This window comes from Sphaerisporangium krabiense (genome assembly GCF_014200435.1).
Classification (GTDB): domain Bacteria; phylum Actinomycetota; class Actinomycetes; order Streptosporangiales; family Streptosporangiaceae; genus Sphaerisporangium; species Sphaerisporangium krabiense.
The window spans coordinates 5,184,840-5,242,510 of record NZ_JACHBR010000001.1; the positions used below are offsets into that span (position 1 = coordinate 5,184,840).

Annotated in this window: 45 protein-coding genes (2 of these 45 cut by a window edge); 22 read left to right on the forward strand and 23 right to left on the reverse strand. The window is 72.4% G+C overall.

Going from position 1 to position 57,671, the window contains the following annotated elements; all coding sequences use genetic code 11:
* The 3 genes from fxsT to BJ981_RS22815 form a co-directional block, all read left to right on the forward strand.
* A protein-coding gene (gene fxsT, locus BJ981_RS22805; RefSeq protein WP_184613551.1) for an FxSxx-COOH system tetratricopeptide repeat protein crosses the window boundary here: on the forward strand, positions 1-1,248 show its end. 2,376 nt of this gene lie to the left of the window's left edge; 1,248 of the gene's 3,624 nt are visible here — the last part of the coding sequence; its start codon lies off the left edge, out of view; its stop codon occupies positions 1,246-1,248.
* 50 nt (positions 1,249-1,298) lie between these two features.
* Positions 1,299-2,303 carry a hypothetical protein gene (locus BJ981_RS22810; RefSeq protein ID WP_184613553.1) on the forward strand — a complete coding sequence of 335 codons (1,005 nt, stop codon included), beginning with the start codon at positions 1,299-1,301 and terminating at the stop codon, positions 2,301-2,303.
* 197 nt (positions 2,304-2,500) lie between these two features.
* Positions 2,501-3,709: a hypothetical protein gene (locus BJ981_RS22815; RefSeq protein ID WP_184613555.1), complete on the forward strand. Its 1,209-nt coding sequence runs from the start codon at positions 2,501-2,503 to the stop codon at positions 3,707-3,709.
* A 45-nt stretch (positions 3,710-3,754) separates the two neighbouring features.
* Here the strand turns inward: BJ981_RS22815 and BJ981_RS22820 are convergent, their stop codons facing one another.
* Genes BJ981_RS22820 through BJ981_RS22830 form a run of 3 tightly spaced genes read right to left on the reverse strand, consistent with a single transcriptional unit; the run spans position 3,755 to position 8,143 of the window.
* On the reverse strand, positions 3,755-6,184 hold the full coding sequence (locus BJ981_RS22820; protein WP_184613557.1) for a hypothetical protein: 2,430 nt from the start codon (positions 6,182-6,184) through the stop codon (positions 3,755-3,757).
* 4 nt (positions 6,185-6,188) lie between these two features.
* Positions 6,189-7,286, reverse strand: coding sequence for a hypothetical protein (locus BJ981_RS22825; RefSeq protein ID WP_184613559.1), 1,098 nt, complete (start codon positions 7,284-7,286; stop codon positions 6,189-6,191).
* Positions 7,283-8,143, reverse strand: a complete 861-nt coding sequence (locus tag BJ981_RS22830; RefSeq protein ID WP_184613561.1) for a hypothetical protein — start codon at positions 8,141-8,143, stop codon at positions 7,283-7,285. Before BJ981_RS22830 ends, BJ981_RS22825 begins: the two co-directional genes overlap by 4 nt.
* A 346-nt stretch (positions 8,144-8,489) precedes the next feature.
* On the opposite strand from BJ981_RS22830, the gene BJ981_RS22835 reads away from it, so the two are divergent.
* On the forward strand, positions 8,490-9,062 hold the full coding sequence (locus tag BJ981_RS22835; RefSeq protein ID WP_184613563.1) for a DUF6461 domain-containing protein: 573 nt from the start codon (positions 8,490-8,492) through the stop codon (positions 9,060-9,062).
* 6 nt (positions 9,063-9,068) lie between these two features.
* Here the strand turns inward: BJ981_RS22835 and BJ981_RS22840 are convergent, their stop codons facing one another.
* The 3 genes from BJ981_RS22840 to BJ981_RS22850 form a co-directional block, all read right to left on the reverse strand.
* On the reverse strand, positions 9,069-10,904 hold the full coding sequence (locus BJ981_RS22840; protein ID WP_184613565.1) for an N-acetylmuramoyl-L-alanine amidase: 1,836 nt from the start codon (positions 10,902-10,904) through the stop codon (positions 9,069-9,071).
* Positions 10,905-11,058: 154 nt separating this feature from the next.
* Positions 11,059-11,922, reverse strand: a complete 864-nt coding sequence (locus tag BJ981_RS22845; RefSeq protein WP_184613567.1) for a DUF3152 domain-containing protein — start codon at positions 11,920-11,922, stop codon at positions 11,059-11,061.
* 173 nt (positions 11,923-12,095) lie between these two features.
* Positions 12,096-15,368 carry a chitinase C-terminal domain-containing protein gene (locus BJ981_RS22850; RefSeq protein ID WP_184613569.1) on the reverse strand — a complete coding sequence of 1,091 codons (3,273 nt, stop codon included), beginning with the start codon at positions 15,366-15,368 and terminating at the stop codon, positions 12,096-12,098.
* 363 nt (positions 15,369-15,731) lie between these two features.
* Here BJ981_RS22850 and BJ981_RS22855 point away from each other — a divergent pair, with 363 nt between their 5' ends.
* Positions 15,732-16,376, forward strand: coding sequence for a hypothetical protein (locus tag BJ981_RS22855; RefSeq protein ID WP_184613571.1), 645 nt, complete (start codon positions 15,732-15,734; stop codon positions 16,374-16,376).
* A gap of 7 nt (positions 16,377-16,383) precedes the next feature.
* Here BJ981_RS22855 and BJ981_RS22860 read toward each other — a convergent pair whose 3' ends face one another.
* Positions 16,384-16,965: a hypothetical protein gene (locus BJ981_RS22860; RefSeq protein ID WP_184613573.1), complete on the reverse strand. Its 582-nt coding sequence runs from the start codon at positions 16,963-16,965 to the stop codon at positions 16,384-16,386.
* Between the two features lie 247 nt (positions 16,966-17,212).
* On the opposite strand from BJ981_RS22860, the gene BJ981_RS39325 reads away from it, so the two are divergent.
* Both BJ981_RS39325 and BJ981_RS22870 read left to right on the forward strand, forming a co-directional pair.
* Positions 17,213-18,592: a sensor histidine kinase gene (locus BJ981_RS39325; protein ID WP_204070003.1), complete on the forward strand. Its 1,380-nt coding sequence runs from the start codon at positions 17,213-17,215 to the stop codon at positions 18,590-18,592.
* Positions 18,589-19,275: a response regulator gene (locus tag BJ981_RS22870; protein ID WP_184613575.1), complete on the forward strand. Its 687-nt coding sequence runs from the start codon at positions 18,589-18,591 to the stop codon at positions 19,273-19,275. Before BJ981_RS39325 ends, BJ981_RS22870 begins: the two co-directional genes overlap by 4 nt.
* Positions 19,276-19,280: 5 nt before the next feature.
* Here BJ981_RS22870 and BJ981_RS22875 read toward each other — a convergent pair whose 3' ends face one another.
* From BJ981_RS22875 to BJ981_RS22880, 3 genes are all read right to left on the reverse strand, one after another.
* A complete protein-coding gene (locus BJ981_RS22875; protein ID WP_184613577.1) occupies positions 19,281-19,895 on the reverse strand; it encodes a DUF6879 family protein in 615 nt (204 codons plus the stop codon).
* 236 nt (positions 19,896-20,131) lie between these two features.
* Positions 20,132-20,260: a hypothetical protein gene (locus BJ981_RS38430; protein WP_260324671.1), complete on the reverse strand. Its 129-nt coding sequence runs from the start codon at positions 20,258-20,260 to the stop codon at positions 20,132-20,134.
* A gap of 76 nt (positions 20,261-20,336) precedes the next feature.
* A complete protein-coding gene (locus BJ981_RS22880; RefSeq protein ID WP_184613579.1) occupies positions 20,337-21,425 on the reverse strand; it encodes a HesA/MoeB/ThiF family protein in 1,089 nt (362 codons plus the stop codon).
* 293 nt (positions 21,426-21,718) lie between these two features.
* Between BJ981_RS22880 and BJ981_RS22885 the strand changes: the two genes are divergently transcribed.
* The 4 genes from BJ981_RS22885 to BJ981_RS22900 are packed head-to-tail and all read left to right on the forward strand — an operon-like array spanning position 21,719 to position 26,509.
* Positions 21,719-23,965, forward strand: coding sequence for a hypothetical protein (locus BJ981_RS22885; RefSeq protein ID WP_184613581.1), 2,247 nt, complete (start codon positions 21,719-21,721; stop codon positions 23,963-23,965).
* On the forward strand, positions 23,962-25,095 hold the full coding sequence (locus BJ981_RS22890) for a YcjX family GTP-binding protein (RefSeq protein ID WP_184613584.1): 1,134 nt from the start codon (positions 23,962-23,964) through the stop codon (positions 25,093-25,095). Before BJ981_RS22885 ends, BJ981_RS22890 begins: the two co-directional genes overlap by 4 nt.
* A 56-nt stretch (positions 25,096-25,151) precedes the next feature.
* Positions 25,152-26,126, forward strand: a complete 975-nt coding sequence (locus BJ981_RS22895) for a hypothetical protein (RefSeq protein WP_184613586.1) — start codon at positions 25,152-25,154, stop codon at positions 26,124-26,126.
* Entirely contained in the window at positions 26,123-26,509 is a 387-nt protein-coding gene (locus BJ981_RS22900; RefSeq protein WP_184613588.1) for a hypothetical protein, read from the forward strand. Before BJ981_RS22895 ends, BJ981_RS22900 begins: the two co-directional genes overlap by 4 nt.
* Positions 26,510-26,563: 54 nt before the next feature.
* On the opposite strand, the gene BJ981_RS22905 is transcribed toward BJ981_RS22900, so the two are convergent.
* Positions 26,564-26,926, reverse strand: coding sequence for an MmcQ/YjbR family DNA-binding protein (locus BJ981_RS22905; protein WP_184613590.1), 363 nt, complete (start codon positions 26,924-26,926; stop codon positions 26,564-26,566).
* 86 nt (positions 26,927-27,012) lie between these two features.
* Between BJ981_RS22905 and BJ981_RS22910 the strand changes: the two genes are divergently transcribed.
* From BJ981_RS22910 to BJ981_RS22920, 3 genes are all read left to right on the forward strand, one after another.
* Positions 27,013-27,816, forward strand: coding sequence for a carotenoid biosynthesis protein (locus BJ981_RS22910; RefSeq protein WP_239139004.1), 804 nt, complete (start codon positions 27,013-27,015; stop codon positions 27,814-27,816).
* On the forward strand, positions 27,804-29,261 hold the full coding sequence (locus BJ981_RS22915) for a phytoene desaturase family protein (protein ID WP_184613592.1): 1,458 nt from the start codon (positions 27,804-27,806) through the stop codon (positions 29,259-29,261). Before BJ981_RS22910 ends, BJ981_RS22915 begins: the two co-directional genes overlap by 13 nt.
* Before the next feature lie 72 nt (positions 29,262-29,333).
* The gene (locus tag BJ981_RS22920; RefSeq protein WP_239139003.1) at positions 29,334-30,518 is read left to right on the forward strand and encodes a glycosyltransferase family 2 protein; all 1,185 of its coding nucleotides are present in this window, start codon (positions 29,334-29,336) and stop codon (positions 30,516-30,518) included.
* On the opposite strand, the gene BJ981_RS22925 is transcribed toward BJ981_RS22920, so the two are convergent.
* Positions 30,469-31,077 (reverse strand): glycerol-3-phosphate acyltransferase, encoded by a 609-nt coding sequence (locus tag BJ981_RS22925; RefSeq protein ID WP_184613594.1) that lies wholly within the window; start codon positions 31,075-31,077, stop codon positions 30,469-30,471. The two genes, BJ981_RS22920 and BJ981_RS22925, sit on opposite strands and share 50 nt — an antisense overlap.
* Between BJ981_RS22925 and BJ981_RS22930 the strand changes: the two genes are divergently transcribed.
* Complete coding sequence (locus tag BJ981_RS22930) at positions 31,040-31,801, forward strand: spheroidene monooxygenase (protein WP_260324672.1); 762 nt, start codon at positions 31,040-31,042, stop codon at positions 31,799-31,801. The two genes, BJ981_RS22925 and BJ981_RS22930, sit on opposite strands and share 38 nt — an antisense overlap.
* 56 nt (positions 31,802-31,857) lie before the next feature.
* Here BJ981_RS22930 and plsX read toward each other — a convergent pair whose 3' ends face one another.
* Genes plsX through BJ981_RS22950 form a run of 4 tightly spaced genes read right to left on the reverse strand, consistent with a single transcriptional unit; the run spans position 31,858 to position 35,579 of the window.
* Positions 31,858-32,844: a phosphate acyltransferase PlsX gene (gene plsX / locus BJ981_RS22935; protein WP_184613596.1), complete on the reverse strand. Its 987-nt coding sequence runs from the start codon at positions 32,842-32,844 to the stop codon at positions 31,858-31,860.
* A 1-nt stretch (position 32,845) separates the two neighbouring features.
* Positions 32,846-33,847: a phytoene/squalene synthase family protein gene (locus tag BJ981_RS22940; protein ID WP_184613598.1), complete on the reverse strand. Its 1,002-nt coding sequence runs from the start codon at positions 33,845-33,847 to the stop codon at positions 32,846-32,848.
* Positions 33,844-35,355, reverse strand: coding sequence for a phytoene desaturase family protein (crtI, locus tag BJ981_RS22945; protein WP_184613600.1), 1,512 nt, complete (start codon positions 35,353-35,355; stop codon positions 33,844-33,846). The genes BJ981_RS22940 and crtI overlap by 4 nt, the downstream gene beginning before the upstream one ends.
* The gene (locus BJ981_RS22950; protein ID WP_184613602.1) at positions 35,355-35,579 is read right to left on the reverse strand and encodes a hypothetical protein; all 225 of its coding nucleotides are present in this window, start codon (positions 35,577-35,579) and stop codon (positions 35,355-35,357) included. The genes crtI and BJ981_RS22950 overlap by 1 nt, the downstream gene beginning before the upstream one ends.
* Before the next feature lie 254 nt (positions 35,580-35,833).
* Between BJ981_RS22950 and BJ981_RS22955 the strand changes: the two genes are divergently transcribed.
* Positions 35,834-36,790 (forward strand): YbgA family protein, encoded by a 957-nt coding sequence (locus BJ981_RS22955; protein WP_443728994.1) that lies wholly within the window; start codon positions 35,834-35,836, stop codon positions 36,788-36,790.
* Here BJ981_RS22955 and BJ981_RS22960 read toward each other — a convergent pair.
* The 3 genes from BJ981_RS22960 to BJ981_RS22970 all read right to left on the reverse strand — a co-directional run bounded on the left by BJ981_RS22960 (position 36,678) and on the right by BJ981_RS22970 (position 41,089).
* Positions 36,678-38,009 carry an MFS transporter gene (locus BJ981_RS22960; protein WP_184613606.1) on the reverse strand — a complete coding sequence of 444 codons (1,332 nt, stop codon included), beginning with the start codon at positions 38,007-38,009 and terminating at the stop codon, positions 36,678-36,680. The genes BJ981_RS22955 and BJ981_RS22960 overlap by 113 nt on opposite strands.
* A gap of 165 nt (positions 38,010-38,174) precedes the next feature.
* Positions 38,175-39,803 (reverse strand): cytochrome bc1 complex cytochrome b subunit, encoded by a 1,629-nt coding sequence (gene qcrB, locus BJ981_RS22965; RefSeq protein ID WP_184613609.1) that lies wholly within the window; start codon positions 39,801-39,803, stop codon positions 38,175-38,177.
* Between the two features lie 893 nt (positions 39,804-40,696).
* A complete protein-coding gene (locus BJ981_RS22970; protein WP_239139002.1) occupies positions 40,697-41,089 on the reverse strand; it encodes a CoA-binding protein in 393 nt (130 codons plus the stop codon).
* A 349-nt stretch (positions 41,090-41,438) separates the two neighbouring features.
* Here BJ981_RS22970 and BJ981_RS22975 point away from each other — a divergent pair, with 349 nt between their 5' ends.
* A complete protein-coding gene (locus tag BJ981_RS22975) occupies positions 41,439-43,415 on the forward strand; it encodes a hypothetical protein (RefSeq protein ID WP_184613613.1) in 1,977 nt (658 codons plus the stop codon).
* A gap of 65 nt (positions 43,416-43,480) precedes the next feature.
* On the opposite strand, the gene speB is transcribed toward BJ981_RS22975, so the two are convergent.
* On the reverse strand, positions 43,481-44,452 hold the full coding sequence (gene speB, locus BJ981_RS22980; protein ID WP_184613614.1) for an agmatinase: 972 nt from the start codon (positions 44,450-44,452) through the stop codon (positions 43,481-43,483).
* A 175-nt stretch (positions 44,453-44,627) separates the two neighbouring features.
* On the opposite strand from speB, the gene BJ981_RS22985 reads away from it, so the two are divergent.
* The 5 genes from BJ981_RS22985 to BJ981_RS23005 all read left to right on the forward strand — a co-directional run bounded on the left by BJ981_RS22985 (position 44,628) and on the right by BJ981_RS23005 (position 52,421).
* Positions 44,628-46,250, forward strand: coding sequence for a N,N-dimethylformamidase beta subunit family domain-containing protein (locus tag BJ981_RS22985; RefSeq protein ID WP_204070002.1), 1,623 nt, complete (start codon positions 44,628-44,630; stop codon positions 46,248-46,250).
* Positions 46,247-46,633, forward strand: a complete 387-nt coding sequence (locus BJ981_RS39330) for a cupin domain-containing protein (RefSeq protein WP_204070001.1) — start codon at positions 46,247-46,249, stop codon at positions 46,631-46,633. The genes BJ981_RS22985 and BJ981_RS39330 overlap by 4 nt, the downstream gene beginning before the upstream one ends.
* 45 nt (positions 46,634-46,678) lie before the next feature.
* On the forward strand, positions 46,679-48,163 hold the full coding sequence (locus BJ981_RS22995; RefSeq protein ID WP_184613616.1) for a PucR family transcriptional regulator: 1,485 nt from the start codon (positions 46,679-46,681) through the stop codon (positions 48,161-48,163).
* Between the two features lie 216 nt (positions 48,164-48,379).
* Complete coding sequence (locus BJ981_RS23000) at positions 48,380-49,870, forward strand: APC family permease (RefSeq protein WP_184613618.1); 1,491 nt, start codon at positions 48,380-48,382, stop codon at positions 49,868-49,870.
* Complete coding sequence (locus BJ981_RS23005; RefSeq protein ID WP_184613620.1) at positions 49,863-52,421, forward strand: CehA/McbA family metallohydrolase; 2,559 nt, start codon at positions 49,863-49,865, stop codon at positions 52,419-52,421. Before BJ981_RS23000 ends, BJ981_RS23005 begins: the two co-directional genes overlap by 8 nt.
* A gap of 30 nt (positions 52,422-52,451) precedes the next feature.
* On the opposite strand, the gene BJ981_RS23010 is transcribed toward BJ981_RS23005, so the two are convergent.
* From BJ981_RS23010 to BJ981_RS23020, 3 genes are all read right to left on the reverse strand, one after another.
* Positions 52,452-55,556, reverse strand: a complete 3,105-nt coding sequence (locus BJ981_RS23010) for a DEAD/DEAH box helicase (protein WP_184613622.1) — start codon at positions 55,554-55,556, stop codon at positions 52,452-52,454.
* 328 nt (positions 55,557-55,884) lie between these two features.
* A complete protein-coding gene (locus BJ981_RS23015; RefSeq protein ID WP_184613624.1) occupies positions 55,885-56,826 on the reverse strand; it encodes a hypothetical protein in 942 nt (313 codons plus the stop codon).
* A 25-nt stretch (positions 56,827-56,851) separates the two neighbouring features.
* Positions 56,852-57,671 carry the 3' end of a serine/threonine protein kinase gene (locus tag BJ981_RS23020; protein ID WP_184613626.1) on the reverse strand. It continues 1,133 nt past the right edge of the window, so the window shows 820 of its 1,953 coding nt (coding positions 1,134-1,953); its start codon lies off the right edge, out of view — the gene reads right to left on this strand; the stop codon is at positions 56,852-56,854.

Genomic DNA, 57,671 nt, shown 5'->3' on the forward strand with positions numbered 1-57,671 from the left:
CGGTGGGTCCTGCGCCAGCTCTCGTTCGTCCTGCGCGCCGACGACAAGCTCGCCGTCGACCGGGTGAAGGACATCGGCTCGCGGGTGCTCGCCGCCTGGGACGACGAGTCCCTGCCCCGGCTGCGGCTGCTCGACCTGCTGGCCGAGGTCTCGCGGAGCCGGGGCGACCACCACGACCACCTGCGGTACAGCTTCCAGGCGCTGCGGTCCCAGCGGGTGGTGCTCGGCATCAACCACCCGCGCACGCTGCTCACCGCGGGCGCCCACGCGACGGCGCTGCGCGCCATGGGCGAGTTCGAGGAGGCCCGCGACATGGAGCGCGACGTCCTGCGCGAACTGCGCGAGCTGCTCGGCGCCCACCACCCGCTGACCGGCAACGCCATGCACAACCTGGCGATCTCCGAGGCCCTGGTCGGCGACGCGCGGCGCGCGCTGGAGCTGGCGCAGCAGCGCTACGAGCTGCGCGTGCGCATGGCCGGCGAGGGCGACCCCGCGGCCGTGCGCACCGCGATCACGATGGCGCGCTACCACCGCGACCTCGGCCGGCTGGACGACTCGTTCACGCTGCTCAAACGGGTGCTGCCGCACCGGGGCACGCTCGGCCGCGCCGGCCGCCGCGGCCCCAGCCTGGAGGTGCTGCGGGCCGAGAGCGGCCTCGCCGTCACCGAGCGCAGGCTCGGCAGGCCGGAGAACGCCCGCGAGCGCGACGAGCGCATCCTGGCCGACCTGCGCGCCCATCAGGGCGACCGCGACCTGGTCACCCTCATCTGCCGGGCCAGCCTCGCGGCGGACCTGGACGCGCTGGGCAAGCACCAGGCGGCGGCCTACGAGGCCGAGGCGTGCCTGGCCGGGCTGCGCGACACGCTCGGCCCCGACCACCCGTACGCCGGGGTGTGCGAGGTCGGGCTGGCGGCGTACCTGCGCAACTCCGGCGACCTGGTGGGGGCCGCCGAGATCGGGGCCAAGGCCCTCGGGCGGCTGCGACGCTGGCTGGTCCCGCACCACCCCTGGATGATCGCCGCGAGCGTGGCCTACGCCAACACGCTGGTGCTGCGCGGGGACCACGCCCGCGCGGCGGGCCTGGAGCAGGCGGCGCTGGACGGCTTCCGCGACGCGGGCCTGCCCGGCCACCCGAACGCCCTGCTGGTGGAGAAGAACCTCTCCGACACCCGGAGCAGGCTGGCGGGCGCCGGGCTGACGGGCCGCGCCGTGCGCGCGGACATCGACCTTGAGATACCGGGACTGTGAGGCGACGGCGGGGAAGCCCGGTCCGCTGGACCGATGGGAAGGGGACGACGATGGCAGAGGCTCTCGGCGCGGAGACGCGCGCGGCACGCGACGCCGCCGTGACCGTGACCCGCGACCCGCACGTGGGGCAGGCGTACACGGACCTGATCGACCGGTGCAGGGACGCCGTGGCCGCGGGGCCGGGCCTGGATTATGTCGCGCATTACGGCAGCGGCGTCTTCGACTTCTCGGTGGACGCCTTCGAATCCGGCGAATACGCGGGGCGCTTTTCAGAACCCGTTCACCGGGTGCGGGACGATCATCGCAATGTCACCCGCCAGCTCATCAGCCGCGTGGAGGATTTCGGCGCCTTGCTGGAGGCGCTGGACTCCGGCGCGCTCGTGCGCACGGTGGTGCAGACCGAGGACGCCGCTTTCCACTGCGGGCGCGTCCGCGCGGGGGAGTACCTCGTCGGCGCCACGCTCGCCGCCGACCGCGCCCCCTCCATGGACTGGGCGGTCAACGCCCTGGTCACCGAGACCCGGGTGGTGGACCTGCGCCTCGGCGGCCAGAACCCCGGCGGCGTTCCGGTGTCCGAGCTGCCCGGACTCGACGCGCCGAGCGTCCCCTACACCCGCGGCGAGCCCGGCATGGCGGAGGTGCCCCAGGCCACGCTGTTCGACCTGTGGGCGCACGCCGTCAACGCCGGCGACCTCAACTACGCGGCCCTCCACCGCGGCTGGTGGCCGGTCCACACCGGCGACGTGCTCGACGACCTCGCGCTCGCCCCCCTGTTCAGGAACGTCGGCGTGCGCCGGCGCAGGGAGCTCTACCAGGAGGTCGCCGGACGGCTGCGCACCGACGTCGCGCGTCTGCGGCAGACCCTGCGCCGCGCAGGGGACTCGCCGATCACCCGGCTCGTGCTGGACGTCGAGGAGGGCGCGATCTACGTGCACTGGCTCGGCGCCGGCCTCGGGGACTTTCTGTTCGGCGTCACTCTGCTGCAGGACAAGGTGGACCAGGCCGAGCTGCGGCTGCGCCGGCTCGCCGAGGCGCTGGGCGCGGTCGCCGGATAATGGTCCGCCGGGAAAAATCATTGATAAAGCCAATATATCCGCCCATGAGATGGACGCCGGAAAAGGCGGTTAATGTCCCGGCCATAATCGTATTCGATCATTGATTCGCCCGCGCGAGACGGTGACCGCGGCCGGAGAACGCACTAAAATAAGCCGTGACTAATTAATACGGGGCTGCGGTGTCGATGTGGAGGACCGTGGTGAAGGTGCTCACCGCTTTCGTCGAGCGATCCTCCGGACGGCTCGTGGCCGTGCTCCTCGTGACCGCGCTCGGGCTCGCCGCCGCCGGTCTCACCGGCCCCGGCGGGCACGGCCTGGCCGTCACCTCGCCGTGGTACCTGTGGGGCGTCAACGCGCTGCTGGCCGTGGGCCTGTACGGCAGCGCCTCGGGCATCACCCGCGACGCCGTCGAGGACGTCCGCATCGTCGTCGCCGCGGTCACCGTCGGCGTGGCGCTCAAGGCGGCGCTGATCGCCGCGGTCATGTACCTGGCCTCCGGCAGCACCACGGCCATGATCCTCGGCGTCGCCGTGGCCCAGATCGACCCGCTGTCGGTGACCGCGATGATCGGCCGCTCGAAGATGTCCGGCCGCGCCCGTTCGCTCCTGCTCGCCTGGGCCTCCTTCGACGACCCCGTCACGGCCCTGCTCACCGTCTACCTCGTCACGACCACCCTGAGCCCGGCCGCGGGCGGCTCCATGGGCGGGCTGGCGTCGTACGGCGCGGGCCTCGCGGCCAACGCCGCGTTCGCCGCGGCGGCCGGGGCCGCCTGGTGGCTCGCCGCGCGCCGCCCGGCGCGCCGGCCGCTGAAGGAGCACCCCGCCTTCCCCGTGGTCGCCACGGTCCTGCTCGCCGGACTGCTCGCCCTCGCCGCCTGGCAGTTCCTGATGCTCGGCGTCGCCCTCGTGGGCCTCTTCTACCGCCCCCGCGGCGTCGAGGCGCTCGTCGGCCGCGTCACCTCCGTCGCGTTCTACCTCGCCGCGTTCGTGCTCGGCATGCTGCTCATCGGCGGCGTGGACGTCGGGCTCGGGCTGGTGCTCGGGCTCGCCGCCTTCGGGGCGCAGGTGGTCGCCGGGCTGCTCATCGGCCGCCGGTTCGACACGGCCGACCGGGTCCGCCTGGCCCTCGGCCAGCAGAACGGCATCACCGCGATCATCCTGGCCCTGGCCCTGCAACCGCACGTGCCCGCGGCCGTGCGGGTGATCGCCCCGGCCATCCTGACCGTCAACGTCCTGCACATCGTGGCCAACGCCGTGTGGGACAGGATCCCCGTCCCTGTCCCCGTCCCGGTTCGCGGCGGCGCCCATGCGCCGCGGCCCGCGCCCGTTCCCGCGCCGTTCCCGACGTTCCGCCCCCTGGCCGTCCGCCACGTCCTCGCCATGGGCTCGCACACGCGCAAGCGGTGACGCCGGCCCCGGAGGCCGTCCCACGCCCCCAGGCCGGTCGCGGCCCTACGCCCGCACGCTGGCCATCGCCGCGGCCAGCACCCGCTCGCCGAGCCGGGACAGCGCGTCCTCCGCCTCCGCCCTGCGGAAGGTGCGCGAGGCGTGCTCGATCGGCTCGGGCCCCTCGGTGAACGGCCCGAAGGCCGCCATGCTCTCCAGCCGGAACACCGGCAGCATCTCCGCGGTGATCTCGTAACTGCGGCAGATGGTGCGCAGCCGGCGCTCCTGGGCCGTCGTCGGCACCGCCTCCCCGGGCAGCGACCGCGTGGCGTACGCCTGCTCCAGCCACGTGGCCACGCTGTCGCGGAACGCCTCCAGCAGCTTCTCCAGCAGCACCGCCACCCCGACGGCCTGGAACTCGTCCATGGTGAACCCGAGCCGCCGCGGCCGGAGGTCGCCCGCCGCGGTCTCGTCCACGGTGAAGACGTCCCGGAACGTGGCAGGGACGCCGCTCATCAGCCCGATCGCGTCGAAGGCCCGGTCGAAGTGCCGTTCGACGTCCTCCGGCATGCGGTGCCGTGCGGCCCGGGGACGGTGGGCACGTGGCTCCGGGGGCTCCGGGTCCGCGGGCAGCGACCTGAGCAGCTCGCCGAGCCGCCGCGCGGAGGCCGCGTCGGCCTGCTCCACGCGGCCGTCGATCCGCTGCAGGTAGTCCAGGACGGTGGTCTGCTGGTAGGTGATGTCCTCCACGCGGCTGCGGATGACCTCCAGCACGCCGTCCCGGTCGGCGGCCTCCAGGCGGCGCGCCAGCTCCCGCACGGCCTCGCGCAGCGTGACCGTGAAGTCGCGGTCGCTGTAGACGACGGGCTGGGCGTCGGTGAGCTCGGCGATCCGCTGGCGCAGCGCGGGGGACAGGTAGCCGTTGACCACCACCAGCGGCTGGCAGGGGGCCGCGCCCGTGTCCTTGCGCGCCGCCCACACGATGCGCTCCAGCCGCTCCACCTGGATCGCCTGCATGACCGAGTCCGTGGTGAGCACGGCGATCGCGGCGCCCTGCCGTCCCACGGGTATCCAGAAGTCGACCTTCCCCGCCTCGCCCGCCGGGCGGGCGCTGAACCGGACGGGGCTCGGCTCGAAGCGCCGCGACTCCAGCTCCAGCACGCTGCGGATGGACGCGCGCACCTGTTCCAGCGTGGCGGTCTCGAAGGTGGCGCGGACCGCGTCGCGCACGATGACCTCGTCCACGACGGGCGGCCCGTCGCCGGGCGCGCGCCGGGCCGCCTGCGCCCAGGCGTGATGGCAGATCTTGAGCATCCGGCGCGGGACGCCCCCGGCCAGCGAGCGGATGTAGCGCAGCGAGCCGACGGTGAAGGGCGCCAGGTCGGCGGGGGCCTCCTCCGGCGCGCCGGGGTCCGGCGCAGGCGGGTCGGCGGCGACCGGCTCCGGGTCAGGGGCGTCGAGCGCGGGCCGCTCCGTGCCGCGGGCCCGCTCCAGGTACCGGCGGGTCAGCTCGACGGTCTCCTCGTCGGTCAGGGCCGTGGTGCGGATCGGCCGGATGCGTTCCTGCACGCCCTCGCCGAGCATGCCGAGCGCGTCGGGGACCACGCAGAAGACCAGCAGGCCGCCCACGCTGACGTACACGTTGACGAGCTTCTCGAAGGCCTGGACGAACGCGGTCCGCCGGTCGATGGGCCACTCCAGGACCTTCTCCAGCATGTCGACGACGAGGATGAACCGCCGTCCCGCCCGCCCGTACAGGAACGCGAACACGGCCAGCGCCTCGAAGACCGAGCTCACGTCGTCGATGGGGGAGTCGATGCCGCGTTCCCTGAGGATGTCGCTGGGCGGATGGCCCATGAACCACTCCCAGACGGCGTTCTGGAACCCCGGGATCTGGAGCAGCGCCAGCGCGGAGGCGAACTTGCCGTGCTCGGTGAGGCCCTGGAGCCGCCGTTCGAGGTCGGCCCGGATCGCGGCCTCCGACAGGTTGAGCGCGTCGATGACCGCCTGCGGGTCCAGGTCGCGGCCCTTGAGCCCGGCGGCGATCGAGTCCAGGGACCGGGACCCGGCGAGGCTCTCCGCGGTCACGTCGGAGTAGTAGTCCAGCAGCACCTCGTAGAAGACGCTCTTCTGGTCCTTGAGGTCGGTGACCAGCCGTTCGCGGTAGATCTGGCCGAAGTCCCAGACGGGCTCGTCGATCAGCCACAGCACGGGCGCGGCGGGCCCGGGCCCGGTCATCACGGTGTGGGCGAGGTCGCGCGCGATGTGGCTCTTGCCGGTGCCGAGGTCCCCCACCACGGCCAGGGCGCGGCCCACGGACGGCACGTTCAGCCTCTGGCGCCGCCACGCGTCGAGCTGGGCGCGCATGGCCGCGATGGCGCCGGTCTCCACCGTGATGGGCACCCGGCCGCCCTGGAGGCCGACGGGGAGCAGGTCGGAGCTGCCCGTCAGCCGGGCGATGGGGACGGAAGGGAACGGGTTGTCCCGGGGATCCACCCTGTCATCGTTGGGATTCACCCTGGCCATCCCCTCCGGGTCGGGGCTCGCCCCTGTGGCGGACCAACGTGCCGAGCAGCCGTTCCTGGTGGACGGTGAAGTCGTCCGGCAGGATCTCCTCCCGCGAGGCCCCGCGGGCGATCTCGCCGACCTCGAACAGCCAGTTCTGCAGCACGCGCACGGTCTTATATTCGATATCGGGCCTGGCCTCGGACAACGTCCGCGGCGCTATGATGACGTGCGACTTCGCGAGTCCCTTGCGGCTGGTCCGGGTCTTGACGAACTTGTCCAGGTCGATGTCCTTGAGTTCGCCCACGGAAACGTTCACCAGGACGTCCTTCTTACGATAATCGAACGGCCCCAGCTCGCCCGCGATATCGCGTTCGGTCGTCTCTCCGAAGAACACCAGGCGCGGGTCGGTGAAGTTGACGTAGGACCTCAAGAACTCGAGGTGCGCGAGCCTCGGGCCGAGCTTGATGGACGGAAGGATCACCAGCAGGAAGAATTTCCGGTCCTGCAGGAACTCCTCGCTGAGCTTCTCGTACAGGATCTCCGGCGAGTCACGCTCGTTGGCGGCCAGCGCCCTGAGCTTCTCGGACGGGCCGAACCGCCGGATCAGGGCGTCCACCACCCGCTCGAAGATCCTCCGGTTGATGACGGCGATCGGGCAGATCTGCCCGTTGACGTAGGCGACCTTGGACGCCTTGTCGCTGAGGTCGGCGATGCAGACGCGGTCCTCGTGGGAGCGGAGCGCCCAGTCGCCGGGCTCGCCGGTGGGCGTGTCGTCGGGGGTGCGGCCGAGGGCCTGGACGATCCTGCTCTGCAGGTCGTCCACGCAGCGGTGGATGAGCGTGGTCTTGCCGCTGCCCTCGATGCCGTTGACCACCACCAGGCGCCCGTCCTCCAGCAGGTCGCGCACGCCGCCGAGCCGGCGGCGGAAGCTCTGGAACGCCTCCTCGGTGTCGTCCACCTCGACGCGCAGCAGATGGTGGCCGCGGATGCGCCACGGGCACAGCGGGACGTCGGTGACGTTCTCCAGCTCCAGGCCGTCGCCGAGGAGCTGTTCGCGCAGTTCCGGTATGCCGAAGCTGTTCTCGATCACGCGGCGCCTCCTCCCGTGCCCGGGGCCGTCGCGGGGCCGCCCGCCGCGCCGCCTCCCGGAGGCGCCGGATCCGCGGCCCGGATGAGCGGGAACGCGCGCGTACGAATGAGCACCTCCGTGGCGTGGACGATTCCGGCCAGGCGGGCGAGCTCGCCGGCGCCGAGCGTCCTGCGCCGCTCGTGGCCGGGCTCGCCGTCGTGGATGACGTTCAGGTCGTAGGGCACCGGCAGCGCGGCGGTGACGCGGGCGGCCGCCGTCCGGCGCGCGCCGCCGCCGCCGAGGCGCGCCACCGCGGCGAGCAGGTCGAGCGCCGCCTCCGACGCCTGGGCGCTCGGGGCGGTCTCGTCGTCCACCCAGGCGTCGACGTAGTCCCGGGCGGCGCGCTGGAACCGGGCCGCCGCGCCGCGCGCCTCGTCGCGGTCCTGCGCGCGGCGGGCCAGGGCGGCGTCGGCGCGCTGACCGGCGATGGTGAGCGCCGCGCCGAGGAGCAGCGGCAGGACGACGGCGGCCATGTCGGCGAGCGGGCTGGACCCGCCGGGGGCGGTGAGCTGCGGGACCGTGGCGACCAGGGCCGAGCACACCCGGTCGAACGCGGCGGAGTCGCCCTCGCGCCACAGCTCCGGCGTCGCGTAGACCTTGTCCCGCGTCTTCAGCGCCTCGGCGCCGGTGGCGGTGTCGCGGGCGCCGGCCTTGAGGACGACGGCGGCGTCGATGAGCTCGGCGCGGTGCGGCCGGCTCAGGCAGTAGACGGCCTTCATGTCGCCCGCGGGGTCGTCGTTCAAAGCCGGGGCGGCGGCTCCCAGGCACAGCAGGGCCCACAGCACGAGCGCCGCCAGGCCGCCGCGCCGCCTTCCCATGCCACCCCCCTGTTCCCTGACTGGAAAGCTAGCGAATAGGAGTGCCGGGGAATATCTTCTCGTGGGATCTCGTGAGATCCGGTACAACTCCGTAATATTGCGAGAAGCGACGGCGCGTATCTCGGTCGCGATATCGGTTATATCCGCCTAAGTGGCGCATTATCACCGGAAGTGTGTTTTTTCCGGTGTGCTGTTTCGGGGCACGAGGGGGTGTCCCCGCACCGCAACCGGGCCGTCATGGCCAGGCCATGGGCGTGTCACGGCGTGGACACCGGTGCGGTCGAAAATTGTCGGTCGGCTCGACCGGTACTCGGCGGGCTCATTCGAGGACAAGCCGGGAGATCACGTGAGTGGTGTCACCTTGGACGGATACGACTGGTTCTCGACCCACGAACTCGGCTTCTGCCTCACGTTCGTGCGCGGTCTCACTCCCGAGGAGGCCTTCCGGCGCATCGGCGTCGAGGTGCTGAGCGAGGACGAGGAGGAGGACGAGGACGTCCTCGGCGGCGTGCTCCGCGGCGAGACCGCCGACGGGGGCGCCCTGCTGGTCGAGGAGAACGGCTACGCGGGCACGATGGACGAGCTGCTGCGTCCCCTGTCGGCGGGCACCGCCGTGGCCAGCGTGTTCCGCAACGTCGACTTCGACCAGACCTTCCTCTACTACGAGGACGGCAGGGAGATCCTCGGCTTCGACCCCCAGTTCCCCGGCGACTCCCGCTCGGGCGCCGACCCCGACCGCCACCTCGCCGAGATGCGCGACCTCGGCCTGATCGCCGAGGACGGCGAGGACGGCCCGCGGGCCGGAGTGGAGGCCGCGCTCGCGCTGGCCGAGCGCCTCACCGGCGTGCGCGCCGCCTTCGACGACCCGGCCGAGGCCCCCGCCCACGCCGGGCTGAAGGGCGTCCTGCCCGACTACTGACCCCGATCACCGGGACGCCCTCAGCGTCGAGGGCAGCAGGTCCACGTCGCCGGCCATGACGTACGCCACCCGGTGACCGAACTGGATCTGGTAGTACAGCGTGCGGCCCCTGACGACCCGGTGGTCGGCGGGGTCGAAGGTCGTGGCGTAGTAGTACTCCCCGCGCGTGGACAGGCCCACGGCGTACCGCTGCCCCTCGGGGATCTCGTACTGGAGCGGGACGATGTCCTGGACGGGGACGCCCTTCGGATACGCCTCCGGCTCGGGGTAGGCCCTGCCGTACACCGGCACGCTCGCCAGGCCCCGCCGCGGCGTGACGACCGGCCCGCTCGCGTTCACCGCCGTCGGCGCCTCTGGCGGGTCGTGGAACCAGGCGATCCGGCCCAGGTACCAGATGGCCGTCCAGTCGCCCCGGCGGGCGGCGACGGCGAACCGCTGCCCGGTCGACGCCCGCGCCCCGTGGTCGTACACGTCGTAGGTGGACGGTCCTGGCCTGCGGCCGAGGTCCCGCACCAGCGGGGCGTCCTCGTCCGGCTCGGCGTGCAGCCGGACCGCCGACGAGCCGTGCGGGCGGCAGTCCACGCCGGCCGCCTCGCAGCCGGTGTAGCGCGGCCGGTGGGAGGCGTGGTCGGTGCTGATCGTCACCAGGCCCCCGCGCGGGCCCGCCGTGGCACGGATCGGGTGGCCGAGCAGCTCGAAGTAGTGGCCCCAGTCCCAGTACGGCCCCGGGTCCACGTGCATGCCCGCCACCGTCGCCGGCGTCGTGCCCGGCACGTTGTCGTGGCCGAGGATGTGCGCCCGGTCCAGCGGGATGCCGTACTTCTTGGCCAGGTGGCGCACGAGCCGGGCCGAGCTGCGGTACATCGCCTCGGTGTACCAGGCGCCGCGCGCGAGGTAGCCCTCGTGCTCGATGCCGATCGAGGTGGCGTTGACGTACCAGTTCCCGGCGTGCCAGGCGACGTCCCTGGCCCGGACGTGCTGGGCGATGTACCCGTCGGCGGAGCGGATGGTGAAGTGCCAGCTCACGTAGGCCGGGTCGGAGACCAGCCCGAGGGTCCTGTCGAAGGTCTCCTCGGTGTCGTGGACGACGATGTACCGGATCTTCTGGCTGCGCGGGCGGTCGGACAGGTCGTGGTTGCCGTACGCGCGGCCGTCGCCCGGCAGCCGCTGGTACGGCGCGGGCGTCCAGACGCACGCGAGCCGTCGCGGGCAGTCGACGTCCTTGGCCTCGCCGCGCCCCCCGGCCTCCCCGGATTCCTCCATGGGCGGAGCGATCTCCGGTGACGGGGGCAGCGAAACCTTCTGCCCGTCGTCGGTGACGCGGCTCGCCCCGTGCCTCATCACGGCGAACACCTCGCGGGCGAACCGGCGGGCCGTGCCGGGGTCGCGGGCGCCGGAGTAGCGCGCCACGGCGTCGTACCACCGCGCCGGGTCGGCGTCCGGCGGCGCGCCGAGGTCCCTCTGGTGGCGGGCGAGCAGGGCGGCGCCGCCGAGCACGTTGGCGGCCGGGTCCCGCGTCAGCAGGTCCGCGGGGACGCCGGTGAGGCGGGCGGCCTCCTCTGCGGTGGACGGCGCGGGACCGCCGAGCGTGAGGTGCATGGGCCCGTAGCCGCCCGTGACGCTGGGCAGGCCGTCGTTGGCGTCCCAGCGCGACTCCAGGTACGAGACGCCGAGCAGCACCCGCTCCGGCACGCCGTACCGCCCGGCCGCGGCGCGGAACTCCTCCTGCCGGGACGACGCGCCGGGCGGGGGCGTGGCGGCGGCGGTCGCCAGGGTGAACGGGGACCAGAGCAGGGACCAGAGCAGGGACACCGCCGCCGAGGCGGCCAACGCTTCGCGCACCCAGCACCCCGCTTCGCTCGACCGGCACGGTCTCCCGTGCGGCTCGCCCGCGCTCGGGGAGGCCGGGCCGGGAGCACGACGGCCACCCTACGAGATCACGAGCCGCCGGTCACCGTCCGTGACGCGGCGTGTCGGTGGGTGACGGGAGGCGCGGCTACCCGTGGTCCTTCTTCCTGCCCGCGCGGGGGTAGGGCCAGGGGTTGGGACGGCAGCCCTGCAGCGAGATGGTCTGCTGGGTCATCACGGGCGCGGGCCGGCCGCGCGACGGGCAGGGCTCGTGGCCGTGGCCGAGCGCGTGGCCCACCTCGTGGCTGATCACGTACTTGCGGTAGGCGCCGAGGTCGTCGCGGTACCCCTCGACGCCGAAGGCCCAGCGCTTGGCGTTGATGACCGAGCGCCGCCCGTTCCAGCACGAGACCTCGCCCAGCGTGCGCAGCGGCAGGCACTGCGCGTCCGTGGTGTCCGGGCTGGACAGGGCGACGCGGAAGCGCACCGGGCCGTGGTCCACCCGCTTGAACCGCATGCGGCCGCCGGCGCCCCAGCCGCGCCGGTCGTTGAGGGTGTGGTGCACCTCGGCCGCGAACTCCTCCGGGTCGAAGGGCAGCCCGCGCTCGACCTCCACCAGGTACCGCACGAGCGGGCCCTTGCGGCCCTTCGGCGGCGCGTCGCCGCCGCGCGCCACCGTGTACCGGCCCTGCGCCGCCTGCGGCACCCGCACCCGCGCGCGTTCGGTGCGGCCGGAGGGGGTGTCCTCGCGGGGGTCCCCCACCCGGGCCGGCGGCACGCCGTCGGCGGCCCCCGACGGCGCCGGGCTCGCGGCGCCCGAAGGGCTGGGGGCGGGGCTCGAGGGTCCCGGGCTCACCGGCGCGGCGGCCTGGGGCGTGCCCGGCGCGTGGGCGCCGGAGCCGGGCGCCCGCCCGTCGGCCGCCAGGGCGCCCGCGCCCGCGAGGAGGACCAGTCCGGCCGCGCAGGCGGCCAGGAGGGACTTCCGGCCCTGTCCTGCAGGCGCAAGCGGCATCGCACTTCTCCGAGTCGACGGTAAAGATCGCCGGAAAGCCTATTACTCTTAGCCGCAGACCTTGTCCTCCAACGGCCACGAGGGCCGTGGAAAACCCCCGAGACCCCCGAAAAGGGGCGCGCCGCCCGGCGGAAGGGGCCGGGCGGCGCGAACTCAGGGTGAACGGCTGATGATCAGCGCGGGTTGTCGACGGACATGCGGTAGCTCTGGCCGCCGAACGTGATCGTCCAGTTGGACGGCGTCGCGATCGGCAGGTCGTAGCGGAGCTGGATCTCCTTCGACTGGCCAGGGGCGATGCTCTCGTAGTTCGGGACCGTCAGCCGGACCCGATGGAAGTCGCCCTTGAGCCCGCCGACGTTCGGTCCGGTGTGCCCGGTGGACACGACGGACAGCGTCCAGCCGGTCTGCTGGTTCATGGTCGGCGGGGCCGAGGTGCCGTAGTCGAACTCGATCGTGGCGCCGCCGGGGATGGTGGTCGTGGAGTTGTTGGTGAACTTCAGCTTCGGCGAGATCGGGTAGTTCGCGTCGCCCACCGCGTAGCCGTACAGGTCGGCCTGGACGTTCAGGGTCTGGGTCGGCATGGTCTTGGTGCCGGCCTTCAGGTTCCCGTACGGCGCGGCCGCCTTGAACGTGTTGTAGATCTTCGTGGTGAGCGTGTCGCCGATGAAGTACTCGCCCTTGCCGTTGTCCCGATCCGGGTAGTAGGCGTAGTCGCCCGCGAGCTCCCAGATCATGATGCCGCCGAGGCCCTTGGCGGACACGTAGTCGGCCTTGGCCTGGACGGACTGGTCGTCCTCGGTCGACAGGAAGACCTTTTTGTCGTTGTTCCAGAGCCAGGGGGCGGCCATGGACGAGGAGTACTTGCGGGCGTAGGTGCCCGAGATGCGGTCGTTCGGGTCGGTGTCGGGCGTCAGGCCGTACGAGGTGATGTAGCTGCCCTGCTTGCCCTCCTGCAGGTTCTTGTAGTGCCACGCCGGGTTGACGCCGGCCGGCACCTCCTGGCCCGCCGCGTCCAGGTCGTGCCACAGGTTCTCGATGCCGATGGCGCCGTCGCCACAGGGCACGGTGGAACCGATGTCCGACCCTGTGCCCTTCGGGCACTTGGTCTGGTCGGGCAGCTTGGACAGACCCCACAGGCCGTCGGTGCCGCCGGTGACGCCCTTCCAGCCACGGCTGTAGTAACCGAGGCCGAGGTTGATGCGTCCGGACTGCATGGCGCCGCGTAGGTAGTGGTACGCCCAGTCACCGTTCATGTAGCCGATGCCGCTGTAGGTGCTGTAGACGTTCCAGTGCTTCATCTCGGCGTCGGTGCCGTCGTCGTACAGGGCCTGCAGCGGGCCGACGAACTGGTTCCAGGCGCCGTGCAGGTCGTAGGTCATCATGTTGGCGTAGTCCAGGTACTGCGTGACCTGGTAGCTCTCGCTGCCGCGCAGGATCCAGCCCGAGGCGGTGGTGGCCGCGGTGAGCAGGTAGTACTTGCCGTCGGCCGCGGAGGCGGCGTCCAGCTTCTGCTTCAGCGTGCGCATCAGGTTGACGTACCCGGCCATCAGCGTGGCGCGGCGCGGCTCGGAGAACGTGAAGTCGTCCGGGTTGCCGGCCTTCGGCGCGGAGGTCGCGTACTCGTAGTCGATGTCGAGCCCGTCGAAGCCGTAGTCACGCAGGAACTTCACGGCCGAGTCGGCGAAGGTGTTGATCGACGCCTGCGAGCTGGTCATCGTGTAGAAGCCGCCGCTGGCCTGGCGCTTGCCGTTGTCGTCGATGTAGCCGCCGGTCTCGGCCCAGCCGCCCACCGAGATCAGGGTCTTGACGTTCGGGTGCTGCTTCTTGAACTTGTTGAGCTGGTTGAAGTGGCCCTTGTAGGGGAAGGACGGGTCCATCTCGGAGCCCTGCACGCCCGGCCACTCCATGCCGATGGACGGGTTGTTGGCCCCGGCGGCGCCGACGGAGACCTTGTTCTGCCCGTCGATGTGCGCGAACGCGTAGTTGATGTGGGTGATCTTGTCCCACGGGATGTCCTTGGCCAGGTACGAGGGCGAGCCGTCCTTGCCGGTCCGCCAGCTCGTGAAGTAGCCGACGACGCGGCGCGGGTGGTCGGCGCCCATCTTCTCGCGGCCGTTGGTGTCGTACACGTTGCAGTACGGGACGTTGGCCACGCCGGGCGACTGGTAGAGCCCGTCGGGACGGCAGGCCGACTGGTCGGTGGGCTGCTTGTCGGTCCGCACGGTCACCGTGCCGGAGAAGCCGGACTGGTTGCCCGCGGCGTCCTTGGCCCGCACCTTGAAGGTGTACTCGGTGTCCTGGCTGAGGCCGGAGACGGTCGTGGTGGTGGCGGGCGGGGTGCCGGTCACCGTGGTCGCGAGCGTGTCACCGTTGTAGACCTCGTAGGAGGTGACGCCCCGGTTGTCGGTGGAGGCGCCCCACTGCAGCGTCACGCTGGAGGTCGTCTTGCCGGTGGAGGACGGCGTCCCCGGCACGGTCGGAGCCTCGGTGTCGGGGTTCTGGTCCTTCAGCGTGCGGACCGTGGTGGCGGGGGAGGCGGGGCCCTCCTGGCCGGCGGTGTCACGCGCCTTCACGGTGAAGGTGTAGTCGGTGTCCGGGGTGAGCCCGTTCACCGTGGCGGACAGCCCGGTGACCTGGGCGACCTTGGTGGAGCCCTGGTACACGTCGTAGGAGGCGACGCCCTTGTCGTCGGTCGCGGCGGTCCACGTCAGCGCGACGCTGTTGGTGGACGGGGTCGCCGTGGGCTTGCCGGGCGCGCTCGGCGGCAGGTCCGTCTGTGTCGGCTTCTGGGTCCGCACGGTGGTGGCGGGCGAGGCCGGCGACTCCTGGCCGGCGGTGTCGCGCGCCTTCACGGTGAAGGTGTAGTCGGTGTCGGGGGTGAGCCCGTTCACCGTGGCCGAGGTCGTGGTGCTGGAGACGACCTTCGAGGTGCCCTGGTAGACGTCGTACCCGGCGATGCCCTTGTCGTCGGTGGACGCGGCCCACGTCAGAGTGATGCTCGTGGTGGTGGAGGTCCCCGTGGGCTTGCCGGGCGCGGTCGGCGGGGTGTCCGGCTGGGTGCCGCCCTCACACGGGTTCCCGTTGATCTTGCAGTTCGCGGGGGGCGTGGTCGGTCCCATCCCGACGAAGCCGAAACTGTTGGCGCCGGTCGTACCGCCCGCGGGCACGTTGGCGTTGCCGCTGCCCGGCTTCACCGTGACGTGGCTGCCGCTGATCGTCGGCGTGCCGTTCCACCAGTTCCCGATGGACTGGCCGGAGTTCAGGTCGAACTCCAGCGTCCAGGTGGTGGCGGCGCTGTCACCCGAGTTCTTGACCTCGTAGGTGCCCTGCCACCAGGTGCCGCGGTCGGCGGCCGCGAACTTCGCCGTCAGCGACGCGGCCGCGCTGGCGGGCGGCGCGGTGAGCGCCGTCAGGCCGATGACGGCCGCGCCGTACGCGACCGCCACTGCGGCCGCTCTCCATTTACGGAGACGGGACATCAGGCTTCCTCTCTAGCGGAGCAGATAGGGCGTGCGTGTCCCCCCAGAGCACGTGCAACGGTGCACGACCCGCCCGCCGGGCGGCGTAAGGCCGCTCGTCGGGCAGGTTTTGAATAAGAAAGTTTCCTATCAATTCGGGAAGCTACCCTCACCTGCGAAGGCCGTCAATCCCCGAGTTTCCGGGTGTGCGCCGCCGGGTGAAACCGCCCTGCAATCGACGGACAACCACGCCGCAAGCAGGGGCTCGTACGACTGTCCCTAGGGGTTCCAGTCCACCCGCGAGATATCCAGGGCGACGGCACGGCCGGAGTCACGGACAGGAGGCGACCCGTGTCCGCCGATTCTTCCCCGGTCAAGGTCATCGCGCTGGTCACGGCGGTCCTCGGCCTGATCACCGCCGTCCTCGTGCTCGTCAACGAGGCCAGGAAGGGATCGGTCCCCGAGCCCCGCGACACGGGCGCCGCAGGGCGGGACTCCGCGCCCCGCCCTCCCACCGACCAAGGACGGCCGCCCGCCACCCCCACGCCCGCGCGGCGGACCCCCGAGCCGCCTCCCACCGACGACGACCCGCCCACCGATGACGACCCACCCCAGGACGGCCCGTCCGAGCGGCCGACGCCCCGCCCGTCGCCGGAGGTCACGCCCGCCACCCGGTCCGGCGGCTGGACGACGGTCAGCGTCTGCGACGAGCTGACCCAGGGCGCGGCCTTCGAACGCGCCGACGTGCTGATCGGATACCCGGCCACGCCGGCCGTCATCCAGGTCTCCTCCCAGGCCCCGCGGAGCTGCCGGCCGTACCGTCTGGCGGGCACGGGCCCCTACGGCTACTCGGTCACCGTGTACCTCTACGACGCGATGGGCGTCCTGCGGAACACCTACTTCGGCCGCGGCCAGGTGGACCCGGTCGCCGGCTCCACCTACAACGTGATCTGGAACAACGCCGTGAACGCCGTGGAACTGGTCCCCGCCGGCTGAGCGCGCCTCAGCCCACCGGCGCGCCGGCCGGGGCGGCCGCGCGCCGCGGCCACAGCGAGGCCGACAACCACACCACGCACGCCCCCGCGACCACGTGCAGCGCGCTGGTCAGCGCCGTGTCCGGCAGCGGCGCCAGCAGGGCGAACAGCGGCAGCGCGACGCCGTACCCCACCACCGGGACGCGCGGGTGGACGCCCGCCCTGAGCATGGACACCGCGAACAGGGCCGTCCCGGCGGCGAAGACGGCCGCGCTGCCGAGCAGCGCGGCCCGCGTCGGCCCCTGCAGCAGCGCGCCGAGCGCGGCGGGGTCCAGATAGAACAGCGCGAGGTTCAGCGTGTACGCCGCGCCGCCGAACAGGCCGAGGCCGATGACCTGCGCCGCGTACCCCACCAGGCCGAACCCGCCCGCCCGCGTCCGCTGGCCGAGGTACAGGCCGGTGACCAGCGGCACGGCGAGCGACGGCGCCACCCCCAGCACGAAGCCGGTCGGCGCGGTCTCGGAGGTGAACGCCTCGATCGCCCCGGGCACGGCGACGAACAGGCCGCACAGCACCCCCGTGATCGCGCTGAAACGCATGAACGACCGCATGAGGACTCCTGACGTCCCCGGACGGCGCCGGGGCACGGTCTGCGGTCCGGCCGCGTGAGCGGTCCCGGACGACGGGTGGAAGAGATCCGCGGCAGACGCTAGGAACGCCGTCCCCCCGCCCGTAAGTGCCGGTCGGCGAGGGTCCGTCACGCGGCCCGCGCCCCCGTGTGCCATCCGGCACGTGCCGCACGGCCGGACCCCGCGCGCACGCCCCCGCACCCCGGAGCTCCCGCCGTACGCTGAGGGCGTGTCATCGTCCCGGACCGTCCGGCGTGCGCCGTCGGTCGTGTCGTCTGCCAAGCGGCGGGTGTCCTCCGCCGTGTCGCCGGTGTCCTCGGCGCGAGCCGTCCGGCGGGCGTCCTTCCTCGTGTACGCCGCCGTGCTCCTCGCGGGGCTCTACGACGCGGCCCTGCGCCACGGGAACGGCGGCGGCTCCCGGCTCCCGGCCGGGCCGTGGGCGCCCCTGGGGCCCGCAGGGCCGCTCGCGGTCGTGGTGTTCGTCGCGGGCATCGGGGCGCTGTTCGCCCTCGACCTGTTCGAATCCCGCCGCTTCCGGCCCGGCCCGCCGCCCGCGCGCGTCGCCGCGGCGCTGCTCGGCCTGCGGCCGGCGCTGTTCGTCCTCGTGGCGGCCTTCGACGGCTCCGGCCTGTCGCGCGTCCTCCTGGTGCTCGTCCCCTTCACCGCCCGTCTGTCCTTCGGCCGCACGGCCGGCGCGGTGGCGGCGGTGGCGTGCGCCGCCGTCGTCGTGGCCGGGTACCAGTGGGCGGCGCCGGGCTGGCCCGGCGACATCGAGTACGTGTCCGACCTGCTCATGCTGGGTGTCGGCCTGATCCTCTCCTTCGCGGTCGCGGGCGTGGCGGCCGGCGCGGAGAAGGACCGCGCGCGGCTGCGCGAGTCCAACGCGCGGCTGGCCGCCTACGCGGGCCAGGCGGGCGAGCTGGCCGCCGCCGCCGAGCGTGTGCGCGTCGCCCGCGACATCCACGACGGCCTCGGCCACCACCTCACCGCCGTCGCCGTCCTGCTGGAGAAGGCCGCCGCCTTCGGCGAGCGCGACCCGGCCCTGGCGCGGCAGGCCCTCGCCGACGCCCGCGAGTCCACCCGCCGCGCCCTGGACGACGTACGCCGCTCGGTGCGCACGCTGCGCGCGCCCGCCGCGCCCGCCCCGGAGTTCTCGCTGCTCGCCGCCCTCACCGACCTCGCCGCGGGCGCCGCGGGCCAGGCCCCGGCCGTCGAGCTGGACCTCGGCGGCGACGAGACCGGCTACGAGCCGCGCGTGCGCACCACGTTGTACCGTGCCGCGCAGGAGGCGCTCACCAACGCCCGCCGCCACGCGGACGCCACCCACGTGTCCGTCGGCCTCGCCCTCGGTGACGCGGAGGCGCGGCTGGTCGTGGCCGACGACGGGCGCGGGTTCGCCGCCGGGGCCGAGGGCTTCGGCCTGACCGGCATGCGCGAGCGCGTCAGGCTGGCCGGCGGCCGCCTCGACCTGGCCACCGGTCCCGGCGCGGGCACCCGGATCACGATCACGATCCCGCGCGCCCCCGCCCCGCCCGTCCACACCGGCGCCGCGAACCCGCCGTTCGCCGGAACCCCGCCGTTCCCGGCCGGTCCCGGAGGCACGCCGTGAACGCGGACGGCCCGGTGCGCGTCCTGGTCGTGGACGACCAGCGGCTGGTCAGGGAGAGCATCGCCTCGCTGCTGGACATCGAGCCCGGCGTCAGCGTCGCCGGAGTGGCCGCCGACGGGCACGAGGCCGTCGAGAAGGCCAGGGAACTCACCCCCGACGTGGTCCTCATGGACGTGCGGATGCCCGGCCTCGACGGCGTGCGCGCCGCGGCCGTCATCGCCCGGCGCCTGCCCGCGTGCCGGGTGCTGATGCTGACCACCTTCGACGACGAGGAGTACGTCGTCGAGGCGATGCGGTCGGGGGCGTGCGGCTACCTGCTGAAGGACCTGCCCGCCCGCGAGCTGGCGGGCGCGGTGCGGCTGGCGCACGCGGGCGTCACCCAGCTCGACGCCGCCGCCACCGCCCACCTCACCCGGGGGCTGCGGCCCCGCCCCGAACCCGCCGTCCCCGGACCGCCGCCCCCGCCGCCGGACGCGCTGACGCCCCGGGAGGTCGAGGTGCTGCGCCTGGTGGCGCTCGGCTGGACCAACAGGGAGATCGCCGCCCGCCTCTACCTCAGCGAGGGCACGGTGAAGAACCACATCTCCCGCATCCTCACCCGCCTGGGCCTGCGCGACCGCACCCAGGCCGCCGTCCACGCCCACGACCTCGGCCTCCTCGGCCCGCCGCGCGCCGCGCCCTAGCGGCGTCATGCCGGGGCAGGGCCCGGCCGCGGTGGAGGCAGCGGCGCGATCGCGCGGGCGTGGTAGCCGGCCAGCTCCTCGCCCTGCGCGTAGAGGCGGGCGAGGGCGTCCAGGCACGGGCCGACCACCGCCGGGTCGGTGATCCTGCGGGCCCCGGTGTGCGCGCCGATCGCGTCGTAGAGGACCTCGTAGCACAGCGACCGCGTGAAGATCACCAGTTCCGGCAGCGGCGCCGTGGTCTCGGCCTCGCGCAGCGCGCTCGCCGGCATCACCCGGATGTGCTCGCCGGCCGCCGCCCGCACCGTGAAGAACTCCATCTCCCACTGCAGGTACGGCGTGACAGGGCTCTCCACCACGCGCAGCCGCCGGAAGTCCGGCCGCGCCGCGTACAGCCGCGTCAGCGCCGGGCGGTGCTCCTCCATCAGCGCCAGCGAGCGCGCCCAGTCACCTTCGATCATGGCGTGCCAGCTCGCCAGGCCCGTCTCGTCGAACACCTGCGCCCGTTCGAGCTTCCACACCGTGTCGCGGGACGAGGCGAAGACCTCGTCGAACTCCCGCTGGTAGTCGGCGACCGCGAGCACTTCCCCCTCCGCGGCCCTGAGCCGGTGGAACGCGTCCAAGTCTTCCTCCGATTTCTGAGAGTCGGTCGATGACCGCCGGTCAGGTGCGGGCGCGCCGCCGGGAGGCGCGGGGCGGTCACGGGGCCCGTCGCCGGGCGAGGGGGGCGCACGGGACGGGCGTCCGGCGGGGGCGCGCGGGCGCTCCGGGAAGGGAGCTTCGCAAGGGCGGCGCCGGAACGGGCGTGCCGCCAGGTCGGTAGGCGGATTCCCACCCGCCTACCGATTCACTTCTGGGATCAGTTGGAGTTGCCGGAGCTGTCGGCGGTGGTCTCGAACTTGTCCAGCCTGCGGATCGCGATCCGCGTTTTCGCCTCGCCGTCGCGCTCGATCTCGGGAGGCTGGATCTCGCTCGCTGCGTGACTCATCGGGTGCCTTCCGGTAGGGGGCCTCGCGGCATGACCGCACGGACTGACCTGATCGTCCAAGCGCCGCCGGTGGGCGTCAATGGCCGTCGCGTCCAGGTCCGCAGACCGGGCACTCCTCCCGCGAGGGGTGCCGGACGTCGATGAGCTGGTCGGGCGCGATCAGGTTGAGCCCGCCGATCCGCCCCGGCGGGATGGCCGGGACACCGGTGAGCTGCGTGATCACCGCGTGCGCGACCAGGTGCCCGGAGATGCCGGCCGAGGTGGCGATCACGCCGGGCCCGCCCAGGTCGGCCGGGCTGCCGGGACGCCGCCGGGCCTGTTCGCCCGCGCTGACGCACTCGTAGCACGGATGGCCCGGCGCGTAGACCCCGACCGTCACCAGGGGGCCGCTGTACCCGCCGCCCGCCCACGGGATGCCGGCCCGGGCGCACTCCCGGTTGGCCCACACCCGCAGGCCGTGCCCGCGCGGCTCGTCGGCGCACAACGCCAGCATGTCGGCGCCGGCGATGAGCTCGGCGAGCTGTGGCCGGGTCTCGACGCGGCGCCGGGCGCCGGTGATCGTCACCGCGGAGTTGAACTCGCGCAGCCTGCGCACGGCGACCTCGGCCTTGTCGCGCCCGATGTCCGCCTCGCCGTACAGGGCCTGCCGGTTCAGGTTGGACGGCTCCACCACGTCGGGGTCCACGCAGTGCAGCCGTCCCACGCCTGCGGCCGCGAGCGCCCAGGCCGCGTGGCTGCCCGTGCCGCCGAGGCCGAGCACCACGACGCGCGCCTTCTTGAGCGCGAGCTGCGCCTCCCAGCCGTGGACGCGCGGGGTCAGGTCCACGCGCCGGAAATAGGCGTGGTTCCTGCTGTAGCGTTCCAGTTCCTGCGGGGCCAGCTCGGGCGGCGGCAGGGCCGCGGCGTCCTCGACGTATCCGGAGTCGACGAGCTGGGCGACGACGGACTCCGCGACCTGTACGGACATTTCCGGGAAAATGGTTCTTAGTCGCGATACGAGGGCGGAGGTCGGGAGCGTTCCGTCCATGAGGGAGAGCGCCGCCCACGCCCACCCGTCGGGATCGTCGATCTCCGCCGCGACGCCGTAGATCTCGCCGCCGATGCGCACGGTCCCGTCGGCGAACCGGTGCGGGCGATGCTCGGCCTTCACCCTGGGGCGACGCACCCCGTGACCACCTCCCCCGAGGAACCGGATCTGCGGTGATCATGTCATAGGAACGGGTGTTTCAATAACCACGTTTCATCTTTTATGTACATAAAGGATCTCAAAGAGGGACATTCCCCTGGGTAGGGGCACAGAGGGGCCTGGAACGGGATTCCGGACGAACCTATATCCGTATTGCCGATGTCCCGGATCGGGCCTTTATTAGTTTGAAAAATAAGTCAATGGTGGATGATGGGAAAGTTGCCTATACTCACTTCGCGCGATCCATGGAAGCCATCTATATAGGAGATTCCATGTCCGAAGTATCGGTGGCTCTCCAGCGGCTCATCGAGGTCCGCGGCCGCAACCTCCCCGTGGTCCAGCGCGAGATCGCCCGATGGCAGGCGATCGACGCGCACCTGGACGAGCTCCAGGCCGCCGTCGCCGACCTCAAGGCCCACGCGTTCACCGGCGGCGACGCCGGCGACCTGACCGTGCCCCGCGTCGCCGAGCTCCGCCTCGGCATCGCCGAGGTCGTCGAGGTGTACCGCGTGCTCGCCGCGCGCTTCTCGCGCGCCACCATCAACATCGGCGTCAGCGGCGCGGCCCGCATGGGCAAGAGCACGCTGCTCCAGGCCGTCTCCGGCCTCGGCGACGACCAGATCCCCACCGCCGACGGCATCCCCGTCACCGCCGTGCGCAGCAAGATCTACCACGCGCCGGTCCGGCGGGCCGAGCTGCGCATGCACACGGCCGGCTCCTTCCTCGCCGAGGTGATCGCCCCCTACCACGCCGGAGCGGGCCTGCCGCAGGTCCCGAGGAGCATCGAGGAGTTCCGCCGCTGGGAGTACCCGCCCGCCGACGACAACGACAGCGAGATCCGGGGCGCCCTCATCCGCCTGCGCGAGTGCCAGAGCTCCCTGGCGACGTACGAGGGCCTGCTCACGGGCGGCACGCGCGCCATCGACCTGCACGAGCTGCGGCGGTACGTCGCCTATCCCACCAGCGAGGAGCGCGACCCGGCCGCGGGCCCGGTCGCCCGCCGCCACCTCGCCGTCCGCGAGGCGCGCGTCGAGTGCCCCTTCCCGAACGCCGAGGACGTCACCGACCTCGCGATCATCGACCTGCCCGGCCTCGGCGACCTGGCCCCGGACGCCGAGGGCCGGCACGTCGAGGGCCTGCGCAACGAGGTGGACGCCGTCCTGCTGGTCAAGCGCGCCTCCGACACCTCCTCGTACTGGGGCAAGGCCGACGTCAACACGATGAAACTGCTCGACGTCGTGCGCGGTTTCATCCGCAGCGACGGCGAGTTCGCCTTCATCGTCCTCAACCGCAACACCGTCAACCCCAAGCTGAACGACGACCTGCGCGGGGACATCCTGCTCAACGTCAACGAAGGGCAGGACGGCCGCCACATCACCGTCTTCGAGACCGACGTCCGCGACGCCGCGGCCGTCCACGAGGACGTGCTCGCCCCGCTGCTGCGCCGCCTGTCCACCGGCCTGCCCACGATGGACCGGGAAGGGCTGGCCTGGGCCACCGGGCGGGCCGAGGACATCGCCGCCGGCATCCTCACCGCGCTCGGCGATCTCGGCGGAACGCTCAGGACCGTGCGCGACCCCGTCGGCGTGCCCGAGGAGGTCATCGAGCTCAAGGCCGACCAGCTCCGCACCGCGCTCGCCCGCCGCCTCGGCGGGCTGGTCGCCGAGATGACCGCCGCCGTGGAGGGCGGCGACTCCGACGACGGCTTCGCCAAGGCGGTCGAGGCCGCCTACGAGAACGTGCTCGGCTGGGCGGGCGACGGCTTCGGCCAGGGCGAGGACGGATGGCGGCGCCGCGCCCTCGACGTGATGATCACCGAGCGGAACGCCGCCGTGTTCGCCGGGCCCGAGTTCAGCCGTATCCGGCTGGAGATCAGCAGGCGGTTCGGCGCCCTCGACGACTTCTTCAGCGTGCAGGTCCGCGACATGTGGGACAAGGTGGCCGCCGCCTGCCGCGAGGAGTGCGGCGTCCTGCTCGGCGAGGACGACGGCGACGGGCGGACCACGCTCGAACACCTCGCCGCCGCCTTCGCCGAGTCCGCCCAGCCCTGCCCCACGCTCGCCGCGAGCGTCGGCGCGCTGCTCGACGTCCGCCTCGAATACCGCACCCTGCTGTACCCGCGGGTCCGCGCCGACCTCGGCTCGCTCAACCTGCAGGTGCGCCACCCCCAGACCGGCCAGCAGACCCAGCAGGTCGCGGTCGAGCTGACCGAGGACGGCGCGGCGGACCTGTACCGCATCATCGGCGGGCTCGCCGAGCAGGCCGCCTTCCGCACCCGCAGGTCCCTGCTCGGCGAGCGCGTCACCCCGGCCGTCGTCCTTCAGGCCGTGGTCGAGCAGTTCGAGGACGCCCTGATCAGGTCCGGGCCGTCGGTCCAGGAGTTCCGCCGCTTCGTGCGCTCGTACCGCAACGAGCTGTGGCCCGAGGAGTTCCGCGGCATCGACGAGGCCAACGCCAGGTACGCCCGGGTCACCCGGTCGATCACCGCTATCACCGAGGAACTCGAAGGAGCAGCGTGAGCGGGTCGGAGTTCAACTACAAGATCGGGCTGATCGCCCCCAGCCGGGTGGGCAAGACCACGCTGATCGCGAGCCTTCTCAACGAAGGGCAGCAGCTCCTCGCCGGCTCCCAGGTCGCCATGCGGCCCGCCGACACCCCTACCGCCAACCGGATCACCGTGACCGAGGGCGTCATCCGGGGCGCCCTGCGCGCGAAGGTCTTCGAGCCGGACCGCGTCCACAGCACCAGCGACCCCAGCCACTTCCGGCTCCGCCTCCAGCCGCGCACCAGCGAGGCGCCGATCCTCTTCGAGATCCTGGACTACCCCGGCGCCTGGCTCGAAGAGAGCGGCGGCGAGCGCAACGGCGCCGCCTGGGAGGACTGCCAGACCTTCCTCGGCGACAGCACCGTCCTGATCATCCCCATCGAGGCGGTGCTCCTCATGGAGGCGGAGGAGAAGTACGAGAGGGTGCTGCCGAGCCAGCTCGCGATCCCGCAGATCGAGCAGCTGGTGCGGAGCTGGGCCAAGGAGCGCCGCCACAACCGCCACGAACCCGCGCTCGTGGTGTTCTGCCCGGTCAAGTGCGAGAGCTACCTGTCCGACAACGGCGGCTTCCAGGACAAGGCCGCCGACCTGCTCGCCCGCGTCAAGCGCGAGTACTCCGGGGTCGTCCAGGTGATCCGCGAGGAGGCTCCGCACGCGGTGCTGCGCTACCTGCCGATCGACACCTTCGGATGCGTGGAGCTGACCTCCGCCCGCTGGATCGAGGATCCGAGGGCGCTCGGCGGGTACAAGTGCCTTCCCCGCTACCGCGTCCGCGAGCCCGGGGTCATCGCCCGCAAGGGGCTGGACGACCTGATCATGCTGCTGTGCAACCAGCTCGTCAGCGCCGCCCAGCTCCGGAGCGAGCAGGCCGCCGCCGAGGACAAGCTCATATCCGAGCACCTGCGACAGCACGCCGACGGGAGCGAGGGGTTCTTCCGCGACCTGTGGCTGAACTGGAGCGGCCAGCGCGCCGCCCGCGTCCGCCGCGCCGAGGCCGGCGAGGAGACCTACCGCCAGAGCGTCGCGCAGAGCAAGACGCTGTTCGACGTCCTGTCCGCCCTCTCCACCCGCCCCGAAGGCCCCCGCCTCGCCTACCTCGGCTGATCGCGCGCCGGAACGGGCCCACCCCCTGGGCGCCGCACCAGCCAGTGAGGATCGCGATGAACATCTACCTGCGCACGCGTGGCGAGCTTCGCCATCTGGACTACGACTTCCTCGGCGTGGCCCCGCCGCGCGCCTGGTGGCGTGACTACAACGACGTCAACGCCGCCGAGCGGCCCTCCGTGCTGGCCGCGGGCGACGCCGGCGGCTGGCGGCTCTACCTCGGAGGCATCCCCTCCAAGCGCGTCGACACCGTCAACACCTTGATCGTCTACAGCGTGGTGATCGAGGGGGACGGCGACACCTCCGCCGAGGACCGCGCGCTGGCCGGTCGCCTGGTGGCGGCGTGGGCGGCCGCCATCGCCGGCGACATCACGGCGGAGCCTCTCACCGACGCGCTGGACGCGGCCTTCCCGCGCGAGGACGTCGAGACGTGGCTCGCCGCCAAGGGAGAGGAGGCGCGGGCGGCCTGGCCGCAGGTCACGGCCCGCGTCCGCGAGGTCGTCCAGGCGCTGCCCGAGCCTCCCGCCACGGAGCCACGGGCCGCATCGGAGGGCGAGGCGGAGCAGCCGGGGGAGAGGGTGTCCGGGGCGCGCACGGGCGACGCGTCCGGGCTCCCGGAGTTTCCCGCCCGGTGGATCGCCGGCGTGCGCCGTCCCGACGGCAGGGCCCGCTACCTGGAACGGGTGACGGCGATCCTCGGCGGCGAGCCCGGCGAGGCGCACATCCTCAACATGATCGCCAAGGGCGCCGACGTCGCCACGCTTCCCTCGCCCCGCCTCGCCGTCCTGATCGAGGGCTCCGCCATCGGGGACCCGGCCACCGCGGCCGGGCCCGTCCCGCCGCTCACCGCGCGAGAGGAGCGCGAGGCCGGCGACCCAAAAGCCCGCCAGGCTCCGGCCGAGGTCAGGGGAGGACGGCCGGGCCCGGTGGCGGAGCGGGCCGTGAAGGTGGCGGCTGCCCTCATTGCCGCCGGGCTCCTGGCCTGGGTGATCTACCGCGTGCTCAGGACTGGGACCGTCTCCGACGAGTGATCAGGAGGGTGCTGCGCGGCCAGGTCGAGGTCGCGATCGAGGGCCGCGCGCCCGTCCGCTTCACCACCCGGTGGTGCGAGCTGTGGACCCTCGCCCCCGCGCACACCTCGCTGACCATGCACACCTGTCTGCGCGACGACGCGTCCCCCGAACTGGGCGGCAAGCTCGACCTCGTCCTCGGCTTCCCGGCGCGTGTCGCGGTTCCTCAGACGATCGTGCGGATGATCACGGGCGTCGGCGACTCCTACCTCCAGCGGCTGTACCTCGACCTGGCGGGGGAGCGATTCGTCCTGTCCCCCGGCCAGGACGACCGCCGTCTCCGCCTGGACGGCGGACCCGCCGCCGCCTACCTGACGTACCTGGCCAAGGCCCTGCGCCCCTGAGCGGCGGCATCGCGCGGCCGGGAAGGGCGGCGCATGGGCGGGTCGCGCCCGGGGTCAGGCGGAGCGGCCGATACCGTGCGCGGCCTCGTGCGCCTCCACCATCGGCCGGGGCGCGGTGAGGCACCACGCCTCGGTGACCAGCTCGAACAGCTCGTCGGGCTCGATCCTGTCCAGGTGGACGACGACCCAGCCGAACCGCCCGGCGGTGAACTGCGGCTCGAACACCTCGGGCCGTTCCGCCACCAGCGCCATCTGCTCCTCGATGGTCGCCTTCAGCCCCACGGTCTCGGTGCGCTCCCACAGGTACCCGAAACCCTTGCCCCGCACCTTCAGCGAGACCCACTCGCCCCCGTCGCCCTGCCGCACCTCGGGCAGGCGATCGAGCATGCCCAGAAACTCTTCCACGCTGACGCCCATGTCCCACAGATACCAGCCGCCCCCGACAATCCCGCAAACGTGATCTCGGTGCATCCGAATCTCCGCCGCCCTCCGAAGGACAGGGCGTGACGACGGAGACGCCAGAGGAGACACGGGCCCGTGACGCGCGGCGCGGCGCCGGACGCCGGTTCGCCGCCGCCGGAGCCCTCCTGCTCGTCTCCCTGGTCTGCGCCCAGGTGGCGACGGGGATTCTTCCCGAGGACGTGCGGATGACCACGCTGGTCGTCGTCCTGTTCGCGGGATGCGCCCTGGCCTACGCGGCCGCCGGCCACGGCCTGCCCCGGGCCGCCGGCGCGTTCGCCGCCGCCGCGGCGGTGGGCTACGCCGCGGAATGGATCGGCATCAGGACCGGCCTGCCGTTCGGCGAGTACCGCTACGGCGGCCTGCTGTGGCCGAGCCCCGGCGGGGTGCCGCTGATCGTCGCCCTGGCCTGGGCCGGCATGGGCCTCGCGGCGTGGGCGGTCGCCTGCCGGATCGTCCCCGGCCCCGTGCCGTCCCGCCGCCGGGCGGTGGCGCGCGCGGCCACGGGGGCGCTGGCGCTGACCGCGTGGGACCTGTTCCTCGACCCGCAGATGACGCGCCTCGGACTGTGGGAGTGGGCGGACGCGGGGCCCTACCGCGGCGTGCCGCTCGGCAACTTCGCGGGGTGGCTCCTGGTGTCCCTGCTGGTGATGATCGTGATCGGCGCCGTCGTGGGCGAACCGGCGCGGGGCGGCGGCCTGGTCACGCTCTACACGGTCATGGCGGTGATGGAGACGGTCGCCTTCGCGGCCGTGTTCCGCCCGCCCGATCCCCTCGTCGCCGCCGTGGGAGGCGTCGCGATGGGAACGTTCGCGCTGCTCGCCTGGAGGCGCCGATGGCGGAGGTGATCGTGGTCGGGGGCGGCGTGGGCGGCATGGTGGCCGCGCTGCTGCTGGCCAGGGACGGGCACGCGGTGCGGTTGTACGAACGCCTGCCCCGGCTCGGCGGCAAGCTGGCCGAGCGCCGGCGGGAGGGGTTCACCTTCTCCCTCGGCCCGTCGCTGCTGACGCTGCCCGGCCTGTTCCGCGACCTCGGCGTGTCCCTCGACCTGGTCGAACTCGACGAGCTGTGCCGCTACCGGTTCGCCGACGGCTCCACCCTGCGCGCCTACCGGGACCCCGGCAGGACCGCCGCCGAAGTGGAACGGCTCGCGCCGGGAGAGGGCGACCGCTGGCGGGCCTTCCACCGCTGGGCCGGGGACTGCCTGGCCGCGTCCCGGCGCACGTTCTTCTCCGCGCCGCTGGCCCTGCCTACGCGCCTCCCCCCGCTGGCGCTGCGGCCGCGCGCCGCCGACCTGTGGGCCGTCGCCCCCGGGCGCACCCTCGACGGGCTGGCGCGCCGCTTCTTCCGCGACCCCCGCCTTCGGCAGTACGTCGGCCGGTACGCCACCTATGCCGGGTCCAGCCCTTACCGGGCTCCCGCGGCGCTCGGCTGCGTCCCCGCCATCGAGCACGGCGAAGGCGGCTGGTACGTGCCCGGAGGGCTGCCCAGGATCGCCGAGGCGCTGGCCGTCCTGCTCGGCGAGGCGGGCGTCGAGGTCCACCTCGGCACCGAGGTCGCCGCGGTGCTCGCCGACCGTGCCCGGGTGCGCGGGGTCCGCCTGGCGGGCGGCGAGACGGCGGCGGCCGACGCCGTGGTGGTGAACGCCGACGCGGCCGCGCTGTACGGCACGCTGCTGCCCGACCGGGCCCGCCTGCGGCGGATCGCCGGGCTCGGCCTGTCGTCGTCGGCGTTCCTGCTGCTCGCCGCCGTGGAGGGACGGACGGAAGGGCTGCCGCACCACTCGATCGTGTTCTCCGCCGACTACCGCGAGGAGTTCGGCGACATCTTCGACCGGCGGCGGCCGCCCGAGGACCCGACCGTCTACATCGGCTGCTCGGCCGTGGACGACCCCACCCAGGCCCCGCCGGGCGCGGAGAACTGGATGATGCTGGTCAACGTCCCCGCGGGCGACCCCGCGCGCTGGCCCATGTCCCCGAGCGCCTACGGCGAGCTGGTGCTGGACCGGCTGGCCTCGCGCGGCCACGACCTGGCGGGCCGGCTGCGCTTCGTGGAGACGTTCACCCCGGCCGACATCCGCGACCGGTACGGCGCGCCGGGCGGCGCCATCTACGGCAGCGCGTACGGCGGGCCGTTCGCCCCGTTCCGGCGTCCCGGCAACCGCGGGCCCCGCCGCGGCCTGTACCTGGTCGGCGGGTCGGCCCATCCCGGCGGCGGCCTGCCCCTGGTCGCCATGGGCGGCCGCATCGTCGCCGACCTGGTCGAGCACGACTTCCGGCGGCGTTCCCCGTGACGCGCCGGGCTTCGACTTTCTGGCGGCGGTCCACGTGACGCGCCCGACTCCGGCTTTCTCGCGGCGGTCCTCGTGACGCGCCCGGTTCTGACCCCCGCGCGCCTGCTGACCGCCGTCCAGGCGCTCGCCGCCGTGGCCGTGGCCGTACGGCTGGGGCGAGGCCGGCGACGCCTCCCCTCACTGACGGCCCCGCCGCCGCACGCCGGCCGGGCGGTCCCGTCCATCTCGGTGGTGATCCCGGCCAGGGACGAGGAGCAGCGCATCGCGGCCTGCCTGACGGCCGTGCTCGCCGACCCGGCCGTCACCGAGGTGATCGTCGTGGACGACGAGTCCACCGACGGCACCGCCGCCCTCGCCGCCTCGCTCGGCGCGACCGTCGTCAACGGCGCCCCCTTGCCCCCCGGCTGGGTCGGCAAGCAGTGGGCGCTGCACCAAGGGCTGCGGCGGGCGCGCGGCACGATCGTCGTCACGCTGGACGCCGACACCAGGCCCCGTCCCGGCCTGTTCGCCGCGCTCGCGGACGCGCTGGACGGGCACGACCTGGTGAGCGCGGGCCCGCGGTTCGTCTGCGACGGGGTGGCGGAGCAGGCCCTGCACGCCTCGTTCCTCGCCACGCTCGTCTACCGGTTCGGCCCGATCGGCCCGCCCGCCCCGCCGCCGCCGCACCGGATCGTCGCCAACGGCCAGTGCTTCGCCTTCCGGCGCGAGGCGATGCTGCGCGCCGACGGCTTCGCCCGGGTGCGCCGCCACCTGACCGACGACGTCGCCCTCGCCCGCGCCCTCGCCGCCGACGGATGGAGGGTCGCCTTCCTGGACGCGGGCGGCCTGCTGGAGGTCGACATGCACGAGTCACCCTCGGGCGTGTGGCGGGAATGGGGCCGATCCCTGCCGCTGGCCGACGTCACCGCACCCGCCTGGCAGGCCGCGGACCTCGCCGTCGTCTGGCTCACGACCGCGCTGCCGGTGCTCCGGCTCGCCGCCGGCCGTCCGACCCGGCTGGACCTCGCCCTGCTCGTGGTGCGGGCGCTGCTCGCCGGCGCCCTGCGCGGCAGCTACGCCCGCCCAGGACCCGGGGTCGCCCTGTCGATCCTGCTCGACCCGGCCACGGCGGCACGGCTGACCCACGCCACGCTCCGCCCGCCGCGAACCTGGCGGAACCGCACCTACCCCGGTCCGGCCCGCGCGGGCCACGACCGGACACGCGCCGTCACCGGCGGCGGCCGGCCAGGGCCGCCTGGCCGAAGCGCAGGCCGATGAGGCACATCAGCGCCCCGGTGGCGGCGACGTGGCCGATCGGCGCGAACAGCAGTTGCGCCACCGGCAGGGCGAACACCCCGGCCCGCGCGCCGATCGCGAACGACCGGGTCACCGCGGCCGTCCCGCCGAGCACGGCCAGGCCGACCGCGAAAGCGGGCGGGCAGATGACGGCGAATCCTCCGGCGAAGGTGAGGATCGAGCGTCCGCCGCGGAACCCCGCGAAGACCGGCCAGGCGTGCCCGATCATCGCCGCCGCCACCGCCACGTACACGGGCGCCACGCTCGGGCCCGCCACCACGCCGAGACCGGTGGCGTGCGCGCCGCCCGCCACCAGGCCGAGCAGTCCGGCCAGCAGGCCCTTGAGCATGTCCCCGGCGAACACCGGGGCCGCCCCCCGCCCGCCGAGCCGGCCGCGCACGTTCCAGAACCCCGGATTGCGGTCCCCGACCTCACGGGGGTCGAAGCCGTGCGCCCGGGCCACCAGCACCGCCACCGGGACCGAGCCGAGGAGGTAGCCGCCGATGACCGGCAGCGCGAGCCGGACCAACAGGGGAGTCATCGCTTCCTTCCATCTCACCAGGTACGCGGATCTGGGGTCGATGCGCCACATGGCGCTGGACCGCCCGCTGCTGCGCCGCACGCAGGGGTTGCTGTTCTGGCGGCTGCTCGGCACCGGGCGGGGGCCGTCGATGACGCCGGGCGCCGACCCGCGCCGCTGGGCCCTGTTCGCCGTCTGGCGTGACGAGGCCGCACTGGACCGCTTCCTTGAGCGCTCGCCCATCCCGGCGCGCTGGCGCCGCGAGGCCACCGAGTCCTGGCAGGTCCGCCTGATCCCTTTGGCCTCGCGCGGCACCTGGGGCGGCGCCGACCCGTTCCCCGCGATCCCCGCGCGACGGGGGGAGGAACCCGCGCGAGAGGCCGATCGAGCCGGCGGGCCGGTGGCGGTGCTGACGCGGGCCGCGATCCGGCCCCTCCGGCTGGCGGCCTTCTACCGGTCGGTGCCCGGGGTGGACGAGTTGCTGCGCGCGCAGGACGGCAGGCTGGCCTCGGTCGGCGTGGGGGAGTGGCCGCTCGCCCGGCAGGCCACGTTCTCGCTGTGGCGGGACGCCGCCGCCGTGCGCGCCTTCGCCTACGCGGGCGAGGCCCACCGCCGGGTGATCGGCCGGGTCCGCGCGGAGAACTGGTACTCCGAGGAGCTGTTCGCCCGCTTCGCCCCCTACGGCAGCGCGGGCGCCTGGGACGGCGCCGACCCCTTGGCCGCGCTCCCCGCACCACCGGCCTGACCGGCGCCGCCATCGCCCGGGCGGCCCGTCAGCGCCGGTTCCGGCCCGGTGCGTCGTCACGGGGCCGGCCTGACGGCGAGCCGGTCGCGGACCCGTGCGGCCACGCCGCCGCGGGCCAGGTCGCGGGCGACGACGCAGGCGCGCGCGATCGTCGCGGCGCGGGAGGAGCCGTGCGCCACGACCACGGTGCCGGTGAGGCCGAGCAGGGCCGCGCCGCCGTGCGTCTCGGGGTCGTAGAGCCGGGCGACCTCACGCAGCCGCTCCGGCTCGGCGGCCCCGCGCCGCGCCGCGAGCGTCAGGGCCGCCCGCACCGAGCCCTCCACGTTCTTGAGCACGACGTTGCCGGTGAACCCGTCGGTCACGATGACGTCCACCGTCCCGGAGAGCACGTCATGGCCCTCGACGACGCCGTGGAAGCGCAGCGGCGCCCGGCGCAGCAGCTCCTCGGCGCGGCGGGTGAGCCGGTTGCCCTTGCCCGGCTCCGACCCGATCGACAGCAGGCCCACGGACGGTTCGGCCACGCCGAGCACCAGTTCCGCGTAGCAGGCGCCGAGCAGCGCGAACTGCACGATCATCTCGGGGGTCGGGTCCATGGTGGCGCCCGCGTCGATGAGCACGGTGGCCCCGCCGCCGGTCGTCGGCAGCGCGACGGCCAGCCCCGGCCGCGACACCGGCGCGGCCAGGCCCAGGTGCCGCACGGCGTTCGCGACGACCGCGCCGGTGGACCCGGCGGACACGAAGGCCCCTCCCACCCCCCGGCCCAGCAGGTCGAAGGCCACGGCGAGGCTGGACCCGGTCCTGGCGAGGGCCCCCGCGCCGCGCTCGGTCATCGGGACGACGTCGCCGGCGTGCGCCACCTCGGCCTCGCCGCGCGCGCCGAGCCGGGCCAGCTCGCTGTCGAGCACGTCTCGCCGACCGGCGAGGATCACCTCGACGCCGTGCGCGCGCCGCGCCAGGACCGCTCCCTGGATGATCTCGGCCGGGCCGTGGTCGCCGCCCATGGCGTCGACCACGACCGGCAGGTCCCGCGGGTCGGGTGCCATGTCAGGGCGCCTCCGCCCGCGTCCGGCGCTCGGCGCGGTCCGCCGAGGCGGCGGCGGCGAGCTGCCGCGCGAACACGGCGAGCCTGCGCCGCCTCGGCACCCGCGCACGCGCCGCCAGCACGTCGTACCCGGCCGCCTCGACCTGGTCCAGGATGCCGCCGTACAGCTCGTACGCCGCGCGGATGCACGGCCGCGAGGACGGCACGAGCATCCCGATGCCGGGCAGCGCCCGCCGGTACAGCTCGCGCGCCCGGCCCGTCTCGTAGGCGATCAGGTCGCGCACGGCGCGGCTCGCCCGGCCAGCGGCGAGGTCGCCCACCGTGACGCCGAACCTGTCCAGGTCCTCGAGCGGCAGGTAGACCCGTCCCCGGGCGAGGTCCTCCGCCACGTCGCGGATGAAGTTGGTGAGCTGGAAGGCCAGGCCCAGCATCCGGGCGGGCTCGCGGGCCCGCTCCGCGGCGCCCGGCAGCGGTTCGAGCACGGGCAGCATCATCGTGCCGATGACGGCGGCCGAGCCCTCCATGTAGCCGAGCAGCTCCTCGTAGGTGGCGTACCGGGTCACGGTCAGATCCGCCCGCATCGAGCCGAGGAAGGCGCCGACGTCGTCCAGGTCGATGGCGAAGGACCGCACGGTGTGCGTGAACGCGGGCAGCACCGGATCGCCGGCCTGGTCACCGGCTCGGCCGGCGGCTCCGTCGCCGTCGGTGGCCTGGCCGGGGGATCGGTCACCGGTGATCCACGCGGACAGCCGGGTGGTGAGGCCGTCCAGGGCCGCCGCCCGGTCGCCGGTCATCGCGAAGGAGTCCACGATCTCGTCGGCGTACCGGGCGAAACCGTACAGGGCGTGGACGTGCGGGCGCTTCCAGGCGGGCAGCAGGCGGGTGGCCAGGTAGTAGGAGCGCCCGTAGGCGGCGTGCAGCCGGCGGCAGCGCGCGTAGCTGGCGGTGAGCGTGACGGGAGCCGTCGTGGGCGGCGTCGTGGCGGGCGGGGGATGCGATGTCATGGGGAGCTCTCCAGGATGCGTTCCGCCGCCAGCCGGCCGGAGATCAGAACCGGCGGAACCCCCACCCCCGGCGCGGTGTACATGCCGGCGAAGTGCAGACCGGGGACGCGGCGGGCGGCGCCGGACGGGCGGAACCAGGCCGTCTGGGTGAACCGGTGGTCGAGCGCGAAGGGGGTGCCTGCCGAGTGCCCGCGCCGCCGCCACGCGGGCGGGTCGAGGACGAGGCGGGGCGCCGAGGACAGGTCGCCGTAGCCCAGGCCGGCGAGCCGGGCGAGCATGCGGTCCAGCAGCCGCGGGGTGAGGCGTTCCCAGTCGCCGCCGCGGGCGAGGTTCGCGGTCGGCTCCAGCACGCTGAGCGTCGCGTGGCCGTCCGGGGCGGCGTCGCCGTCCGTCCGGGGACAGGTGACCAGGAGGCTGGGGTCCGGCTGCGGGCGTCCCGCCGCCAGCGCGTCGAAGGTGGACTCCCACGCCCGTCCGAAGTGCAGGGTGTGGTGGGCGCGGCCGGGCAGGGGCCGGTCCAGGCCGAAGTGCGCGACCAGGCAGGACGGCGAGAACCGCGGCCTGCGCAGCCGGCGGTCGTCCGCCTCGGGGGGCAGCAGGCCGCGTGCCGCGAGCCGGTCGCAGGCGAGTACGACGTGGTCCGCCGCGAGCCGCTCGCCGGTGTCCAGCCGGACCGCGGTCACGCCCGCGCCGCCGGTCTCCACCCGGGTGGCCCGCACGCCGTACCGGAACCGCGCGCCCGCCTTCTCGGCGGCGCCGGCCATGGCGCGCGGGATCGCGTGCATGCCGCCCTCGACCGGGAAGTAGACGCCGCCGACCGTGTCCATGTGCGCGATCACCGCGTAGATGCCCAGGGCGCGCCGCGGTGCGAGCCCGACGTACAGGGCCTGGAAGGTGTGCGCCCTGATCAGCCGCTCGTCGGTCAGGTGCCGGCGCACCAGGCCGTCCAGGCGGCGGAAGCCGCCGAGCGCGGCGATCCTGGCGAGCGCGTACGGCCGGGCCAGGGCCCGCAGGCGGGTCATGTCCCTGTCGATGAAGGCGTTCCACTCGACGTGGAACATGTCCTCCAGGTGCCGGCGGAAGCGCAGGTAGCGGACGGCCTCACCGGGGCCGCACAGCTCCCGCACCTGCTCGGCCATCGCCTCGGCTCCGGCGACCACGTCCAGGCGGGACCCGTCGTGGTAGGTCATCCGGTAGTAGGGGTCGAGCCGCCGCAGCGGCAGCCAGGACGACAGCTCCGCGCCGGCGGCGGCGAAGGTGTCGGCGAGCACGTCCGGCATGGTCAGCACCGAAGGGCCGGTGTCGAACCGGTACGGGCCCGCGGAGGCGGTCCCGCAGCATCCTCCCGGCCCGTCCTGCGCCTCCACGACGGTCACCTCGCGGCCGGCTCCGGCCAGCCGCATCGCCGCCGCGAGCCCGCCGAGACCCGCTCCGACCACCACGACGTGCCCACGCCCGCCCTCCGGCCCTCCGGCTCGTCGCGCACCCGCCCGGCCCCTGCCGCCCATCAGGCGCTCCCGGCGCGCAGCCGTCGCGTCTTGTGCGGCAGCGCCGCGCCGGCCCTGGTGAACCCGGGCATGCCCGGCAGGGAGGCGGCGAGGTCACGGCCCACCACCTCGCGGGCGGCGTCCCTCAGGAAGCCCGGCCGTCGCGTCTCCTGGTCGCGGAGCTCTTGGAGGCGGCGGTCGAGGGGCTCCCGGACATCGATCTTCCGCTGGGCAGATGTCACCATGCGCACCGCTCCTTCGCCCCCACAGGGATCATGGGCTCGTTTGCTGGGTTTTCGTACGCACCCGCCGTCCCGGTTGCATCGCCGCGCCACCCCTGTACCCGCCGTCTCCTCCGGGCCCGGGCGGGCCCCGGTTCTTTGACCACTGTTGGCGTCCCCGTGCCGCCCGCGAGGTTGCCTCGGCCGGGCATGGCGAGATACGACTGGAACTTGAATAGATTTTGAGTAAGTTCATGCCTCGTGGGGACAAGGGGAAGATGATGAGCGCGGAAGTCAGGCCCCGGTTGGCGGTGTCGAGCTGCCTGCTCGGCGACCCCGTGCGGTTCAACGGCGGGCACAGCCGCGACCGGTTCCTCACCACCGAACTGTCGCAGTACGTGGACTGGCTACGGATCTGCCCCGAGATGGAGATCGGCCTCGGCACGCCACGCGAGACCCTCCGCCTGGAACGCTCGCCCGACGGCCCGCGCCTGGTCACCCGGCGCGGCCGCGCCGACCTCACCGCGCCGATGAGATCCCTGGCCACGGCCCGCGCCGCCGCGCTCGACGTGGACGGGTACGTGTTCAAGGCCAAGAGCCCGAGCTGCGGCATCCACGGCATCCCCCTGTACGCCGGGGACGGCGTGGTCGACCGGCGCAACAGGGGACTGTTCGCCGGGGCGGTGATCGACGCCCACCCCTCCCTCGCCGTCGAGGACGAGGGCCGGCTGCGCGACGCCGCGCTGCGCGAGGCGTTCGTAGAACGGATCTTCGCCGCCGCCCGGCTGCGGTCCCTGCTCGCCGGGCCCTGGCGTCCCCGCGACCTGGTCGCCTTCCACGCCCGCCACAAGATGCAGGTCCTCGCGCACGCCCCCGAGGCGTACCGCGCGCTCGGACGCCTCGTCGCCACCGCCGGGACGGCGCCGCGCGAACCGCTCGCCCGCTCCTACGCCCGCGCCTTCCGCGCCGCGCTGGCCCGCAAGGCGACCGTCGGGCGCAACGTCAACGTCCTGTACCACTGCCTCGGCATGATCAGCGAACGGCTCGACCGCGCCCGCCGCGCCGACCTGGTCGAGGTCATCGAGTCCTACCAGGCGCACCAGGTCGCGCTCAGCGTGCCCGTCACCCTCCTGCGCCACCACGCCAGGGGCGAGAACGCGGCCTACGTGTACGACCAGTCGTACCTGACGCCGTATCCCGATCCCCTTCGCCTGCGTAATCACGTGCCGTCCTGACGGGCGCGGGGCCCGCCCTCAGCAGAAGGACCGCCGGCACGACGAGCAGCGCGGCCGAGGCGGCGGCCAGGACGCCGTACCCGCCCGTGGACAGGATCACCGTGGCGCTCTGGCCGGCCACCGCCGCCACGACCCAGATCACCGCGTCCACCTCTCCCTCCAGCCGGGTACGGTCCGCCGCCGGCAGGTCACGGGCCAGCCGTCCGCTGCCGCCGATGAAGCACAGGTTCCACCCGTACCCCAGGAGGAACAGCCCCGCCGTCCGCGACAGCGGGTGCGCGTCGCCGGTGGCGGCCAGGAACGCGGCGGCGAGCAGCGTCACCAGCCCGGCGGCCATCACCGGCCGGGTTCCCAGGCGGTCCACCAGCCGTCCGGTCAGCGGCGACAGGGCGAACATGCCGAACGTGTGCGCCGACAGCGCGACCCCCACCGCGCCGAGCCCCTGGCCGTGCATGTGCATGTCGAGAGGGGCGGCGGTCATCAGCGCCACCATGATCACCTGACCGGTCACCATGGTCGCCACCGTCGGCCACGCCACCCGGTTTCCCGCCAGCCCGCGCGCCCGCCCGGCGGGCGCGTCCGGTGCCTGCGCGGCGCCTGTGCCCGTCGCCGCCTGAGGTGCGCCCGTGGCCGTCGTGCTCCGGGGGAGTGCCCGCACGACGATCGCCGCGCCCGCCGACGCGAGCAGCGTCGACAGCAGCGGCCCGGTGAGCGGGGGCGCGCCGAGCGCGGCGGCCGCGTCCGCGGCCGGCTGGAGCAGCAGCGGCCCGCCCACCGCGCCGACCGTCGCCCCCCACACCACGATGCCGATCGCGAACCCGCGCCGGTCCGGGGCGTGGAAGTCGGCGGCGGCGTACCGCGAGAGCTGCGCGGCGGCGTTGCCCAGCCCGAGCAGCAGCGTTCCCGCGCACAGCAGGACGACCTGGTGGGCCGCCACCGCGGCGACCGCGAGCGCGGCCCCGGCGATGGCGGCGAGGTAGCCGAGCGCGAGCCCCGGACGCCTGCCGCGCCGCTCCATCAGCCGGGTGAGCAGCAGCGCGCCGAGGCCGGTCCCGGCGATGCTCGCGGTCACCGGGACGCCGCTCCAGGCGGTGCCCAGGTTCTCGGCGGCGGCGAAGGTCGCCGTGACGCCGGCCGTCGCCATGGCCGCGTTCATGAGGGCCGTCCCCGCCGAGAGCGCCACGGTGGCCCGCACCCGGACGTCGGCCCCGTGGATCACGCCCTCCACCTGGAGAGCGGTGACGGCGCCCTGAGAAGGGAGCCCCCGGCATCGGCGTTGACCGGAGTAACCCGCGAAAGACTCAAAACCCTACAAAAGTGCTCTACGGCAACAAACAACACAAGCCCGCGAGCTTAACAGTCCACCCACCAGAAGTCGCGGGGATTACGAGCGCCCCGGGGGACCGGGAACCTCCTCGTGCCGCTCCTCCTCGGAGGTGCGCGGCGGCGGCGGGACCGGCGTCGTCCCACGGGCGTAGCCCTCGCTCAGCCTGGCCCGCAACCGGCCCAGCGGATGCCGTACGACCACGGGGATCACCCCGCCGCCGTCCGGGCCCGCCCGGATGACCGGGATGGCCTTCTTGCCCCGCACCACGTCCGCCAGCTCCTCCAAGGGGGGCACGTGCACCTCGACGTACTCGCCGTTCGGCAGCCGCTTGATCACGCCGGACTCGACGCCGTGGGACAGCGTCTCCAGGTCCCTGCGCTGCAGGGCCACGCACAGGCGGTGGGTGATGACGTAGGCGACCACGGGCCCGAGGAAGATCAGCAGCCGTCCGGCCTGCGTGGTCGAGTAGAGCGGGATGTGGAACCGCGCGGAGATCCAGTCGTTGGTCCCCATCAGCCACAGGACGCCGTAGAACGTGATCGCCGCGGCGCCGATCGCGGTGCGGTGCGGGTTGTTGCGGGGACGGTCGCACAGGTGGTGCTCACGGTCGTCCCCCGTGATCCACCGTTCGACGGCGGGGTACACCAGCAGGCCGACGAAGATGATGCCGATCGGCAGGAAGGCGGGCACGAGCACGCTGAGCGGAACCGTGTGCCCGAGGAAGTTCCACTCCCACGACGGCATGAGCCGCAGCGAACCCTCCAGGAAGCCCATGTACCAGTCGGGCTGCGAACCCGACGAGACGCTGGACGGCGTGTACGGGCCGAACAACCAGATCGGGTTGATCTGGGCGGCCGTCGCGAGCAGCGCCAGCGCGCCGAACGTCACCACGAAGTAGGCGGTCGACTTGGCCATGAACGACGGGTAGAACGGCCCGCCCACCACGTTCGTCTCGGTGCGCCCCTTGCCGGGCATCTGCGTGTGCTTCTGCACCCACATCAGCACGAGATGGGCGGACACCAGCGCCAGCAGGGCGCCAGGGATCAGCAGGATGTGCATGCTGAAGAACCGCGCGATGACGTCCTGGCCGGGATACTCCCCGCCGAACAGCAGGAACGACAGATACGTGCCCACGATCGGGACCCCGATGATCACCCCCTGGGTGATGCGCAGCCCGGCGCCCGACAGCAGGTCGTCCGGCAGCGAGTACCCGGTCAGGCCCTCGCCGAGGGCCAGCGCGAACAGCAGCACGCCGATGGTCCAGTTGATGTCGCGCGGCTTGCGGTAGGCCCCCGTGAAGAACACCCGCAGCATGTGCACCGTGATCGCCGCCACGAACAGCAGCGCCGCCCAGTGGTGGATCTGCCGGACCAGCAGACCTCCGCGCACGTCGAAGCTGATGTGCAGGGTGGACGCGTACGCCTCGGACATGCGCAAGCCGTACAAAGGCTGGTAGGAGCCCCGGTAGACGAGCTCGCCCATGCTCGGCCTGAACCAGAACGTCAGGAAGACGCCCGTGAGGATCAGGATCACGAAGGTGTAGAGCGCGATCTCGCCGAGCAGGAACGACCAGTGGTCCGGAAAGACCTTGCGAAGGTTGCGCTTGAACCACGACGCCGCCCCCAGGCGGTCGTCGATGAACTCCGCGCGCTCCGCGAGAAGCTTCGGCGGGCCGTCGAACGTCATGGCTGCCCCCTACCTACATCTCCGACCTCCGCCGCGCCCCCGCCCCCTCGGCCCCGCACGGCCCACCCACACTCAGTACCTACAACGCTACGCTTTGCACACCCATGACCTCCCTCCAGGTCACCCCGCCCCCTCGTCCGCCCTGACCGGCTGTACCCGTCGCAGGGATAGGGAGGGCCTGGCGGCAGGTGATTTGTAGTGGCTGAGGTGTGTTGAGCCCACCCGTGCGGCGCCGTCGTGCCTGGTCGCCGTGATCCCACCCACAACCTCGCGCCGACAAGCGAACGACAGGGAGACCTCCGTCACCCTCGCCAAAGACCCGCGGCCGTACCTGCCGGACAGGGAGACCTCCGTCACCCTTGCCAAAGACCCGCGGCCGTACCTGCCGGAAGTCCGTGGCCGCTTTCGCCAGGTGCCCCGGTGCGCCTTCGAGGGTGTCGCGCACCTACTGGGTGGGCTTACGGTGCCTGGCCCCGACGGGCCCGCACGGGTGGGGCCGGTCAGTTCGGCCATTCAGCGCGGTGGTCTGACCGGTCGTTGTACGGATCGGGAGGGCCTGGCGGCAGGTTGTCTGTAGTGGTTGAGGTGTGTTGAGCCCACCCGTGCGGCGCCGTCGTGCCTGGTCGCCGTGATCCCACCCACAACCTCGCGCCGATAAGCGACACGACACAGAGAACCCCGCGCCATGCGGCAGGGACTACCCGCCACGTGAGAGGGACTGCCCGCCATGTGAAACGGACTGCCCGCCACGTGAGAGGGGATGGGCCGCCACGTGAAACGGACTGCCCGCCGCGTGAGAGGGACTGCCCGCCGCGTGACAGAGACCGCGCTCTGTGCGAGACAGGGTCAGCAGTGCGGCCGCACACCCCTACGCGATGAAGGCGGCAACGCGGTCAGACGCCTCGGCGCAGGGCCCACTCGACTCCCGGGCAGCGGTCCATGACCACGTCGAGTCCCGCGTCCAGGGCGCGGCGTGCGGCGGCCTCGTCGATCACGCCGAGGGGGAGCCACACCGCGCCGACCCCCGCCGCGATCGCCTCGTCCACCACCTGCCCGGCGAACTCCGCCCGCCGGTACACGCCGACGACGTCCACCTTCCCCGGTACCTCGCCCAGCGACGCGTACACCCGCTCACCCAGCACGCTCGTCGCGGACGGATGCACAGGAACGATCTTCTTTCCCCGCATCTGCAGCAACCGCGCCTGCTGGTAGGCCGTCCGCTCCGGATCCTCGCCCAACCCCACGAACGCCCACGTCTCCGACTCCCCGAGAAGCCGCTTGATCACTACCTCGTCCGCAAAACGTTCATCCACGCCTCGGTCAACACCAAGCCATCCGCACGACTTCCCTGGGCGTGCCAGGGGGTCAGGCCGCCGGCGAGCCTCGCAGCCCCGGTCACCACGCAGCCGGCCCCTTCGCTCGCGCCGTGTTCGGGGCGGGGCGCGGCGGTGAGAAGCCGTTTCGGTCTAACGCCAAATCCCGATCTCGGCTGCGCCGGACGCGTCGCTGGGCGAAGATCTCATCCAACCGTCGACGACGGCCACGGAAGTGATCGGTAGAGATCGGCCTGCAGGGAGGCCCCGATGATCGAAGACCACACCCGCTTATCCGCGGTCACGTTGGGATAGCGCCCGCATGCCCAACGTAACCCGGCTGTTCCAGGTAGTACTTCGCGACGGCGCGACACCCGTCTCCCTCCGGCTCCGCCGCACCTTCGGCGAATGGCTCGTCGCGAGAGGGCTGCCGTCCCCGGACGGCGGCATGCCGCTGCAGGAGTTCGAGGCGGACGGTCTGCGCGTCCGCATGGAGCGCAGAGCCGACTGCGGTCGCTACCGCGTCGAGGAGTCGCGGGGAGCGGGACTGCTGCGCACCCGGATCACCTACCACGAGCCCATTCCCGGACTCACCGGCTGGGTCGTCGTCACGGTCGAGGAGGACGGCCCGACGGGCGGCGTCCGGGCGCCGGAGTTCCTCCCGGCGTACCTGCGCACCGCGCGCGTCAGCGACGGGGCCGTGCACCTGACCGACGCGCCCGAGGTGATCGACGAGCACGCCGTCGCCCGGCTGGTCCACACCCTGGCCGAGCGCGACCGCCGAGTGCCCATCGTCGTCGTGACCCCTGACCCGCAGGACGCCTCCGCCGCCACGACCAGAGCCGGCCACATCGCCACCGCCGCCGCGGGCGCCGCCGCGGTCGTCCGCCTCGCCGACATGCGCGCCCAGGACCGGTTCAACAAGGCCCTCGGCGGCGACCTGCGGGTGTACGGCGGCGGCATCCGCACCTACCTGGCGCCTTTCGACCCGGCGACGGAGAGATCACCCCACCGGCACCGGGCGATCGGCGGCGGCATGCTCCGCACCCAGGGGCAGGAAGCCCTCCGCATCGTCACGGAAGGCACCATCGGCGAGACCACCCGCCGCCCCCTCCCCGGCGACGTCCTGCGCGCGTACCGGATCGTCTCCCGCATCCTGTCCGGCAAGTCCGAGCCCAAGGACATCCACGCCGCCGTCACCCCGCCCACGGCCGATGACGCGAGAGAAGGTCTGCGGCGCCGGATGATGGCCCTGACCGTACGCCCGAGCCCGGTCCCGCGGCCCGCCCCCGGGCCCGCGACGACGTCGGCGGTCGCGGACGCCGCCGAGGGGGAGGACGTGGCTCCTGCTGACCAGGAGGCGGTTGTCGCGCATCCGGAACCGTCTCCCGTCGACCAGCCGGTCGGCGCCGCGCAGGCCGAGCCCGCATGGGAGGTCTCCGACCTCGCCCCCAGGGTCGCGAAGGTGGTGGCCGACGAGTTACGCGGAGAGTTGGAGACCGCGCTCAACCTGGCCGTCTCGTCCAACGGCTCTGACGACACGCTGCTCCGCCAGATGCGTGTCCTCGGAGCGCATGTCGAGGGGCTGCGCGAGGCGGTCATCGAACGCCTGCACGGCGAGTCGCCACGCGAGCGGAGCGAGTACGACGACCTGCGGGACGAATACGAGATCCTGCAGGACGAGTACGCCGAGGTCGTGGCCGAGTCCCGGAAACTCCGCGCGCGCATCCGCTGGCTGGAGGGCAAACTCGCCACCTCCGGCCAGCCCCACTACGGCCTGGCCCCCGACGAGCCCGGTTTCGAGCCCACCAGCCTCATGGACGCCGTCACCATGGCCCGCGACACCCTCGCGCACGTCGTGATCGGCGACACCGACGCGGCCGCGACCAAACTCGACCTGGACTACCCGGCCCTCGCCCGGGCCTGGGCGGGCAAGGCATGGGACGCCCTGCGCGCCCTCAACGCCTACGCCGAAGCCAGCGCGAGCGGCGATTTCACCGGCGGAGGATTCCGCGAATGGTGCATGAGCAGCACGGACCTCGCCATCCCCGCCGGAATGGTCGTCATGACCGAATCCCAAACCGTCCACACCAACGGCAAGTACAGCGCCAAACGCACGTTCCCCGTCCCCGTCGAAGTCCACCCCTCCGGCAAGGTCCTGATGGAGGCCCACATCAAACTCCGCCAGGGCGGTACCCCGGCCCCCCGCATCCATTTCCACGACGACTCCGGCGGCCTCACCACCAAGATCTGGATAGGCCACATAGGCCCCCACCTCCCCAACACCCTGACGAACTGACCTCTGTCCGGCGAAACGGGGCCTCGGGAGTTGACGGTTCGGAGCGCTGCCGATCAGCGGTGACCCTACGCCGGGCGGCTGGGGGACGGGCCGCGTCTCTCGTTGAGGGCGAGGAGGCTTACCAGGTCGTAGGCCACGTGGGAGGCGGCGACCGAGGTGAGTTCGGCGTGGTCGTAGGCGGGGGCGACCTCGACGACGTCCGCGCCGACGAGGTTGCCGCCCGCGAGGCCCCGCAGGATCTCCAGCAGCTCCCTGCTGGTCAGGCCGCCCGCCTCCGGGGTGCCGGTGCCTGGGGCGTGCGCCGGGTCGAGGACGTCGATGTCGATGGACAGATAGAGCGGACGGTCGCCGATCCGCTGACGGAGCGCGTCCACGACCTCGTCCACACCGCGCCGCATGACGTCGGCGCTGGTGATCACGCCGAAGCCCATCCGCCTGTCGTCGTCGAGGTCCTTCTTGGCGTACAGCGGGCCGCGGGTGCCGACGTGGCTGAGCGCCTCGGTGTCGAGGAGGCCCTCCTCCGCCGCGCGGCGGAACGGCGTGCCGTGGGTGTACTCGGCGCCGAAGTAGGTGTCCCAGGTGTCCAGGTGCGCGTCGAAGTGCAGCAGCGCGACCGGCCCGTGCAGCCGGGCGGCGGCGCGCAGCAGCGGCAGTGCGATGGTGTGGTCGCCGCCGATCGTGACCAGCCGGGTCCCGTCCGCGGCGAGGCCGGAGGCGGCCTCGTCGATGGTCTCGACCGCCTCGTTGATGTCGAACGGGTTGCACGCGATGTCCCCCGCGTCGGCCACCTGCTGGGTCGCGAACGGCGAGACGTCCAGGCCGGGGTGGTACGGCCGGAGCAGGCGGCTCGCCTCACGGACGGCCGAGGGGCCGAACCGCGCCCCCGGCCGGTAGGAGACACCGGCGTCGAACGGGACGCCCACGACCGCCACGTCGGCGCGTCCCACCTCGTCCAGGCGGGGCAGCCGGGCGAAGGTCGCCGGGCCGGCGAAGCGCGGAACGCGGGAGGAGTCGACGGGCCCCCGTGGCTCGGTCATCCGGTCGGTCCTTTCGTGGGGGAGGGGACGGACGCAGGCCGACAGTAGCCGGACCGGTGCCACGTCGCCTCTGGCCGAATCATCCATCAGGGACGGGTGGCGCTGTGCGAGTCGTCCATTTCGCATCACCGGCCCGCTCATAGACTCGGTCGTCACCTACGAGCCGAGGAGGATCGTGAGCGACGTGATCACAGCGGCCGGGCTTCCCGCCGCCTTCGCCTGGTCACCCAAGGGCTGGCCGTCCGAACGGGCGTTCGGCGCACCGGACGCGGCCGAGGTCTGGTGCTATACCGACCGGTTCTCCTACCTTCCCGGTGAGACCGTGCGGTTCCACCTCAGCGCCAGCGTCCCGTCCTTCGATCTCGAAGTCGTCCGTGACGGGCTGGAGCCGCGCGTGCTGTGGTCACGAAAGGGGCTGACCGCGGGCCGTTTCGAGGCGCCGGCCGACGCGCACGCCGTCGGCTGCGACTGGCCGGTGGGGCTGGAGCTGGAGATCCCGGCCGACTGGCGGAGCGGGTTCCACATCGTGACGGTGCGCGCGACCACCCCTGAGGGCGAGCTGTGGGAACGCGAGCACTTCTTCGTGGTCAAGGCGCCCGCACAGCGGCAGGCCCGCACCGCGCTCGTGCTGACGACCAGCACGATGCTGGCCTACAACGACTGGGGCGGCGCCAACCACTACCGCGGGCTGGGAGACGACCCGCGCCACGACGCCGGGTCGCCGCTCGCCTCGACGCGGCGCCCCATCGCGCGGGGCATGATCCGCAAGCCCGCCGGGGCGCCGCGCGAGGCCAACCCGGGGGTGCTGCCGATCGGCGGGGCCCCGCGCTACCCGTCCTACGAATGGGCGCGGCTGTTCGGATACAGCCGCCACCACGCCGACGCCTTCTGGGCCACCTACGAGCGGCACTTCGTGGTGTGGGCGGAGCGCAACGGCTACGAGCTGGACTACCTCACCCAGCACGACCTGCACTTCGACCCGGGGGCGCTGGACGGGTACTCCTGCGTCGTCATCGTCGGCCACGACGAGTACTGGTCGTGGCGGATGCGGGACACCGTGGACCGGTACGTGGACGGTGGCGGCAACCTCGCCAGGTTCGGCGGGAACTACCAATGGCAGGTGCGGCTCAGCGAGGACGGAAGCACGCAGTACTGTTACCGGCTGCCGTCCTTGGACCCCGCCTCGGGGGAGACGCCCCATCTCGCCACGACCGTGTGGGAGGCGAAGTCGGTCGGCCGTCCCGGCGCGACCACCATGGGCCTCAACGGTCTCGGCGGGATCTACAACCGCTACGGCGTCGCGACGCCCCGCTCGTCGGGCGGGTTCACCGTCTACCGGCCGCACCACTGGGCGATGGAAGGGACCGACCTCTACTACGGCGACCTGCTCGGCGGTCCCCCCTCCTTCCTCGCCGCCTTCGAGCTCGACTCGGTCGAGTACACGTTCCGGCGCGGGCTGCCGTACCCGACGTTCGAGGACGGCGCCCCGCAGACCCTGGAGATCCTCGCTCTCGCACCCGCCGTACGCGGTGAGGAGGACCGCTTCGCGGGCCGCGTGCCGATCGGCGGCCCCGAAGAGGAGGTCTACAACTACAACAAGGATCTCGGCGATGATCTGCCGGACTACGTGCACGAGGGCGAGATGCGCGGCGCCGGGATGATCGCGGCCTTCACCCGCGGCGACGGCGAGGTCTTCAACGGGGGCACCACGGAGTGGTCCCACGTGCTCAGCCTCGGCGACCCCTTCGTCGAACGCATCACCCACAACGTCCTTCGCCGCTTCGGAGCCGCCTCGTGACCACCTCGACGAACCCCGCCGACGCCGGCATCGACCTCGTCCGTACCATCGACGCCCGCAACGGTGAGCGCTTCGTGCCCCCGCTGACCGACTACCATCTGCTGTCCTCCGAATGGCAGGAGGAGGAGTTCCGCCTGTTCGGGGGCGCCGCGACCTCCTACACCGGCGGCTTCTGGAGGGGTGAGCCCGGCGCCGTGCGCTTCGAGTCGTGGCCGTACGACGAGATCTGCGTCATCCTCAAGGGGCGGGTCGCCGTTCAGGACGCCGAAGGGCGGCGCAAGGAGTTCGGCGCCGGCGAGTCGTTCCACATCCCGCAGGGTTTCCGCGGCGACTGGATCACCATCGAGCCGAGCGAGAAGATCTTCGTCGGGGTGGGCCGCTGAGCTCGGCCGGCGGTTGCACCGTGCGGCGTCACTAAAATCGGCGGCATGGTCGCGCTGAGCGTGTTCGTCGCCCGGTTGGGCCTGGCGGTCCTGGCGGGTGAGGACCGACTCGACGCGCCGATCCGCTGGGTCCACGTCAGCGAGCTCACCGACCCCTCGCGTTACCTCCAGGGCAACGAGCTGCTGCTCCTCGCGGGCACCAACCTGCGCCCCGAGCAGAGCGCGCAGTACGTGAGCCGGGTCAAGGCGGCCGGGATCACGGCGCTCGGCTTCGGCGTGACGCCGGTCTTCGACCGCGTGCCGGAGGAACTCGTCGCCGCCTGCCGCGAGCAGCGTCTTCCGCTGCTGGAGGTCCCCGCCTCGGTCGCGTTCGAATCCTGCGCCGAGTTGCTCTACGGAGAGCTGCTCTCCACGGAGCTGTCGGAGATCAGACGGCTGACCGAGGCGCAGGGTGCCCTGATCAGGGCCGTCACGGGCCCGTCCCCGATCACCAAGACCCTGGAACTGCTGGCCGCGCACACCGGCGGGTGGGCGCTCCTGTACGACCGGGCCAGGGATCGGCAGTGGAGCGGCGGGGTGCCTCGCGTCGACGCCGATGTGCGTGCCGCCATCGACCGGGTCTGCGCGAGCACGCTCCCGGCGAGCGCCACGATGAGCTCGGTCGACCAGCGCGTCATGGTGCAGTCGGTGGTAGGGCCACTGCCCTCCGGATACGCGCTGGCCGTCGGCGCCCCGGTGGTGGCGGGCGTCACCGACCACGCCGTCGTGAAGATGGCGGCGTCCCTGCTCAGCCTGGTGATTCCGGGCCCGGTGGACGACCGGCCCTCACACCAGGTCGGCCGGGCGGCGCTGGCGCTCGCGCTCCACCCGCGCTCGCCTCGCTGGATCGAGCACGCCGCGGCCGTGTTCGGGGTGCAGGGCACGGATGGTCTCTGGCGGGTCGTCCGCGCGCGGATCAAGGACCGGGCGGCCGAGGCGCGGACCCACGACCGGCTCGGCGAGTTCGCGTCCCGGCTGGCTTCCCCGTTCGTCGACCAGGACGGCGCGGTCTGCGTCGCCCTGCTGCCCGCCTCCACCCCGCTCTCCCAGATCATCGAGGATCTCGCCGAGGGCGGCTGGCTGGCCGGCATCAGCTCGGCTCACCCCGTGGCGCGGCTGCGCGAGGCGCACGAGGAGGCCGTCCGGGCGTTGCGTACGGCGATGTTCCAGGGCGTCAGCGTGGTGAGCGGTACGGAGGTCGACGGGCTGGCCGGGGCGCTGGACATGACCCGCCTGCGGGACTTCGCCGACCGCAGGTTCCGGCCGCTGCGCGAGCGCCGCCAGCAGGACGCCCCCGAACTGCTCGCCACGCTGGGAGCCTGGCTGCGCCACGGCGGTCACTGGGACCGTACCGCCGAGGAACTCGGCGTCCATCGCAACACGGTGCGCCATCGCATCGGGCAGGTGGAGGCCGGCCTCGGCTGCCGGCTCAGCGACGCCGACACGCGGCTGGAGCTGCACCTCGCCCTCCGGGCACTCGAAGAGCTCTGAGAGGGCCCTTCACACGGGGACTTCGTCCGGCAAGTGTGCGAAACGTACACTTGCGGCGGCGGAGTCTGGACGAATCGTCGCTCGTGGGCGCCGCCGTCCCGCCATAGGCTCCGGCGTTACGTCGGCCCGGTGCGCACCCTCCCCAGGCCTCCCTTCCTTCTTGAATCCAGCCGCATTCCAAGCACCGGTGTACCGCCCGTAGTAAGGAGCGAGCCCATGTCAGGCCACGCCACCAAGAGTTCGCCGAGCGCACCCGACGCCCTGGCCGGGGACGCCATGGGAACCGGGGGTCTCGTCTTCACCGTCCTGGCCGCTCTGGCGCCCCTGACGTTGATCGTCGCCGTCGCGCCCCTGCACTTCCTCAAGGGCGGCGCGTCCGTGCCGGGCGGTTACCTGGTCGCCGGCGTGGTCATGGCCCTCTTCGCCGTCGGCTTCATGACCATGAGCCGCTATGTGCGCAACGCGGGCGCCTTCTACGCCACCATCTCCCGCGGCATCGGCAAGCCGGCCGGCTCCGGGGCGGCGATGCTCGCGATCGTCGCCTACAACGCCTTGCAGATCAGCACGTACGGCGCGCTCGGCGTCTACGCCACGGAGACCTTCAAGAACTACTTCCACAGAGACGTGCCGTGGTACGTGTTCGCGCTCGTCTGCGTGGTCCTCGTCGGCTGGCTCGGCTACCGCGGCATCCACACCAGCTCCCGGATCCTCGGGGTCCTGCTCGTGCTGGAGACGGCCGTCCTGGCGGTGCTCGCGGTCTACGTTCTCACCAAGGGCGGCGCGGGCCACTGGTCGGCGGAGTCGTTCGCGCCGGCCAAGGTCCTCAACCCCGGTAACGGCGCCATGTTCGCCCTCGTGGCCGGAGCCTTCATGGGATTCGAGGCCACCGCGATCTTCAGCGAAGAGGCGCGCGGCGGCATCCGGACGGTCCGGCGGGCCACTTACACCGCGGTCGGGTTCATCGCCGTCTTCTACGCCTTCATCACCTGGGTCATCGTCATGGCGTACGGCACGGACAAGATCGCGGCGGCGGCGGAGAAGGACCCGGTCAACCTCGTGGTCACCGTCTTCGACACCTACGTGCCCGCCCCGATCACCGAGGTGATGCACGTTCTGCTCCTGACCAGCGCGTTCGCCGCGCTGCTCGCGTTGCACAACGCCGCCAACCGCTACTTCTTCGCGCTGGGCCGCGAGGGTCTGCTGCCGCGCGCACTGGGGCGGGTCCAGCCGCGGACCAAGGCGCCCTGGACGGCGGGCCTGCTGCAGAGCATCCTGGCGGTGGTGGCCGTCGCCGCGTTCGCCGCCTTCGGGCTCGACCCCTACCTGGGCCTGCTGCTGTGGGGCAGCGCGCTCGGCTTCCTCGGCATCATCACCCTGTGGGCGCTGTGCTGTGTGGCGATCATCCGCTTCCTGCGCCGTACGGCCCCCGAGGCCGGGCTCTTCCGTACCACGATCGCTCCCGGGCTCAGCTTCCTGGCCCTGGCCGTGGTCCTCTTCCTCGTGCTGAGCAACCTGCCGCTGCTCACCGGCGCGGGCACCGTGACCAACCTTCTCATCGTCGGCGTCGGCGTGGCCGCCGTGGCCGCCGGCGTCGCCCGCGCCCTGTACCTGCGGGCCCGCTCGCCCCAGCGCTACGCCGTGCTGGCCCAGACGTCCGTCGACGAGCCGCCCGCCGGACGCGAGGAACTGGTGGCCGGCAATGCCTGAGCGCGACACCCACCCCGCCACGCACGCCGAACGCGGCTACCGCCCGGTGGACCTGACGGGCGTGATGAACGCGCCTCGCTCGATCCTCGACGACGGCGATTCCTATCCGCTCGGGCCGCGCACGCTGTACGGCATCCCGTTCCTGTTCGGCGACGAGCACGCTCCCGACGCGGCGCTGCTGCGCGTCGCGGGCGGCGCCGACGCGGCCGTCACCATTCCGGTGGACCGTGCCTTCGAGTGGATGGTGATCGCCCACGCCTTGGAATCGCCCGACCTGTTCGACGGCCAGACCGTCGGTGACGTCCGCGCCCACTACACACTGCGGTACGAGGACGGCGCCGCCGAGCGTCTGCCGGTGCGCGAGCGCTTCGAGATCGGGCCGACGCCCCGGCTGTGGAGCGACCGGCCGATCCCGCTCGACTGGGGGCAGACCCCGTTCCTGGCCGTGCCCGACGCGCAGCACCGGCTGATGCCGCGCACCCACGGCCGCTTCGACGCGGCCGGCGCTCGGTTCGTCGACATCGACGATCCCCAGGCCCGGTCCCCCTACGTGCTGCCCTACCGGTTCTACCTGTGGCCTTTCCGCAATCCCCGGCCAGGCGCGCGGGTCCGCGCCCTGGAGATCCGCTCGCTCGGGCCGAGCGTGCTCGTCGGCGCCCTGACCACCAGTGACCTGGAAGAGGATCCGTTCGGCCGTACGGTGTGGCGGGACGTCCTGATCGACCTCGACCCCTCGCTCGGCACGGTCGGAGAGGATCTGGCCGTCGGCGTCGACCGCGGGTCCGCCACGTATCTCTACCGCCGGGTCGTCACCTCCGAGGCGGGGGACGCGGGCACACCGGCCTGGGGAGCGCCCGTCGAGGAGGAGGAGCACCGCGCGTACGTCCGCGTCGCCGCGACCCCGTCGGCGCGGCTGACCCTCACGCGGGGGACGTCCGTCATCAGCACCTGCGGCTGGGAGGAACTGCTCGCCACCGGAGGGCGCAGCGACGGTGGAGTCCGCTGGCGCGTGCCCGACGCCGGGCGCGCCTGGGTGCGCACCGTGGTCAGGGACGCCGCCACCGGCGAGCCCGTCCCGTGCCGGATCCATTTCCGATCCGCCGACGGCGTCCCCTACCCGCCACACGGTCACCACGGGCACATCAACTCCGACGGCAACACCTGGAACCTCGACATCGGCGGCGACGTACGGCTCGGCGCCACCACCTACTCCTACATCGACGGGACCTGCGAGGGCTGGCTACCGCTGGGCGAGGTCACGGTCGAGGCGGCCCACGGATTCGAGTTCCGGCCGATTCGCACGACCGTCACGATCCAGGAGGGCCAGGCCGAACTCGAACTGACCCTGACCCGGATGGCCGACATGGCGGCCACCGGCTGGTACAGCGGCGACACCCACGTGCACTTCGTCTCCACGCTCGGCGCGGAGCTCGAGGCGCGCGGCGAGGACGTGCGTATCACCAACCTCCTGCTCAGCCAGTGGGGCCACCTGTTCACCAACACCGAGGAGTTCACCGGCCGACCGCACACCTCGGCCGACGGCCACACCCACGTCTTCGCCGGGCAGGAGAACCGCAGCGGCATGCTCGGGCACGTCAACCTTCTCGGGCTACGCCGCCCGATCATGCCCTGGTGCACCGGCGGAGCGGAGGAGGCGGAACTCGGCGGCGGCCTGGAGACCACGCTGGCGCACTGGGCCGACGAATGCCACGAGCAGGGCGGCACGGTCGTGCTGGCGCACTTCCCGGTGCCGAACGGCGAGGCGGCCGCGCTCCTGGCCACCGGCAGGCTCGACGCCGTCGAGATGATCGCCTACGACCCGTACAACATCAAGGAGTACTACCGCTATCTCAACGCCGGCTACCAGATCCCCCTGGTCGGTGGCACCGACAAGATGAGCAGCGAGGTCCCGATCGGCCTGATCCGTACCTACGCCCACGTGCCGCCCGGCGAGGAGCTGGACTACTGGGCCTGGTGCCGGGCCGTACGGCGGGGGGCGACGTCGGTGACGAGCGGTCCGCTCCTGCACCTGGACGTGAACGGCCACCGCCCTGGTGATCACGTCCTGGCGGCCGGGGGAGGCGCCGTCCGGGTCGCGGCCCGCGTCGAGTCCATCTTCGACCTGGAACGGATCGAGATCGTGCTGAACGGCCGGGTCGTCGCCGAGCACCGGTCGCCGCGTCCGGCGGGCACGCTCGACCTGGCCGCCGAGGTGCCCGTCACCGAGGACTCCTGGATCGCCGCACGGTGCTACGGCCCCGGCGCGGACGTCGCCCGGCACCACGACGTGTGGGCCAGGCCGATCATGGCGCACACCTCGCCGGTGTACGTGCGCACGGGGGAGGGCTACCGCCGTTACGACGAGACCACCGTCCGGCACATGCTGAACCTGATCGACGGCTCCCTGGCCTACATCGACGAACGCGCTCGTACCCAGTGGCCCGGCCGCGTCTGCCACCGACACGGCCGGTCGGACCACCTGGCCTTCCTACGCGCCCCGTTCCTCCAGGCCCGCGACCTGCTCCGAGCCCGAACGGCCGACCACCGCTGACCGGGAACGGTAGGACGCCCATCAGCCACACTATTCTGCGGGGTACGGACGAACGTCGAGGTTGGCCGCGAGCACGTTGAAATAGCGCTGTCGGCTCCATTCGGCGCGGTTGCCGATCACATAGAGCCGCCGCTTGGCACGGCTGACCGCCACATTGAGCAGGTTGGGGCGCTGCGCCGCCCAGCTTTTCGCGCCGGGCTTGCTCGGATCGCCCCCAAGAACCAGGATGACGATGTCCGCTTCCTTGCCCTGAGCCGTATGGACGGTGCCGGCCTTGATCTTCCGGTATGACTCGGCGATCTTGGTGACGCCCCTGGCCACCTGGCGAAACGGGCCGATCACCATGATGTTCTCCGGGTCGACGCCGTAACCGGTGACGAGGCCGTTCAGCACCCAGGCGAGCGCCCTGCCCTCCTCGGGGATCCAGTGGCCGTCCGACTCGGTGCTCGCCACATCGATCCATGCGCTGACGGGCCAGTCGAGCGCCTGTCCTGAGGACTTTCCGAACACCATGAGGCCGTCGTAGGCGATCTTGTTGGAGATGCCGAACATCGGCTCGTCGCATCGCCGATGTACGCGGAGGGGAGCGCCGACCCAGACCGGTTCGTCGTCGGTGGGGAGAAACGTGCCGTACGTGTTCGCGTGGTCCGCCAACTGTTGCACGGAGGTCCTACCGGGCAGCCATCGTTCCTCGGGGACGCGAAAGTGCCGGCGTAGCGCCTGCTGGGCGGTGAACGGCAGGGTGAAGACCGGCTCCAACTGCAACGGGTCGCCGACCACGACGGCCCGGCGGGACCGCCAGATCGCTCCCACGGCCGCCTGCGGCGTCGCCTGCCCGGCCTCGTCGATGAGCAGCCAGCCCAGGGACTCACGCGTCAGATGGGTGAACATGCGGTCGATCGAGGAGAAGGTCGTCGAAACCACGGGGACCACGAAGAAGAGACTCTGCCAGGCGGCCCGTACGGCGTCCTCGGCGGTGGTCGTGGGCGCCGCGCCGGTGAGCACGTCCATCGCGCCCTGCAGGTTCCTGCGCATGGTGGTCGCCTCGGCGCGGAGGAACGCCTGGTGAAGCCGGAGGGCCTCGACGAACAGTTCGCTACGGGCGGTGTTCCAGGCGGAGTCGATCCATGGGGCGCTCAGTTCTCGCTTGGTGTCATCGGTCCACCAGTCGTCGCCGGGTGCGAAGTCGCCCAAGGCACCCGCGAGCCGATCGAGTGTCCGCCGGATCTCGGCGGCCTGGCTTCGCTGTTTCGTCAGGTGAGCGCGGGCGGCGGCCAGTTCGCCAGAGATCCTGGTGATGTCTCCCTTCCGCCCCTGGACCGACTCGTCGGCCTTGCCGGCTGCGGCCTGCGCGGCCTGCTGGTGGCGCAGCAGTTCCTGATCCTCCGCGTGCCACGCGCGCGTGGCCTTCCCCAGAGTGAACAGCGCCGTGATCAGGCTCGGCTGGAGTCCTTGATGTTCCCGCCGCCGGTGCGACCAGCGAGTGGCCTCTTCCTGCGCCGTCGCCAGAGTGGCTTCGGCGGAGCCGAGTAATCGCTGCGCCTGCTCGAGATCTTTTTCTTTCGAGGAGACGGCGCTCGTCGTCTCGGCGATCCTGCGTGCCAGCTCGGGCAACTCCCGCTGGTATCTGTGGACGGTCGAACGCTCGTCCTGCAGAGCGCGAGCCCGCTGGTATGCGAGGGAGAACGCCTTCACCGCCTCCCCCCAGGTTCCGGTGCCGCCGTCGCCGGTCTCGAGCTCCCATGCCTTGAGGACGTCGAGCAGGCCCTGCTGGTTCTTGGTGGTCGAGCCGTACCAGGCCTTCTCCACGAATTCCTGGCGATAGCTCTTCCGGCCGAGGCGCGCGGCGCCGAGGCCCCAGGCCGGTTGGCCGAGCACTCGGGCGCCGATGTCGGCGAAATAGTCGGTGGCGTCGCGCCATGGAGGGTGGATGGCGCTCTTACCGGGGATCTCCAGGGTCACGTTCTGCACGGCTCCGTTGTTCGCGGAGGCGACCACGATCTCGAACCCCGTGAGATCTTCACGCCATGCCCGGATGACGCGTTTGTAGACGCCGCTCGTCCAGCGATGGGTGCCCGTGAAGGCGGCACCGGGGGTGGAGAGCTTCGACAGGCGGTGCGCGCGCTCGACCACGATGGCGGCGATGAGGTCTCGGAGCATCGTGGTCTTTCCCGTACCGGGTGGGCCGTTCACGGCGAACATCCCCGCTGAGGGCGCCAGTTCCGCCATGACGCTGTTCACCGCGAACTGCTGGCTCAGCGCCAGGGGCATCTCCGCCGCCTGTGGCCACCGGCCGAGTGGCACCTTGTCGGGTGCCACGCGGTCGAAGAGCACCTCGGGACGTCGGCGCAGGTCGACGCGAGCCGGTTCTGAGGTTCGCATGTACGTTTCCAGCGCGGCGCCGTACCGGCCATGCCTGACCAGTTCCGATACACGTTGGAGATCTTTCGCGATGAAGCTGTTGAGGAAATCCGTTCCCTCTTCGGCGGTGAACTCTCGTTTCCTCGACACCTGGAGACTCGTGATCCTGATGCCGCCTGGGCTCAGGACCGTGCCGACGCCAAGGAGTTCGCCGGTCAGCTTGATGAGGCCGGCGAGTTCCCCGTACCCGAGCGGGCGGCCCACCTCGTATCCCTGGTCCCGCAGTTCGGCCGCTCTCGCGTCGTTCTCGAACGCGCCGACCGCCGCCTGCATCTCCAAGGCCGCTTGATCGCACACGGTGTCGAAACCGCTCAACCAGTCGGCCGCGGCGGGGCCGGGATGGATCGTGCGGCCGGCCGCCCACGCACAGCTGGAGATCACCTCCGTGCCCAGGAGCGCCCGCCCCTCATCGGTGATCACAAGGGCGAACAGCGCGCTCGAACCGGGTGACATGCCGTCGACGCTTTCCGGGTCGCGGCCGAAGGTCCTCTCCATGAGATCGCGGACTTTGTCGAGCCCGAAGATCCCGCCGTAGACGATGTGGCGCCAGGCCATCGTCGGTTTGATCGGCCGCTTTCGCAGCTCGTGACCGGCCTCCCACGGAAGGCGGGCGCCGGGCTCCACATCGAACACCGGTGCCTGCGGGTCGCGATGATCGATCTTCGGCAGATCCTGGGGGCTGAACATCTCGCAGGCGTGCCAGAACTGGATCACACGTGCGCGATCGTCGTTGAGAGGGGACACTGTGCTCCCGGCGAGGGCATGGACGGATGAGGGAGCTCCCTTGGTGCCGGGAGCTCCCAGGGACTTGTGTGGCCGTGACGATCAAGAGGCTAACGGCTACGCGCGGTCACGGCACCGGAAATAGGTGTACTCACTCTTCGGTGCATGTCAGGACATGGTCGTGTCGATCTCGACCCTGGCGCCGGTGCGATGGGACCGCTGGACGACGGTCCGGTTCTCAGGCAGGAGAGCGCCCAGACGATGCTGAGAGGGAATCCGAGCCATGACGGCCGGCCGATCCGGGATCACCCGAGAAGCGTCAGATGATCGCCTTCTTGTAGTAAGAAAGGCGTACTTCGATTCCCGATACGCGACCTTGTTCCGTGAGGGCCGTTCCGGTGCTGGTCGTTGTCCAGACCCACGGCCGGACATGTGAGACGGTCAGGTCACCACTCTCCGCTCTGTTCAGGAGGTTCTCCCGCAGGGCGGAGCGGAAATCTTCGGCTTCCGCCTTACTGCTGAACCGGTACGGGATGGCACGTTGCCGCCGGTCGGCCTGTACCAGGTCGGCTATGCGCATGGCCTCCGCTATCGCGTCGGCGTCACTGCCCATCTCCAGGGCATCACGCCGTTGCGGGATCTCGGTGTCGGGTATGGCCGTGACCTGTCGGTTCCACGGCTCTCCTGGTATGAGTTCGTCTCGGATCCATCGCGCGAACAAGGCGGCGTTCCGTCCGTCCTCCCCTTCCACGCCGCCCCAGGACTCGTCGATCGCCCGGGCCACGACCCCCCAAGTCGCCGTGACGTAACGAGCCCGTTCGGGAAGGTTGACAGGGGCGCGAGGAACCCGATCGCGGGTCAAATAGAGCAGGTCCACCTGAATGCCCGGGTGATTGTGCAGTCCGAGTTCGAGGTACTGGTCCACCTGACGCTCCCGGACGCTGCCGGGCTCGGTCTTGAGTTCCACGATCAACAGACGATGCGGCCAGCGAAACGCGAGATCCGGCCAGCGGTTCTCCTCGCCGGGAGTCACCGCGTCCAACTTGAACTCCCAGTAAAGCGCAGGAGGGTCGGCATCCTCGCCATCGGCCAGATCGAGCAGGTGCAGCAGACGACGACCCTGAACACAAAGCCGGTAGGGCGTGTTGAATCGTTGGGGACGATGACCGAGCAACAGGCTCGTCAACATCACATCGGCGAACCACTCTCGGCCGGCTCTCGCGAGCTTGACCCGCTCGACACGCGGATCGGGAACTGCCATGGTCACTGTCTCCGCTCGTATGTGGTCACAGAGCAGCCGCGTGTTTGTATGCGAGCAGGCTCGTGGAGGCGATGATCTGGCGATGGCCGCCCGCGTCCCGTGGCCGGGCGCTGAGCACGTAGAAGGCCACCTTCGAGTCCGGCAGGTACCAGATCTTCGTCGTGTAGGTGCGATTCACTTCACAGGCGATCTGCCAGTTCCGGTAGTAGGCCTTTCTCCCGTCGCCCATCGTCGCCAGCCCCGAATAGACCAGCCGGGAGCTGTACGGGTCGACGCCGTAATACAGGCCCGTCGCACCCGACGTACGTGAGGACCCATAAGGGTTTCGGACGACGGTGCCCCCGGCGAGGCAGGGCATGGTCCCGCTCCACATGAAGCCGTACTTGTCATCGCCGATGCCGTACCCCGGCCAGTGGCGCTTGGTCGACTTGAGCTGCAGCACCATCGCATCGGGACGGCAGACGAACTGCCACGCGCCGTAGCCCCCGGATGAGCGTGGAGATTCGATGCAGGCGGAATCGGCGTCGATGGGCAACAGCCGCCAGCCCTTGGGCAGGGTCATCACGATGCCCTTGAACGACACGGCCTTTCCGCTGGGCGAGGGGGCTTTTGTCGCGGCCGGTTCTGCCGTCCTCATCACATTTGGTGTGGGAGAAGGCGGTGCGCTCGGCGACGCGACGAGCCCGGATACGGCCGCCTCTGGTGACGCCGAAGCGGCGACCGGGCGGGAGTTTCCCGGAAGAGAATTCGTGATGATCGCTGTCACGGTGATCAGGGTCACCGCGACCGCGGTGACGATGTAGGCGTGCAGCCAGGGTGAGGCTCGCTTCGGGGCGATGGCCGCA

What these genes read in the sequence shown, in the direction of transcription:
- BJ981_RS22810 (WP_184613553.1), top strand. Translation starts at nt 1,299, where the DNA reads ATGGCAGAGGCTCTCGGCGCGGAGACGCGCGCGGCACGCGACGCCGCC.
- BJ981_RS22830 (WP_184613561.1), bottom strand. Translation starts at nt 8,143, where the DNA reads ATGGGAAGGCGGCGCGGCGGCCTGGCGGCGCTCGTGCTGTGGGCCCTG.
- BJ981_RS22845 (WP_184613567.1), bottom strand. Translation starts at nt 11,922, where the DNA reads ATGCCGCTTGCGCCTGCAGGACAGGGCCGGAAGTCCCTCCTGGCCGCC.
- BJ981_RS22860 (WP_184613573.1), bottom strand. Translation starts at nt 16,965, where the DNA reads ATGCGGTCGTTCATGCGTTTCAGCGCGATCACGGGGGTGCTGTGCGGC.
- BJ981_RS38430 (WP_260324671.1), bottom strand. Translation starts at nt 20,260, where the DNA reads ATGAGTCACGCAGCGAGCGAGATCCAGCCTCCCGAGATCGAGCGCGAC.
- BJ981_RS22885 (WP_184613581.1), top strand. Translation starts at nt 21,719, where the DNA reads ATGTCCGAAGTATCGGTGGCTCTCCAGCGGCTCATCGAGGTCCGCGGC.
- BJ981_RS22895 (WP_184613586.1), top strand. Translation starts at nt 25,152, where the DNA reads ATGAACATCTACCTGCGCACGCGTGGCGAGCTTCGCCATCTGGACTAC.
- BJ981_RS22905 (WP_184613590.1), bottom strand. Translation starts at nt 26,926, where the DNA reads ATGGGCGTCAGCGTGGAAGAGTTTCTGGGCATGCTCGATCGCCTGCCC.
- BJ981_RS22915 (WP_184613592.1), top strand. Translation starts at nt 27,804, where the DNA reads ATGGCGGAGGTGATCGTGGTCGGGGGCGGCGTGGGCGGCATGGTGGCC.
- BJ981_RS22930 (WP_260324672.1), top strand. Translation starts at nt 31,040, where the DNA reads ATGACCGGCAGCGCGAGCCGGACCAACAGGGGAGTCATCGCTTCCTTC.
- BJ981_RS22925 (WP_184613594.1), bottom strand. Translation starts at nt 31,077, where the DNA reads ATGACTCCCCTGTTGGTCCGGCTCGCGCTGCCGGTCATCGGCGGCTAC.
- plsX (WP_184613596.1), bottom strand. Translation starts at nt 32,844, where the DNA reads ATGGCACCCGACCCGCGGGACCTGCCGGTCGTGGTCGACGCCATGGGC.
- BJ981_RS22940 (WP_184613598.1), bottom strand. Translation starts at nt 33,847, where the DNA reads ATGACATCGCATCCCCCGCCCGCCACGACGCCGCCCACGACGGCTCCC.
- crtI (WP_184613600.1), bottom strand. Translation starts at nt 35,355, where the DNA reads ATGGGCGGCAGGGGCCGGGCGGGTGCGCGACGAGCCGGAGGGCCGGAG.
- BJ981_RS22950 (WP_184613602.1), bottom strand. Translation starts at nt 35,579, where the DNA reads ATGGTGACATCTGCCCAGCGGAAGATCGATGTCCGGGAGCCCCTCGAC.
- BJ981_RS22955 (WP_443728994.1), top strand. Translation starts at nt 35,834, where the DNA reads ATGATGAGCGCGGAAGTCAGGCCCCGGTTGGCGGTGTCGAGCTGCCTG.
- qcrB (WP_184613609.1), bottom strand. Translation starts at nt 39,803, where the DNA reads ATGACGTTCGACGGCCCGCCGAAGCTTCTCGCGGAGCGCGCGGAGTTC.
- BJ981_RS22975 (WP_184613613.1), top strand. Translation starts at nt 41,439, where the DNA reads ATGCCCAACGTAACCCGGCTGTTCCAGGTAGTACTTCGCGACGGCGCG.
- speB (WP_184613614.1), bottom strand. Translation starts at nt 44,452, where the DNA reads ATGACCGAGCCACGGGGGCCCGTCGACTCCTCCCGCGTTCCGCGCTTC.
- BJ981_RS22995 (WP_184613616.1), top strand. Translation starts at nt 46,679, where the DNA reads ATGGTCGCGCTGAGCGTGTTCGTCGCCCGGTTGGGCCTGGCGGTCCTG.
- BJ981_RS23000 (WP_184613618.1), top strand. Translation starts at nt 48,380, where the DNA reads ATGTCAGGCCACGCCACCAAGAGTTCGCCGAGCGCACCCGACGCCCTG.
- BJ981_RS23005 (WP_184613620.1), top strand. Translation starts at nt 49,863, where the DNA reads ATGCCTGAGCGCGACACCCACCCCGCCACGCACGCCGAACGCGGCTAC.
- BJ981_RS23015 (WP_184613624.1), bottom strand. Translation starts at nt 56,826, where the DNA reads ATGGCAGTTCCCGATCCGCGTGTCGAGCGGGTCAAGCTCGCGAGAGCC.